The 49,937-nt window shown below is 50.7% G+C and carries 39 protein-coding genes; 12 read left to right on the top strand and 27 right to left on the bottom strand.

From position 1 onward, the window contains the following. The 3 genes from OXG87_05895 to recJ form a co-directional block, all read right to left on the bottom strand. On the bottom strand, positions 1 to 729 hold a 729-nt coding region (locus tag OXG87_05895; protein ID MCY3869071.1), incomplete at its 3' end, for a phosphate--AMP phosphotransferase. Positions 730 to 731: 2 nt separating this feature from the next. Beyond that, positions 732 to 1,856 carry a Gfo/Idh/MocA family oxidoreductase gene (locus tag OXG87_05890; GenBank protein MCY3869070.1) on the bottom strand — a complete coding sequence of 375 codons (1,125 nt, stop codon included), beginning with the start codon at positions 1,854 to 1,856 and terminating at the stop codon, positions 732 to 734. A 21-nt stretch (positions 1,857 to 1,877) separates the two neighbouring features. Further along, entirely contained in the window at positions 1,878 to 3,560 is a 1,683-nt protein-coding gene (gene recJ / locus OXG87_05885) for a single-stranded-DNA-specific exonuclease RecJ (GenBank protein ID MCY3869069.1), read from the bottom strand. Positions 3,561 to 3,722: 162 nt separating this feature from the next. Here recJ and OXG87_05880 point away from each other — a divergent pair, with 162 nt between their 5' ends. The 3 genes from OXG87_05880 to OXG87_05870 all read left to right on the top strand — a co-directional run bounded on the left by OXG87_05880 (position 3,723) and on the right by OXG87_05870 (position 5,515). Continuing rightward, positions 3,723 to 4,118: a YbjN domain-containing protein gene (locus tag OXG87_05880; GenBank protein MCY3869068.1), complete on the top strand. Its 396-nt coding sequence runs from the start codon at positions 3,723 to 3,725 to the stop codon at positions 4,116 to 4,118. Between the two features lie 60 nt (positions 4,119 to 4,178). Further along, positions 4,179 to 4,889 (top strand): PspA/IM30 family protein, encoded by a 711-nt coding sequence (locus tag OXG87_05875; protein ID MCY3869067.1) that lies wholly within the window; start codon positions 4,179 to 4,181, stop codon positions 4,887 to 4,889. 80 nt (positions 4,890 to 4,969) lie between these two features. Beyond that, positions 4,970 to 5,515, top strand: coding sequence for a DUF4178 domain-containing protein (locus OXG87_05870; protein MCY3869066.1), 546 nt, complete (start codon positions 4,970 to 4,972; stop codon positions 5,513 to 5,515). 5 nt (positions 5,516 to 5,520) lie between these two features. Here the strand turns inward: OXG87_05870 and OXG87_05865 are convergent, their stop codons facing one another. The 7 genes from OXG87_05865 to OXG87_05835 all read right to left on the bottom strand — a co-directional run bounded on the left by OXG87_05865 (position 5,521) and on the right by OXG87_05835 (position 13,171). Further along, positions 5,521 to 7,056 carry a polyamine aminopropyltransferase gene (locus tag OXG87_05865; GenBank protein ID MCY3869065.1) on the bottom strand — a complete coding sequence of 512 codons (1,536 nt, stop codon included), beginning with the start codon at positions 7,054 to 7,056 and terminating at the stop codon, positions 5,521 to 5,523. A gap of 66 nt (positions 7,057 to 7,122) precedes the next feature. Beyond that, complete coding sequence (locus OXG87_05860) at positions 7,123 to 7,968, bottom strand: DUF350 domain-containing protein (protein MCY3869064.1); 846 nt, start codon at positions 7,966 to 7,968, stop codon at positions 7,123 to 7,125. Next, on the bottom strand, positions 7,965 to 8,696 hold the full coding sequence (locus OXG87_05855; GenBank protein MCY3869063.1) for a hypothetical protein: 732 nt from the start codon (positions 8,694 to 8,696) through the stop codon (positions 7,965 to 7,967). The genes OXG87_05860 and OXG87_05855 overlap by 4 nt, the downstream gene beginning before the upstream one ends. A gap of 52 nt (positions 8,697 to 8,748) precedes the next feature. Next, positions 8,749 to 10,212: a sulfatase-like hydrolase/transferase gene (locus tag OXG87_05850; protein ID MCY3869062.1), complete on the bottom strand. Its 1,464-nt coding sequence runs from the start codon at positions 10,210 to 10,212 to the stop codon at positions 8,749 to 8,751. A 150-nt stretch (positions 10,213 to 10,362) separates the two neighbouring features. Beyond that, positions 10,363 to 11,070 (bottom strand): phytanoyl-CoA dioxygenase family protein, encoded by a 708-nt coding sequence (locus OXG87_05845; protein ID MCY3869061.1) that lies wholly within the window; start codon positions 11,068 to 11,070, stop codon positions 10,363 to 10,365. A 3-nt stretch (positions 11,071 to 11,073) separates the two neighbouring features. After that, positions 11,074 to 11,823, bottom strand: coding sequence for a phytanoyl-CoA dioxygenase family protein (locus OXG87_05840; protein MCY3869060.1), 750 nt, complete (start codon positions 11,821 to 11,823; stop codon positions 11,074 to 11,076). A gap of 16 nt (positions 11,824 to 11,839) precedes the next feature. After that, positions 11,840 to 13,171, bottom strand: coding sequence for a serpin family protein (locus OXG87_05835; protein ID MCY3869059.1), 1,332 nt, complete (start codon positions 13,169 to 13,171; stop codon positions 11,840 to 11,842). Between the two features lie 214 nt (positions 13,172 to 13,385). Between OXG87_05835 and OXG87_05830 the strand changes: the two genes are divergently transcribed. After that, positions 13,386 to 15,221, top strand: a complete 1,836-nt coding sequence (locus tag OXG87_05830; GenBank protein ID MCY3869058.1) for a DUF4070 domain-containing protein — start codon at positions 13,386 to 13,388, stop codon at positions 15,219 to 15,221. Between the two features lie 99 nt (positions 15,222 to 15,320). Here OXG87_05830 and trxA read toward each other — a convergent pair whose 3' ends face one another. The 10 genes from trxA to OXG87_05780 all read right to left on the bottom strand — a co-directional run bounded on the left by trxA (position 15,321) and on the right by OXG87_05780 (position 29,206). Then, complete coding sequence (gene trxA / locus OXG87_05825) at positions 15,321 to 15,647, bottom strand: thioredoxin (protein ID MCY3869057.1); 327 nt, start codon at positions 15,645 to 15,647, stop codon at positions 15,321 to 15,323. A 71-nt stretch (positions 15,648 to 15,718) separates the two neighbouring features. Continuing rightward, positions 15,719 to 16,744 carry a DNA polymerase III subunit delta gene (holA, locus tag OXG87_05820; protein MCY3869056.1) on the bottom strand — a complete coding sequence of 342 codons (1,026 nt, stop codon included), beginning with the start codon at positions 16,742 to 16,744 and terminating at the stop codon, positions 15,719 to 15,721. A 217-nt stretch (positions 16,745 to 16,961) separates the two neighbouring features. Beyond that, positions 16,962 to 20,078 carry an efflux RND transporter permease subunit gene (locus tag OXG87_05815; protein MCY3869055.1) on the bottom strand — a complete coding sequence of 1,039 codons (3,117 nt, stop codon included), beginning with the start codon at positions 20,076 to 20,078 and terminating at the stop codon, positions 16,962 to 16,964. After that, positions 20,075 to 21,124 (bottom strand): efflux RND transporter periplasmic adaptor subunit, encoded by a 1,050-nt coding sequence (locus OXG87_05810; protein MCY3869054.1) that lies wholly within the window; start codon positions 21,122 to 21,124, stop codon positions 20,075 to 20,077. The genes OXG87_05815 and OXG87_05810 overlap by 4 nt, the downstream gene beginning before the upstream one ends. Beyond that, on the bottom strand, positions 21,121 to 22,470 hold the full coding sequence (locus OXG87_05805) for a TolC family protein (protein MCY3869053.1): 1,350 nt from the start codon (positions 22,468 to 22,470) through the stop codon (positions 21,121 to 21,123). Before OXG87_05805 ends, OXG87_05810 begins: the two co-directional genes overlap by 4 nt. Before the next feature lie 83 nt (positions 22,471 to 22,553). Continuing rightward, positions 22,554 to 23,426, bottom strand: coding sequence for a dihydropteroate synthase (gene folP / locus OXG87_05800; protein ID MCY3869052.1), 873 nt, complete (start codon positions 23,424 to 23,426; stop codon positions 22,554 to 22,556). 47 nt (positions 23,427 to 23,473) lie between these two features. Then, complete coding sequence (ftsH, locus tag OXG87_05795) at positions 23,474 to 25,600, bottom strand: ATP-dependent zinc metalloprotease FtsH (GenBank protein ID MCY3869051.1); 2,127 nt, start codon at positions 25,598 to 25,600, stop codon at positions 23,474 to 23,476. Beyond that, on the bottom strand, positions 25,597 to 27,021 hold the full coding sequence (gene tilS, locus OXG87_05790; GenBank protein ID MCY3869050.1) for a tRNA lysidine(34) synthetase TilS: 1,425 nt from the start codon (positions 27,019 to 27,021) through the stop codon (positions 25,597 to 25,599). The genes ftsH and tilS overlap by 4 nt, the downstream gene beginning before the upstream one ends. A gap of 108 nt (positions 27,022 to 27,129) precedes the next feature. Continuing rightward, positions 27,130 to 28,665, bottom strand: coding sequence for a DUF6029 family protein (locus OXG87_05785; protein ID MCY3869049.1), 1,536 nt, complete (start codon positions 28,663 to 28,665; stop codon positions 27,130 to 27,132). Continuing rightward, positions 28,652 to 29,206, bottom strand: a complete 555-nt coding sequence (locus OXG87_05780) for a TlpA disulfide reductase family protein (protein ID MCY3869048.1) — start codon at positions 29,204 to 29,206, stop codon at positions 28,652 to 28,654. The genes OXG87_05785 and OXG87_05780 overlap by 14 nt, the downstream gene beginning before the upstream one ends. Before the next feature lie 307 nt (positions 29,207 to 29,513). Between OXG87_05780 and OXG87_05775 the strand changes: the two genes are divergently transcribed. Together OXG87_05775 and OXG87_05770 are read left to right on the top strand one after the other, a co-directional pair. After that, a complete protein-coding gene (locus OXG87_05775) occupies positions 29,514 to 30,746 on the top strand; it encodes a dicarboxylate/amino acid:cation symporter (protein MCY3869047.1) in 1,233 nt (410 codons plus the stop codon). A 20-nt stretch (positions 30,747 to 30,766) separates the two neighbouring features. Continuing rightward, complete coding sequence (locus tag OXG87_05770) at positions 30,767 to 31,816, top strand: Gfo/Idh/MocA family oxidoreductase (GenBank protein ID MCY3869046.1); 1,050 nt, start codon at positions 30,767 to 30,769, stop codon at positions 31,814 to 31,816. A 75-nt stretch (positions 31,817 to 31,891) separates the two neighbouring features. On the opposite strand, the gene OXG87_05765 is transcribed toward OXG87_05770, so the two are convergent. Together OXG87_05765 and OXG87_05760 are read right to left on the bottom strand one after the other, a co-directional pair. Continuing rightward, entirely contained in the window at positions 31,892 to 33,433 is a 1,542-nt protein-coding gene (locus tag OXG87_05765) for a hypothetical protein (GenBank protein ID MCY3869045.1), read from the bottom strand. A 44-nt stretch (positions 33,434 to 33,477) separates the two neighbouring features. Beyond that, complete coding sequence (locus tag OXG87_05760) at positions 33,478 to 34,257, bottom strand: alpha/beta fold hydrolase (GenBank protein ID MCY3869044.1); 780 nt, start codon at positions 34,255 to 34,257, stop codon at positions 33,478 to 33,480. Between the two features lie 134 nt (positions 34,258 to 34,391). Between OXG87_05760 and OXG87_05755 the strand changes: the two genes are divergently transcribed. From OXG87_05755 to OXG87_05730, 6 genes are all read left to right on the top strand, one after another. Then, positions 34,392 to 34,562: a hypothetical protein gene (locus OXG87_05755; GenBank protein MCY3869043.1), complete on the top strand. Its 171-nt coding sequence runs from the start codon at positions 34,392 to 34,394 to the stop codon at positions 34,560 to 34,562. Between the two features lie 77 nt (positions 34,563 to 34,639). Next, the gene (locus OXG87_05750) at positions 34,640 to 36,037 is read left to right on the top strand and encodes a sulfatase-like hydrolase/transferase (protein MCY3869042.1); all 1,398 of its coding nucleotides are present in this window, start codon (positions 34,640 to 34,642) and stop codon (positions 36,035 to 36,037) included. Positions 36,038 to 36,046: 9 nt separating this feature from the next. Then, positions 36,047 to 37,540: a sulfatase-like hydrolase/transferase gene (locus OXG87_05745; protein MCY3869041.1), complete on the top strand. Its 1,494-nt coding sequence runs from the start codon at positions 36,047 to 36,049 to the stop codon at positions 37,538 to 37,540. A gap of 17 nt (positions 37,541 to 37,557) precedes the next feature. Further along, entirely contained in the window at positions 37,558 to 39,555 is a 1,998-nt protein-coding gene (locus OXG87_05740; GenBank protein MCY3869040.1) for a CocE/NonD family hydrolase, read from the top strand. 162 nt (positions 39,556 to 39,717) lie between these two features. Then, a complete protein-coding gene (locus tag OXG87_05735; GenBank protein MCY3869039.1) occupies positions 39,718 to 40,026 on the top strand; it encodes a type II toxin-antitoxin system Phd/YefM family antitoxin in 309 nt (102 codons plus the stop codon). A 12-nt stretch (positions 40,027 to 40,038) separates the two neighbouring features. Continuing rightward, a complete protein-coding gene (locus OXG87_05730; GenBank protein MCY3869038.1) occupies positions 40,039 to 40,323 on the top strand; it encodes a type II toxin-antitoxin system RelE/ParE family toxin in 285 nt (94 codons plus the stop codon). A gap of 87 nt (positions 40,324 to 40,410) precedes the next feature. On the opposite strand, the gene OXG87_05725 is transcribed toward OXG87_05730, so the two are convergent. From OXG87_05725 to OXG87_05705, 5 genes are all read right to left on the bottom strand, one after another. Continuing rightward, entirely contained in the window at positions 40,411 to 40,551 is a 141-nt protein-coding gene (locus OXG87_05725) for a hypothetical protein (protein ID MCY3869037.1), read from the bottom strand. A gap of 223 nt (positions 40,552 to 40,774) precedes the next feature. Then, complete coding sequence (gene brxL / locus OXG87_05720; GenBank protein ID MCY3869036.1) at positions 40,775 to 42,817, bottom strand: protease Lon-related BREX system protein BrxL; 2,043 nt, start codon at positions 42,815 to 42,817, stop codon at positions 40,775 to 40,777. A 3-nt stretch (positions 42,818 to 42,820) separates the two neighbouring features. Next, positions 42,821 to 45,361 (bottom strand): PglZ domain-containing protein, encoded by a 2,541-nt coding sequence (locus OXG87_05715; GenBank protein MCY3869035.1) that lies wholly within the window; start codon positions 45,359 to 45,361, stop codon positions 42,821 to 42,823. 2 nt (positions 45,362 to 45,363) lie between these two features. Then, positions 45,364 to 49,440: a BREX-1 system adenine-specific DNA-methyltransferase PglX gene (pglX, locus tag OXG87_05710; GenBank protein ID MCY3869034.1), complete on the bottom strand. Its 4,077-nt coding sequence runs from the start codon at positions 49,438 to 49,440 to the stop codon at positions 45,364 to 45,366. A gap of 30 nt (positions 49,441 to 49,470) precedes the next feature. Beyond that, positions 49,471 to 49,937, bottom strand: a 467-nt coding sequence (locus OXG87_05705; protein ID MCY3869033.1) for a BREX system P-loop protein BrxC, incomplete at its 5' end; no start/stop codon positions are given.

Raw genomic sequence — 49,937 nt, 5'->3', positions numbered from 1 at the left:
CGTCTTTTTGTTCAGAGATGCCAGTTTTTTTTCGAGGACTTCAATCACTTTTTCAAATACTGAAACCGTTGCAAAACGCCAGTTTTCAGCCAGCACAATATGCCAGGGCGCGTATTTGCTATCCGTACGTGAGATCATTTCTTCTATGACTTCTCCATACCATTCGTATTGTTTATTTTTTTTCCAGTCGTAATCTGTCACGCGCCAGGATGTCAGGGGATTTTTCTCGAGTTGCTTAAAGCGCTTTTTTTGTTCTTTGCGCGAAATGTGCAGAAAAAACTTGAGGATTACATGGCCGTCATCTACGAGTTGTCGCTCGAAACCATTCACTTCTTGATACGCCTTATCAACCGGTAGCTTGTCCATCATCGGATCCATTTTCTCTACAATGAACCGACTGTACCAACTCCTGCTGTAAATGACCAGGCGTCCGCGTTCGGGTATTTTGGTCCAGAAGCGCCACATAAATGGTCGGTAGATCTCTTCTTCATTGGGCATTTGCGTCGAATATACCTTGACGCCGCGGGGATCGAGTACTTGCAATAGTTCGTTGATCAGCCGCCCTTTGCCAGAAGCGCCCCAGCCTTCGAATACAATCGTGATGGGCACTTTGTTTTCCAGTGCCTTTCGCTCGAGCTGGCCCAGTTTTATTTCCAGCTTTTCCATGCGGGCGTTGTAGTCCGATTTTTTTATTCTTTGTTTTAGATCAATAGCATCCATGATTTCCATATTTACTCCTTTGCCCATGTGCGCGAGTCGGGTACGTATAGCCACGCGCCATCTTGCACAATTGACTGTTGACTGATTAGTCCCGGTAAGGTCATGTCCATGGCTTCGTGAATGCCAATTGGACAGGCGATTTCGCCGTTGATGCTTTGAATAAAATCCATGATTTCGAAATAGTCACCCCCGCCGTGTCCGGCTTTTAATGCCGCTTCAGAGGGGTCGCGCCACATGTCGGGTAGATAGTCTTCTTCCAGATCTGTCAGATCTATCCATTCATTTTTTTCGCCGCAGATATCTTCAAGCCATATGCGATTGACACCGCCGCGCTCTCGCGCCGATTCGTAACACCCTTTTGTCCCTTGCAGTTGAAAATTGCCGGTTGCGTGGGGGCGTTCCGATAGCATATCTACCCGGATTTTTACCAGCCCGCCGCTCGCCATCTGGCACAACATGACGCACGAATCTTGATTTTCATACTGGTCTCCCCGCGGGTCTGTGTAATGGTGTCCGCTGCCCGCACAACACACGCGCGCCACGCGGTCTCCCGGCATCCATTGCAAGAGAGGCCCCAGGCTGTGCGTGCAATAGGTGACACCATCGATGCCCGTTTGCCACTTGCGCCGCCATTTTGTGATTTCATTCAGGGCTTTTAATTCGTGCAAATACTCTCCTTCTCCGTAATATACATCGCCGAACAAACCCCGCCGCACGAGTTCTTTTACCAGTACATTGGGGCGGGTGTAGGTGTAATTTTCTGCCATCATATAGAGTGCTTTTGACGATGTAGCGGCGTGTACCAGGGCGCGGCATTCCTCCACGGAGACCCCGGCTGTGACTTCGCTCAAGACGTGGATGTTGCGATGCAGTGCCTCAATTGCTTGCTGAGCGTGAAAATGCATGGGCGTGCCGATGACGACTGCATCGAGTTCAGAGCGCGCGAGCATGGTTTCGTAGTCCGCGTATTTTTCAGAGGCTCCCAATCGTTCAGCAGCAGCGTCGAGTTCCTCTTCGCGTATATCGCATACCGCGTGAATGCGGGCTGTTTCATGTGCTTCAAAAGCGACTCGAAAACTGCCCCCACGCCCGGCAGCCCCCACAATGCCCACGTTTAATTTTTCAGCAATGCCCATTAAATACCTCCGGGAAATTGGCTAATCGCGAAGGTTCGACAAGCGCATGTCCTCTACCAGCATTTGCACATTGGTTCTGCCCTGCCAGGTATTGGCCTGTAGAGCAAAGGCGAGATCGACGCGGTCGCCTACTGACAATTCGTAAACTCGCTCGCCCTGGCGAAACCAGATTGCATCGCACAGGTCATCACCTGTATCCACTCTGAGTTTCAAATGCGCCCCGCGGCCTATGGCGCGCACATCTGCAATTCGGCAATTGCGGGCTACAAAACGCGGCAACTCATTTTTCGCGCCAAAAGGTGCCAATGTGTCCAGGGTGTCAACGGTTGTCAGCGAAATATCGGATGGTTTGAGGGTGGCATCGACTTCCAGTTGGGGCGTCAGTGCTTCCTCTGATAGCCGCGCTTGAGCGTCTGCGATCAACCGGTCTTGGAATTCGGGATAATTTTCAGCGGGGACCGAAAATCCGGCGGCATCGGCGTGTCCGCCAAATTCGGTGAGTAGATCTGAGACGCGGAAAATCGCCTCGACGATATTGTATCCACCTGCTGTGCGCGCAGAACCCGTGTAGATGCCATTTTTTCGAAAGTTGGTACACACCAGCGCTGGGCGCGAAAATTTTTCGACCAATCGCCCGGCGATCAGCCCGACTACACCCAGATGCCAGTCTTCACCGCGTACCACCAGAATGCGATATTGATCTAACCAGTTATCCTCTACCATGCGTTCTGCTTCAGCCATGCCGTCGCTTTGCAGAGCCTGTCTTTCGCCATTTAGACCGTTTAACTCTTCGGCGAGTTTTTTCGCCTGTACCTGGTTTTGGCAGCGCAACAAATCGAGTGCCAAATCTGCCGATGATAGGCGCCCGGCGCTGTTGATGCGCGGTCCCAGGAAGAATCCAATAGAGATTGTGTCAACGGGGCGGTTGGTCGTGCCCGCGACGGCTTTGAGTGCCTGCAAGCCCGGGCGTTCGGTGATATCGAGTACCTGCATCCCTTTTCGCGTTAGCAGGCGATTTTCTGCAACCATGGGGGCCATATCAGCCACAGTGCCCAATGCGACGAGATCCAGAAGCGAGTTCAAATATCGACGGCGTTCTGAATCGGGCAGGAATTCCGATGCCAGAGCCTGCACTACCTTAAATGCCACCCCTACGGCGGCCAGTCCCTTGAAGGGATATTCGCAGTCTGCGCGATTGGGATTCACCAGTGCCAGAGCGTCTGGCAATTTGTCCTGTGGATGGTGATGGTCAATGACTACCACATCTATTCCGGCGTTATTGGCAGTGTCAATAGCCTCAAAAGCTGAAATGCCATTGTCGGCGGTTACAATGAGTTGCGCTCCTTGTGCGTATGCCGTCTCTACACCTGGCGGTTTCATGCCGTACCCGTCTCGGAATCGGTCGGGTAACAAAAATGTGGCATTGGCACCTACCAGATCAAAAAAATCCAGCAAAACAGCGGTGCTCGTGACGCCATCTACATCGTAATCGCCAAAAACCACAATGCGCTCTTTTTTGCGAATGGCTTCTGATATGCGTTCGACTATGCGGTGCATGTCTTGCATTAAATAGGGGTCATTCAAAATATCGGGAGAATCGTCCAAATCCTCTATTTTCAATGAACGGTTTGCGAGAATGATATCGACGAGAGAATGATAATCGCCCTTATGGCGTATGTTCCATATCGGGTACCTGGGTTCCATAAAATCTCCAGAGTGGTTGATCAGAGTGCGTATATGCGATCTCTACTTGACTTGAAGTCAATTTGAACGTTAATTTTTGAAACCAATATTTCGCTTGCGTATCTCATAGGCAGGACGGAGGGTCACGTTACACCTTCTGCTAACCGCTTTCAGGAGTTTAAAATGTCAGAATATTTCAATACAGTCAAATCTTATCTTCAAGACCTCAATCTCGCGGTTGACGAGGAAGATACCGCTGAAGAACTCGTGGTGGTGAGCGACGAAGATCGCGGTGTCAATCACCTCATTGTCGATTGCGAGGATCCCATCCTCATTATTGAGCAGGCTATTATGCCTATTCCCAACGTCCCTGGGGATCTGTACAAAAGATTGCTCGAAATGAATCGCACACTTGTTCACGGGGCGTTTGCCCTGGACGATGAAACCGGCACGGTTCTTTTCCGCGATACCCTGCGCCTCGATACCCTCGACCGCTCTGAGCTTGAAGGCTCTATCACCGCGCTCGAACTCGCCTTAGCCGATAATGCCGCAGAATTACTCGAATATAGCCATCAGTAGGGGGTGGGTTTGAAACCCACCCGTACAAAAACAGACCATTTTTAAAAAAAGGAGTATCTCATGAGCATCTTTCAACGTCTCTTCAGTGTGGGCAAGGCCGAAGTCCATTCGGCTATTGACAAATTTGAAGATCCGATAAAAATGACCGAACAGGGTATCCGCGACCTGAAAAATGACCTCAATAGCGCGATGACCAGCCTGGCTGAGGTCAAGGGTCAGGCCATTCGATTGCGAAAGCAGGCTGAAGATAACAAAAAGGCGTCTGCCGACTGGGAGCGGAAGGCCATGGTTTTGCTCCAAAAAGCCCAGAGCGGTGAGTTGGATGCCGGGGAAGCAGACCGGTTGGCAACCGAAGCCCTTAGCCGCAAGTCAGAGGCCGATAACCGCATTTCTCAGTTTGAGCAGGATGCCGAGATGCAGGAAGATATGGCCGCTAAGCTTCAAAGTCAGGTGGAGAAACTCAAATCTACCATTGCAACGCACGAAAATGAACTTATTTCGCTGCGCGCGCGGGCAAAAACAGCCGCTGCGACGAAGAAAATCAACAAGCAACTCGCCAAAGTCGATTCGTCTGGTACGATTGCCATGCTCGAGCGTATGAAAGAACGGGTTGAAGAAGATGAATCGCTCTCGCAGGCTTATGGTGAAATAGCCGGTGAATCCAAGAGCGTTGATGAGGAAATTGACGCGGCACTGAGTACTTCATCGAGCGGCACAGATCAACGCCTTGCTGAACTCAAGGCTAAGATGGGGATGACTTCGAAAGACTGATCCTGGGTGTGCCTGTAGGGGAGACGCTCGCGCACCCGTTCCATCTGTCGCAGAAGGTTCATGGGTTGTCTGGAGAGAAAATGAATTGGAATCCTTTTAAGAAGAAGAAACAAGAACCCGAAGCTCTCGATCCCCTAACTGTTACGCTGTCCGATCTCAAGCTGGGTTATGTCCTCGACTACGATCTCAAGACATGGCAGGTTACAGCGCAGCATTATTACGATTACGAAGGTGACCGCGTGGATGAATGGGAACTCACCTGCGGCGATGATGTGGCATTCCTCGAGCGGTCAGAAGACGATAGTATTTCCTGGATACTGACGCGCAAAATCCCCCTTTCCGATATTGAGGGCGATATCCGTGGGCATATGCGCGACCACGACAATGAGGATCCTCCCGATGAAGTTAGATGCCAGGGGGTTATGTTCTATGGCATATCGTCAGCCGTTGGATCTTTTTACAAAGATGGCGGAGACGAGGGACAGGAGTTTATCATCTGGAATTATCTCGACGAGTCGGAGGAACACTCCTTATCTATCGAGCAATGGGCTGAAGACGCTTTTGAAGCCGCAGTGGGTGAGTTCGTCGAAGAATATCAGTTTAGCAATATCCTGCCTGTAGATTAATATCTTTACTCAAACCCCCATTCTGATTTCCGATAGTATCGATCTACTGTCGGCTCCATTTCCGTGCTGACCTCGATTGCATGTTTTTCATCGAACATGCCCTTCCAGAAGTGCAACATTCCCCGCATTGTTTCTGCATCCAAAAATTGCGTTTCTATATCCTCAAAAGTGAGTTGTTGCGTTCGTTGAACGAGGTTCTCTTCGCTCATTTCTTCGGTTTTCATTCCCAATACCCATCCCCAATCTCCCATCGTTGGTATATAGGTGTGATAGGGTATGGTGGAAAAACCGGCGTCTGTCATTGTGCGCTCAATGCACAGAAATGCAAGGCGCGCGTTAAGAGGACTCGACGCCTGGGTTACCAGTACGCCATCGGGTGTTAAGTGACGCGCACACAGGCGATAAAATTCCCGCGAATACAATCTGGCGAGGTCTGGTCCTTTGGGGTCGGGCAAGTCGATGATGATGATATTGAATAGTGCTTCTGAACGCGCCAAAAACGCGCCCGCATCGCCGATTACCACATTGACACGCGGGTCGTCCAGTGCCCGCGCATTCGCTTCTACAAAGACCGGGTGTGCGCGCGCCAGATCGATTATCGCTTTGTCTAAATCTACCAGGGTGATTGCTTGTACATCTGCATATTTTACGACTTCGCGCACAGCCAGTCCATCCCCCCCGCCTAAAATGAGTACGTTGTTCCGCGATCCCGATAGTTGCATGGCCGGATGTACCAGCGATTCGTGATAGCGTTCTTCGTCATAGGTGCTGAATTGCACGTTGCCATTTAAGTGCAGCCAGTGGTGGCCTTTCCATTCGGTTATGACAATGCGCTGATAAGCAGTCTGATCTTGATAGACTACGCGGTCGCGATACCGACTTTGTTCGCCCCATATTACAATGGGGCGGATATAAAGTCCCAGTACCAGAAGGCCCGCGCCCAGGATCCAGAATGCCGTCAATAGTAGCAAGCGACGCGCCAATAGGTGTCGATATTGCCACAGCAATACCGATGCCACGATAAAGTTAATCGCGCTCAGTGCCAGCGGTGTGTACGTCAGGCCCAATTCAGGTAATAAAAAAAAAGCGAACAATAGTCCGCCGATCAATGCGCCAAAATAGTCTTTTTCCATTACTGAGGCGATGTTGGTGCGCAGATCCTGATACGCTTCATTCATACGTGCGACCAGCGGAATTTCCATGCCGATTAGTATGCCGATGGCAAAAGCATAGCTATAGATGAAGACGCCTGCCGATAAGGCGAGTACCGATCCAAAATACGCCACAACCGCACAGGTGGCGCACAGGACCGAGAGATAAAATTCGATTGCGATAAAGCGATCCAGCAACCTGTCCGTCAATAATCGGCTCCATCGGCTGCCCAGGCCCATGGCAAATAACATCAGCGACATGAGCACGGCCCACTGCAATGTCGTGTTGCCCAATAGATAGCTCGCCAGTGTTGACAATGTAAATTCGGCTACTATGCCGGCACATCCCGTGGCGAATATGCAGGCTTTTAAGAGATAGCTCTGTCGCATAAAAAATAAACAACTCGGCGGGTGTTTATACCGCCGAGTTGGAGAGATTTAATACAATTTCCTTTTTTATAAACTCCATACAATCAGGAACGATGCGCCGACGTAAGACGTGGCTTCGATGAAGCCCGCGCCGAGATTGGGGTGTTCTTGATTGGCGATTTCATCGGTCAGTTTTTGTCCGGGTAAGAGGATTACGTCGGAGATGAATCGGACGATGGGTAGCAAGATCAATCCCGCGACGACTTCGATTGCGAAATCCTGCAAATTTACAGTCCAGGAAATAAAATCGCCCGCTGATGCGTGAAACACGATGACGCCAATGCCGACCAGTGCGCCCGCAAACGCGACGCCTGCGGCGACGTTGTCTTTTTCGATTTCGTCGTGAATGCTATACGGGGTAATCCATTCGTACACCAGCCCGGCCAGTACCAGAGCGACCTGACCCAATGCCCAGAAAATCACGGTCGTCACTATTCCGCCAATCTCACCCGATACTGCGCCAAAGATTACCAATCCCGTTGCTATGTACGACGCGGCGATCACGGCACCGGTGCCCGCGTTTTGATCGTCGATTAATTCATCCCGAATTTTGAATCCGTGCAGGATCACTCCGTCGTTGACCAGACGCGAGAGATTGAGCAAGATGATTGCCAGCACTCCGTATATGCCGATGTCGATTAAATCGTTTTCCAATCCCTGAGATGGCCCGGACAAGGTGCCGCCGATGGCCATGAACAATCCGAAGTAATATCCCGCCATGGCTACACCCAGTGCAGCGTTGTCTTTTTCGACCAGTTCCTCCCGCACGCTATAACTCGTTGTCGTCAAGTCTTTGACCAATTTGCCGATCCAGAATAATACAAACGCGCTGATGAGATAAATACCTGTTGCGATTAAGTCCTGTACTATCATTTTCCAAACCCTCCAAAACTGCGGCTGCCAAATCCAGATCGGCTGCGACTTGTTGAACGCGAGCTTCCAAAGCCGGTCCGACTCTGGCTCGTGCGACTTTGCACTTTTTGCGCGAATGATTGTCTCTTTTGCGCTATGTTTGCCTGGCGCCGCTGGAATGTCGTTGGTTTTTGTTTCTGGGTGACAGACCCCTGCGTGCCATACTCCCGATTGCGCCCGTAATACGGACGTTGATCTCGGCGATAAGACCGATAATCGTCGTAGTCATAGCGGCTCATGCCAAATCCGCCGCCCCAACCGAGCAAATGACTCATGAGCGCGTATTGGCCGTAGAATTCCCAGAACGATGTGCCCCCGCGATCCGTCCAACGCCCGTAGCTCGGATTGCCCACATAGTGATATCCAGGGGGGTGTGGCGTGTTGTTGACGCCATCTTGCTCAGATTTGGCAACCAGCGCCATTCCCAAAAACGGTTCGTATTTTCGATAGATGGATTCCGATACTTCTATCCAGTCCGATTGTACCTGTTTTTCGCCCTGTGTAATTAAATATCGGTGATAATACGAAGTGAAAACTGTGCCTTCTTCGCGTATATCATCCAGTACAATCATATACGCCGGTGCCGAGGCAAGCGATTTTTGCATTTCAACGACGGGATCGCGTTCGCCGCCGCATCCAGACAATAACAATAGGCCGATCAACAAGACCGGCAATCGTTCTCGTGTCATAATTTCCTCCTTTGTTTTATGTAAGATACCTCAATATCCGTTTTGTGCAATACTATCTGGGGTCTTCGGGTAATTGTGAGAAGTCGAACTCGTTTACGGCATCAATGTCTGGCTCGAATGGGGGGATGGCGTGGGGGATATGGCTGTGTCCACAACGTGCGATGAGTGCTCGGGCGCGTGTTTGTTGTTCGGCTTGTTTCAAGATATCATCGGCAGACCAGCGTGCAAAGATTTTTTCGAGGCCCGATTGGATTACGTCTCGATACCGGGGGTCATTGGACAGGTCGCGGCGTTCTTCGGGGTCTTCGTCAATGTTGAACAATTGGCAGGAGTCAAATTCAGAGTAATAGTTCAATTTCCACGGTCCCGTGCGGAGCATGCACGCGGGCTGGTCGCCGAGCAAGCCGATGTATTCTGCAAAGACTTCATTGGGCCAGTCCGGTGGCTGATCACCTGTGAGGAATGGTGCAAAGCTTTTGCCCGCGACATCGGGCAGGGGGTCTGCGCCCGCAATGTCCAGAGCTGTGGGTCCGACGTCGATGAGGCTGACGGTGGCATCTTCTGTGCGGTTTTCGTGAAGATGACCCGGCCCTGAGCAGATCAAGGGAATGCCCACAGAGCCTTCGTAAAAGCTGCTTTTCCACCACATGCCGTGTTCATGGGCCATGTCGCCGTGGTCCGAGGTGTAGATGATGACGGTGTTGTCCGCATCGGAGGAGGATTGGACGGTGTCAATGATTTGACCGATGTATCGGTCGAGTTCGGTTGTCAGGCCGTAATAGGCGGCTAACCCGCGACGATTCTGTTCTGGGGTGATGTCTTCAACGCCGCGTCTTTCGCGCCATTTTTTCATGGCTGGATGCAGGGCGTTTAAGTATTCGGGCGATTCGGGTTCGAGCGGTGGGATTTGCGCCATGTAATACTCGAAGTCTTCTCTGCCGCAGATCAGGGGATTGTGCGGGTTCATGTAGCCGACGACGAGGGCATAGGGTCTGTCGCTCTCTTGCCGGTCGGCGATGAATTTGCAGGCTGTTTCAGTGACGGATTTGTCAAAGTGGCGATAGCCGGTTTCGCCATGACCGGATACTTGAACGCCGTATTTGGTCTGTCCCGTTGTGCGGTTGTATCCAGAGCCGAGAATTTCTGCGGATAGCCCGCCGCAGTCGGCGTGGATGCGTTTTTCAAAGCCGTGGAATTGGTCGGGGTTTCTAAAGTGCATGCGACCACATAGCACGGCTTCGTATCCCGCCGCGCCAAATGCATGGGCAAATGTGGGGGTGTCAAAAGACAGGCTGCCGCTGTTGTCATAGACGCCCACATCGCTGGGGTACTGCGCGGACATGAAGCCCGATCGCGAAGGCGCGCAGAGGGGATAGGGGCAATACGCATTGCGAAACCGGACCCCACGGCGGGCGAGCGCGTCCAGGTTCGGCGTTTGCACAATGGGATTTTCCGCACATCCCATTACATGGGGGTTGTGCTGGTCGGAGATGATGAGGATAATATTGGGAGTCATAAACTTAAGCATTAAGGAGCGGTGTACAATGGGTCGCCGTCCAGACCAGTTCATTGAGAATTGATACATCTACCATGTAGAAGCGATCCCGGTCTCGTATTCTTAGATCAGAAAATGGCCTCGCGCGTTCCAGATTGATCAATCCCGACCCTATTTTCGATCATTTCCGTTATACAATCCCTCGCCGCGCACGAGCCGGCGTTTGGGGTTGGGAATGTCCATGAGTTCATCGACGCTGTGATAGCCAATTGTCATGCTCATGCGCGTGTCGTCGGTGTGGTTTTCGCCTGCGCCGTGGACGACCATGCTGTCGATTGCGAGCATTCCACCTGCTGGCATAGGTACGGGAAGTGCCTGGCCCAGAATATCGTTTGCCCATTCTGCATCGTGAATAGATGTGGGGGTGCCGGGGAAGTGATGCGATCCGGGAATGATGCGGGTGCACCCATTTTCGAGGGTGGTTTCTTCGAGATAAAAGATGATGGTGAAGATGTTGCGCGTCCACTGCCTGACATCGCGGTGCAGATACGCGCCTTTGTTGTCCTCTGCTGTGCGCAAGGTGGCGTGGTTGTGGCGGTTGGTGAGGATTTCGATATTGGGTCCCAGAAGCGATTCGAGCGGGTCGAGCGCGTATGGATGCGTGACGGCTTCTCGAAAGATCGGTGCGCGGTCCATGAGGGCAGAGATGCGAACGGCACGGCCATCTTTATTGCGTGCGATGGGTTCGACTTCGCGGTCAATATCTTCCATAATAGCGGTCTTCAGGTTTTCGACCATTTCTTCTGGTAGGCAGTCTGGAAGACAGAGAAAACCGTTGTTTCGGAAGAGCTGGATTTGTCGCGTGGTGAGTGAGGGCATGTCCTACTCCTGGGCGGGAAGCGAATAGGGGTGTGGATGTCCCGTATAGACTTTTTCGCCGCGTACGAGAACTTTTTCCGGGTCGTCTTTGATCACGTCGTGGGCGTCGTGGGCGCGATAGGCAACCGTCATGCTGCGGCGAGAATGATCGGAATGATTTGTGTCAGAGCCGTGATAACAGCAGTCGTTAAAGAGCAAGACACCGCCGCGAGGCATGGGGATTGGCACTGCGCGGTAATAGTTGTCGCTGTCGTAAAAATTGTCTCTTTGTTTTTGTGGTCGGCGCGGGTTGAGAAATGGTCGGTTGTGGCTGCCGGGCACGATGCGTACACAGCCGTTTTCAACGGTTGATTCTTCGAGGTAGATCAAGCCGGTGATAAGGGTGTGGTCATAGGGTTCTTCTCCGGCGTGCCAGGGGACGGGATAAGACCCGGATGGGCGCACCATGACGTGATTGTGTTTGTTGGTGAGTACTTCGATGTTTGGACCGATGATGCCCTCGAGGGCGTTGAGGATGATGGGGTGAGACGCGGCTTCAAAATAGACGGGGTCTCGTAAGAAAATTTTTGAGAGACGGCGAATATTTTTCGGTTCGCGCGCTTCTTTTTCTTCCCAAACAATGGGTTCGCGCATGTCTCCAATTTGCCGGGAGGTGATTTCGTTTAGACGATCGACCAGATCGCTGGGCAGGGTTTCGCGGACTTTGTAAAATCCAGTGGTTTTGAAATACCAGAGGTCTTCTTCTGTGATCATGTTGAGATATCCTTTATTATCTCGGGTCCATTACCCGCCCGACAAATAGGGTGGTGTTTGTCGCTATGTCCCGGATGAGGAAGATGAATGGCCGATCGATCGTGACTCTGGGGGGAACGGATGTCACGCCTATGACTACGCCGGTAGCAGCAGCGGCTTCTGTGCCGTTCTCATTGACCAGGACGAATGCTTTGTGAAAGGCGTCCGAAATGGACAGGTTTTTTGTTCCATCCATGCCCGAGAAGTCCGCTAATTGCGGGTTAAAGGCATCGGATATTCCCATCTTCTGGAGCATTGCGCCCAGCTTGAATTGGGCTTCAAATTCAAATGAGGGCATGGTGAGTTCTATGCGGTTGCGTCTCAGGTCTTTCGAAATCCGACCGATGAGTTCGGCGTTTAGCGACTTTTCGAACGGGTCAAAAGTGCCTTTATCGGGGAGCAGGATGACCATGGATATTTCACTGCCGTCGTAGAGTAGTTCGACAGCCTGATATTCCGTACCCCTCGCATAGCCGAATGATTCGGTCTGTCGCATCATCGGTACTTTGATGCTGTTGCCAGCGAGCAAATGAAAATCGCCTTCAGCAGTGGCTCTTTCGTCGAAGGGGTGGAGCCACGCCGCGTTGAAGTAGATGGCATTGGTGAGGACTAAGCGGGTCAAGTTGTCGATGGCGCCGGAAGGTATCAGGTCTTTGATTTTCTCCTCGGTCTGCTGGGCGACCCAGTCGTTGATTGTGACTCGCGAGTTCTCAGGTGCTTCGGTGAAGTTTGCGATTCTCATTCCAGCACCGTAATTTTCAGCGAGTTTGTCCAGAAAGTCCTGCAGGAAATTATAGCCCTGTTGCCCCCAGATCGCATTGGTGATGTTCAATCGAAACCCCTTGCCATCTTGACCGCTGCTGCCTTCGCCGCGAGAGGCGAGTTGGAGATCGAGGGCGTTGAACGCGGGGTGTAATTTGTCCTGGGACAGGATGAAGTGTAGTGCGTTTGACATCTGGCGTTCGGTTTCGCCTCTGGCACCGGCATATGTCATGGCAAGTGCCAGCGAGATGCTGTAGGGCGAATAGAACAGGTTTCCGCTTTCTTCTTCGCGCAACTTTTGATACAGGTTAAAGGCGAAATCGTTGTTGCCGCGTACCAGGTCTGTTAGCTCTGAATCTGTTGCCAGAGGTATGGCCACGCGTGTCTTTTCTGATCGCACTTCTTCTGTTGCCGACGCAGATGGTGTCTCGTTTGGAGGTGGTGCCGTGGGCGAGGAGACCTCCGGTAATTTCCCGCATCCGAGTAGGGCGGTTGATAGTATTATAGCAGGTAGCAATCGGTTGGTTGGCTTTTGTATCATTTTCATGTTAGCCTCCTTGCCCGGCTATTGTCTCCATGGATAGGTACAGAAAAATTATCTCAAATTGCGGTGTAAATCAAGGTTTATTGTTCGCGATGGTCCGAGGTATCAGTTTTTTTCCAATCTGGATGCCCTCGTTTTTTCTATGAGTTACGAAAAAAATGTAGTATATTGGAGTGATTAGAAGTTCTTTGTTTTCATTTTCTGAAAGGATAGCTGTATGCCCAACGCGTTGCTTGTATATCCAAAAAATCCGGTGACGTTCTGGAGTTTTGATGAGGCTTTGAGGATGGTCGGAAAGAAGTCGGCTTTTCCGCCTTTGGGGTTGTTGACGATTGCCGGTATGATGCCCGAGCACTATAGTTTGCGCGTGGTGGATGTGAATGTGCATCCATTGACAGATGAAGATCTGGATTGGGCAGATGTTGTGATTACATCGTCGATGATTATCCACTGGCATTCTCTCGAAGAAATTATTGCCCAGTGCAATGCCGCAGGCGTGCCCGTGCTCAATGGCGGTCCATTGCCCACGCAGTATTGTGAAGATATTGAGGGCGATGCGGTCTTTTATCTGGGCGAGGCAGAAAATGGCTTTATGGATGTGGTCGATCGATTGGTATCCGAGCCTTACCAGGGGGGGCGAGAGTACATTGATCGGCGAGGTGAGTTTCAAAGCCTCACAACAACACCGCTTCCGCGCTGGGATCTGATCAATTTTGACGATTATACTGTGATGGTGATTCAGATTACAAGGGGTTGTCCCGAAAGTTGCACATTTTGCAATATTCCCGCGCTTTACGGCAAGATAACGCGTTTGAAAAATAGCAGCCGCGTGGTTCAGGAACTGGACGCGCTTTACGATAGAGGCTGGCGCGGCTCGGTTATGGCGGTTGATGACAATTTTGTTGGCAACCGAGAAGAGATTCGAGAAACACTGGAAGAAGAGGTGGTTCCCTGGCAAAGAGAACGTGGGTATCCTTTCCAACTCTTTACACAGGCCAGCATTCGCGTGAGCGATGATCCCGCGTTGTTAGAGGCGATGTACCTCGCTGGATTTGATAAAATTTTTGCGGGTATTGAATCGCCAGTGAAAGAAAGCCTGAAGTTTATGGGCGCGCAAAAGAATCTGCAGGGCGATACGCCTTTGTTGGACAAGGTTAAGATTCTGCAAGAATACGGCATGGAAGTTCAGGCTGGTTTTATCATGGGCCTGGATACAGATCCAGATGATATTGCCGATCTCATGATTGCGTTTATCAGGGAAGCGGGTATTCCTGTGGCTATGGTGGGGGTTTTGGGCGTGCTGCGCGACACACCCGATTACAAGCGCTACAAGCGGTTGGGTCGCCTGCGCGAAGACGTAAAATATACGGGTGATTCGGGTATTTTTAGTCGGCAGTTGAGTTATGAGCCCCTCATCGATCCCGACGAATTGCTGGCGCGCCATCGCAAGGTCCTCGAAACGCTGAATAGTCCAGAGATTTTCTTTGAGCGCTGCCGCACGCATTATGCACATCGCACGCGCAGGGCAATTCCGTCAATGCCAATTGGCTGGACGGAACTCAGGGCTGGTCTTCGCTCTTTTTGGCATCAAGGGGTGGTCGGGTATTATCGGTGGACGTTCTGGAAGTTTATGGCCCATATGCTTCTGCATCATCCCCGCGATTTTGGGGATGCCATACGCATGTCCATTCATGGCCGCCATTTGATTCTCACCACGCGCGACGCGCTGCAGGTTGATGAGGTGCAGACATTTTTGGATGAGGCGCTGGATCACCTGAAGCGATTTAGCGAGGGATATAAAGAGGTGAGTGTCAGTGATTACGCGAGCAAGTTGATGCACGCCCTGCACGGGCGATTTGATCATTTTCAGGACGATTATCGCACTTTGCAACACAACGCCGAGGTGATGTTGAAGGCAGCTCAGGAATACTGTGGGTTGATCCGCAAGGAATTTCGCCATCAGGTTGCAGAACCTCTCGAGCGTTTTCAACAAGAGATTGATGCAATTCTCGAATCATATCCCACACAAAGCAGTTTGCAACCTGCGCGGTAGGACGCGCTGCGATAAAAAACAAAAGCCCGGTATAAAAAGATATCGGGCTTTATTTTTTCTTAAAAAGAAGCCGGAGACACTGTCTTCGGCTTTTGTGTTTTAAGCGAGTACGGCTTTGAGTTTGTCTTCTATCGCGCTTTTGGGGACAGCGCCGATAAGCTGATCTGCCTGTTTGCCGTCCTTAAAGATGAGTAATGTGGGGATGCTGCGAATGCCAAATCCCTGTGCTGTTTGCTGGGCGTGATCTACATCGACTTTGCAGATTTTAACGCGACCATCGTATTCACGCGCGAGTTCTTCAATGCTGGGGGCAATCATCCGGCACGGACCGCACCATGTTGCCCAAAAATCTACGAGTACCGGAAGATCGGAATCGACAACTTCTGTCTGGAAATTTTCATCTGTAACATTCAATGGACTTCCCACTTTGAGACTCCTTTCGGGTTGGGTTTTGTTCTGATGAGAGTGTGCTAAACTACCAGATTTTTACGGGGTTGTCAAGGGGATGCACGGCAGATTCGATAGGCCAGATGGGCGAGTATTTCGTGCGGTGTCCCGCCACTGGATTTGAGGCGGTTGTCTGCATCGAGAAGGGCATCATGGGCATTCCAGAGTGCTCGTTCGTCGAATAGACGGGCCTGATCGAGATAGTTGTTGAGAAAAAAAGCGGGTACTTTGAGGCGTGAAGCGATTGCATTTCTGGGTAGGCGTTGGCCCGATATCCATCGCGCGCGCCGCAAAATCCCAAAGTGACGGACGAGTAGCGCGATTGTGCCGGCAGGATGTTCTCCCTGTTCGCAGAGCCGTCCAATGAGGATCTGTGCTTTGTTCAGCTGACGGTGCCCGAGTGCGTCGGCGAGTTCAAAAACCGTGATCCCCCGCGTGTTGTCGATCACCTGGGCGACGTCTTCGCGCGCGATTGGATTGGATGGGGTAGCGATAAAGAGTTTTTCGATTTCGCCGTTCAATTCGCGCAGATTTGATCCGATGCTCATGTGGAGCAGGTGAGCCGCGTCGGGCGCGATTTGTCTGCCCAGGGTTTTGACATGTGTCTGTATCCAGGCCGGGATCTCATTGTCGTAGGGTGGGTGAAATTCGATTGCAGTCGCGCGTTTTCTGAGTTCGGCAAATAGTTTTTTGCGCCCATCGGGTTTGGCGGCTGTGATGATTATGGTCGTTGTTTCGGGTGGAGATTCGATGAGGGGCAAGAGTTCAGGGGTGGCTGAATCGGGTAAGCGGTCGGCGTTTTTGAGGACGATCAGGCGGCGTTGCGCCATCATAGGAAAGGTGAGTGCTTGTGCAATGAGCTGCGAAATATCGAGGTCTTCGGCGCGATAGATGTCGAGATTAAAGGGGCGCGCTGCAGGCTCAATGAGGGTTTCAACGAGGGCGTTGAGAAGTTGATCGCGTTGAAAGTCTTCTTCCCCGTAGAAATAGTATAGAGATGAGGCATCGCCTTTTTTTACGGCATCGAGGATTTGAGCTGGCGATGGGCCAGTTTTGCGAGGGCGTCGGGTAGCCATCTGTGTTATCCGAGGCGTCTAAAGGTCTTTAAAGTCCGCGTCTTGAATTTGTGAATCGTCAATGTCGCGCCGTGGTTTTTTTTTCGATGCTTCAGTTGGGCTTGGGCGCAGGAGTATGGCGCGAAATAGGCGACCGACAAAACGAAAAAACAAGACCAGGATAAGGGCGATGAGAAATATACGAAGCAACATGGGTGTCTCCAGGAGCCTTAATGGCTCAATCTGCGGCGGTGTGGCGATATGTGGGTGTTGATTCAATTTTTGGCGCGCCAAACCATCGCCAGATAAGGCTGATTAGAACAGGTACAACGACCAGTGTGAGGGCAGTGGCAAATGCGAGACCAAAGATGACAGCTACGCCCATTGGCCCCCACCATTGACTGCTGCGTCCCCCAATTTCCCATGAAAAGGAAAGAAAGTCAAAACTGATACCCGTGGCAAGGGGTAATAGGCCCAGGATGGTGGTTATGGCTGTGAGAATGACGGGGCGAAATCGCACGACGCCTGCGCGTATGATTGCCTCGCGCGCTGAAAGGCCGCGCTGGCGCAATTGCAGGGTATAGCCGATTAGAACGATGGCGTTGTTGACAACCACGCCCGCAAGGCTTATCACGCCAATGCCCGTCATGAGAATGCCAAAAGGGGTTCCGGTGACTATCAGGCCGATCAACACGCCAATCATAGACAAAATGACGGATGTGAGAATGGTAAAGGGCAGAGCCAGGGAATTGAATTGCGTAATCAGAATGAGTGCGATGCCCGCCAATGCTACGAGCAGTGCTTTAGAAAGAAAGGCGGTGGCTTTTTGCTGTTCTTCATTTTCTCCGGAATAGGCGATCTGATAGCCCGGTGGCAGGGGGAAATTTGATAGGGCTGCTTGCACATCGCGCATGGCTGCATCAGATGTGCGGTCTTGCACTTTGCCTTCGATGGAGATCACGCGCTTGAGATCCTTGCGCCGGATGCTGCCAAATCCCCCACCCGTTTCTATGCGTGCAACCGCGCTTATGGGCGTGATTTTGCCATCTTTTTCAATGGTGATGCGTTCGAGGTCGGCGAGGGTGTTGCGCTTGTCGGATTTGAATCTCACGCGAATATCGTATTCGTCTTCGCCCAGCCGATATTCAGATGCTTCTGAGCCGTAAACAGCCGAGCGCACCGTAGCGGCAATCAGGCGCGTATTGAGGCCCGCTATTGCAGCGGCTTCTCGATCTACGACGATGCGGACTTCGGGACGCCCCCGGTCATAGTCATCTTTGAGATCGACAACGCCGGGCACTTCGGCCACGATGCGTTTGATGCGTGCGGATAGTTGACCCAAAATTTCGAAATTTTCGCCGGATACCTCAACGCTGATGGGCGGGCCTACGGGTGGTCCGCCGCGCTCCTGGGATAATTCAATTTCAGCGCCGGTCAGATTTTTGAGTTTGTTGCGAATTTCCTCAATGGTCTTAAAAGAGGATTGCTGCCGAAGGCTTTCATCGACAAAATCAACGGAAATGCGACTGGCATTTGAAACGCCTTCGCCAGACGCAAATTCATCGCCGCCCGAGACACCTACGTTGGCGACATAGGTTTCAACATCGGGAATATCGGAGAGAACGGATTCGATTTGGCGCGCCAGTTGATCCGATGTTTCGAGGTTTGTGCCAGATGGGGCACGCACGTCTATATAGGCTGTATTGGGTTCAATTTCGGGAAAGAATTCGATGCCTCGACCTGTGAAATAGTACGCCACAATCACGAGGATGAGTGTGCTCGCTGCAAGAGAGAGGGTTATTCCCGGGTAATTGAGTGCCAGTTCGAGGCGACGCTGATAGGCGTTGAGGCTGCGCTGAAGGCGGGGTGATGTTTCTTTGACTGTCCCCCGCACCGTCATGAAAGATGCACAAAATGTGGGATTGAGGACGAGGCCCACAAAGAGGGACGAAGACAGGGTTATGATCAGGGTTATGGGCAAATATTTCATAAATTCGCCCATAATGCCGGGCCAGACAATCATGGGTGCAAAAGCACATAATGTCGTCAGTGTTGAGGTGATCACAGGCCATGCAACTTCTCCCGTGCCTTCCAACGCTCCCTGGATGGGAGATTGGCCTTCTTGCCGATGGCGATAGATGTTTTCGACAATGACGATGGCGTTATCGACGAGCATGCCGAGTGCGAGGATCAGGCTAAACAAAACGATCATATTGAGCGTGATGCCCATAATGGAGATAATGACAAAAGCAATGAGCATAGAGAGGGGAATGGCGATACCGACAAAAAAGGCATTGCGGAGGCCCAGGAAGAAGAGGAGCACCAGAATGACGAGGATGAGGCCGGATACGATATTGTTTTCGAGGTCTTTGACCATCATGCGAATGTCTTCGGACTGGTCGCCTAAAATGGTGATTTGTGTGCCTGCGGGAAGGGTGGGTTTCAAATCGTCGAGTGCGCTTTTAATCTGATCGGCAATGGCGATTAGATTTTCACCGCTGCGTTTGACAATTTCGAGGCTCACACTGGGTTTGTGGTTGAGGCGGGCGTAATTTGTGCGGTCCTTAAAGCCATATACGACATCGGCAACATCGCGAATATAGATCGGGCGACCTTGCGAGGCTTTGATGAGGAGGTCGCCAATTTGAGGAACGGTCTCAAGTTCGCCGGGTACGCGTACGGCGTATTTGTATGCGCCCATATCCACACTGCCGCCGGGAAGGGTCAAATTTTCGCGTTGAATCGCTTCTATTACATCCTGGATGGCGAGTTTGTAGGCGATGAGGCGGTCGGGATCGACATCGACTTTGACTTCGTGTTCAAGACCACCCACCACGCGGACTTCGAGAATGCCGGGAATGGTTTCGATATGATCGGCGAAGTCTTCGGCAATTTCTTTGAGCCGAATAAGTCCATAATCTCCTGACAATGCGACGATCATCATGGGGATATTGGAAAAGTTGACTTCGAGGACCACGGGGTCTTCTGCATCATCGGGTAATTCTGATTTGGCGAGATCGACCTTGTCTTTGACGCGCTGAAGAGCATTGTCAATGTCGGCATTGGGATTAAATTCGACTGTGATTGACGAAGCACCTTCGACCGAGCTCGAGCGGATTACTTTGACGTTTTCAATGGATTGAAGTTCTTTTTCCAGGGGTCGGGTGATGAGGTTTTCAACATCTTGGGGCGAGGCGCCGATATACGGCGTGTTGACGATGATAAGGGGTATGGTAATATCTGGCGCAGCTTCGCGGGGAAGCGACAGATAAGCCGAGATGCCCGATATGATCAGGATGCCGACAAAGACGTAAACGGTGATGCGATGTTTGAGCGCGTACGCGGTGATGGTCATGGGAGGGGTTCCGCATATTTAATTGCCACGCGGTCACCATCAATGAGGTCTCGCCCGCCTTTGACGATGATCTGGTCGCCAAAGGCAAGCCCCTTTTGGACGACGACGCGCTCGGCTTCTGATGGCCCCAGGCTGAGCGGACGCAAAAGGGCTATGTTGTTTTTCACGACAAAGGCCACGGGTCCGGTTTCGCGTTCGATAATGGCTTCGCGGGGAATGACAACGACGTGCCGGTGAATGCGGCGCCTGGCTTTCAGCGTGCCGATCATGCCGGGGCGGATATGCCCTGTTGGATTGGGCAGGTGGATTTCAATGGGGAAAACCCTCTGGTCTGTATCTGCTGCCGGGCCAACATGGGCGATTGTGCCCTCATAAGTCTGGTTCGGTAGAGCGTCGAGGGTGAGGGTGACGAGACTGCCTTCGGCAAAGTCGATGATTTCGCTCTCGGATACCCAGGCCACAACGCGCAGGCTATCCGTTTGTACGAGGCGATATGTTGCGTCATCTCGCGCGATATGTTGCCCCTGTGAGATGTATCGCTTTGCGATATGGCCCGAAAAAGGCGCTTGTATCCGCCCATAAGAGAGTCGATGCTTTAAGGTCTGCGCCGTTGATCTGGCTTTTTGGAATTCGTATTCTGTGGCAAAATACGCCTGTTCGGAAATCGATCCTTCAGAGAAGAGTTGTTTGCTGCGCTCGTAATTGTAGGCTTGAAATTTGAGATTGGCTTCGGCTTCGATCAATGCGGCTTGCAGAAGTTCCATGTTGAGTTGCGCGAGAGCCTCTCCGCGGTTGACGTAATCGCCTACATCTTTGTACGTGCCGATGACCTCACCTGATTCGAGCGCATTAATGGTCACATCGCGCCAGGCTTTTACTGTGGCAGACAGCCTGCTGTACTGGACGAGCGAATCGGGTTTGAGCACAAATATAGATACATTGGTGGTGCGTTCTAATGGCATTTCTTTTTGTGCCGAAGATTCGTCGCCACAGCCCAGATGGGTCGCGATCAAAAGACAGGGGATCAAAAGCCTGTACAAGCTCATGGTTTATCCTCCTCACCCAAAATGCCCGCATTGAGTTCTAAATGCACGAGGGCGACTGCAAGGTCCCGCTTTGCACGCGCGAGTTCGGCTTCGGCGCGTTGTAATGTGAGTTGTCCATCGATGACTTCGATTTGGGTGCCAACGCCATTTTCATAACGCGATTCCGCGATTTCCAGGCCTCGACGGGCGAGGCCAACGGCCTGTCTCTGCGCGCTTTTTCTGGCGCGAACCTCGAGAAAAGAGCGTCGCGCTTGCAGGATGTTGAAACGTATGTCGCGCTCGGTTTGTTTTTGCACCAGTTCGGCTTGCCGCGTGTCTGTGCGGGCCTGTGCAACCTGTGCATTTGTGCGAAAGCCATCGAAAATGGGAATGTTGATGGCGATACCCGAAAACCAGCTCTGATGAAAATCGTCTTTTACAAAATCAAATTCGTTTTTTTGAGCCTGCCACTGTCCATTGACAATTAAATCTATGGTTGGACGGGATTCTGACTGGGCAATGGTCTCTGCGTGCTGGAGCATTTCGACCTCGAGGGAGTACTGACGTATAATGGGATGCTTTTGCATTGAGAGATCAATTAGTTCTGTCTCTGTACTGGTCGATAAAAGGTGGGATTTTTCGCGGAAAGTCCCACGAGGTATAATGGATTCGTTGGGGGCAATGCCGATCTGGTTTTTGAACGCGAGGTCTGCCAATACACGCGCATTTTCCGTGCGTATGGAGTCTGTTAGCAATTCGGCGACCTGTACCTGTGCGCGCAGCAAGTCATAGTCTGATACGCGCCCTGCCTCGCGCAGTTTTTCGACGCGCTTGAAATTTGCACGCGCGCGCGCTACAGAAGATTTGCTGACGCGCGCGAGTTCTCCAGCCAATAGCAGGTCGTAAAAAGCCGTTTCGACCCGGGTGTGTAATTGCTGCTTTGCAGCGCGCACCTTTTCCGTCGAAAATTGTCGAAACAGACGCGCGGCGCGCATGGCTGAAAAAGATTTGCCCCCACCCCAAATGGATTGTCGAATGCCAACCGTGCCGATGAGATTGTTGTGCGCGCCTACGGTAAATTGTTGTTGGCCTGCCGATGTTTCAAAGAAAAAGGTGGGCAGCAACCAGTTGCGCGTGTACTGCATGGTGATATCGAGTTGAGGGAGAACATCGGCTACTGCATGGCGAACCCGTTGACGTGATTTTTCCAGATCTTCGCGCGCTATTAGCAGGTCTTCATTGTGCGATAGCGCGTGCTGCAAACTCTCTTTAAGTGTAATAGACCGGGAATAGGCTCTGGGGAGCGCAAAAAAAAGAAATAGAAGGCCGATGATACACAGCCATCGGCAAAGAGATATATAGTCCATCGACATTTGGAGGGCGTGAGATTAGGTCGAGATGTTATTTATCTGAAAATCTACAGGGTTTTGCCATGTGATGTCAAGGCGTTTCACAAACTGATACGGGAAACACTGTCCGATAGTGCCAATGCCTGGACCGTTTCTGCGACATCGTGAACCCTTACAATGTGGGTTCCTGAGACTGCGCCCAATGTGATTGCAGAAATGCTGCCCGGCAGGCGCTCCTGGGGGCGGCTTTGGGGCGCGGTAAATTGCTTGCGAGATGCACCCATGAGAAGGGGGTATCCCAGCGTGTGAAATTCGGACAGTCGGGCGAGTATCTCGATGTTGTGCGCGTATTTTTTGCCGAAACCCAGCCCGGGATCAATCACAATCTGAGATTGGGAAATGCCCATCGCTTCTGCGCTGTTGATTTGTGTGCTTAAAAAGTCGAGAATATCGGACACAACATCGTCGTACGCGGGGTTCTGCTGCATGGTTGAGGGCGTTCCCTGCATGTGCATAAGGACAACAGCAACTCCTGTTTCTGCGATCAGGGGCACCATACCGGGGTCAAAACGCAGGGCACTGATGTCGTTGACAATGGTTGCGCCGTTGTCTATGGCCTGTCGAGCGACCTCGGCTTTGGTCGTGTCTATGGAGATGGGCACGTTGAGTTGCGGGGCAATGGCCTCAATAATGGGAATGGTGCGATTCAGTTCTTCTTTTAGCGAGACGACAGGTGCCCCTTTGCCATAAGGCCCGGCTGGGCGGGATGATTCACCCCCTATATCGATCATGTCGGCGCCGGCTTCAACCAGTGCCAATGCCCGCTCAACCGCTTTGCGCGGTTGAAAATAAAGGCCGCCGTCTGAGAACGAGTCTGGCGTGACATTGAGAACGCCCATCACGAGTGTTCGATGACCCAATTGAAGGGGCGTGCCGCAGCATGAAAGCTGGTAAACAGGGCGCGGGTGTTTCATGGGTGAGGTGTACAAAAAAAAAGAGATGGCAACCGCCATCTTTTTTTTTAGTCATCCGATGGCTGTTTTTCTGGTTCAGAGGTGTGTTGTTCCGATGTTTGGTCTTCCCGATCTTCTTTCGATTCTTCTGGCTGTTTTTCTGGTTCGACTGGTTTTTCGAGTGTTTTGCCTTCTAATAACTGGTTGAGCTGTACATCGTCAAGAGTTTCAAATTCCAGCAGTGCTTTGGCGAGGATGTGGACTTTGTCGATGTTATCACTGAGCAATTGTTCGGCGCGGGATTCGGCTTTGAGTACGAAGTTTTTGATTTCCTCGTCGATCATTTCGGCCACTCTGTCGCTGTGGTCTCGACGTTGCGCCATTTCGCGGCCAAGGAATATTTCGTCGTTTTGTTGCCCGTAAGCAATGGGTCCGAGTTTTGGGCTCATGCCCCAATCGCAAACCATCTGCCGGGCGAGATTGGTGGCCATGCGGTAGTCTTGCTGCCCGCCTGTTGTGATTTCGCCAAAAACGAGTTTTTCGGCAATTCTCCCCCCCAATGCGTAAGCGAGAACCGCTTCACAATAACTCTGGGGATAGGTGTGGCGCTCGTCGATGGGCAGGGTGTGTGTGACGCCGAGGGCACGCCCGCGAGGAATGATGGTCACTTTGTGGAGGGGATCGCTTTCCGGAATGAGTTTGGCAACCAGCGCGTGACCAATTTCGTGATAGGACGTGAGGCGTTTTTCTTTGTCGGAAATGACAAGGCTGCGTCGCTCTGCACCCATCATGACTTTGTCTTTGGCGTCTTCAAAGTCGTTCATGGTTACGCGGTCTCGATTATTTCTGGAAGCCAGAAGCGCGGCTTCGTTGACCAGATTGGCGAGGTCTGCGCCTGCCAGTCCGGGCGTTCCGCGCGCCAGCACCTGTAAGTTGACGTCGTCGGAGAGGGGTGTGTTGCGAGTGTGGACTTTCAAAATGCCTTCGCGTCCCCTGATGTCGGGACGATCCACCACGACCTGGCGGTCGAAGCGCCCGGGGCGCAACAGGGCGGGGTCGAGCACGTCGGGACGGTTGGTAGCTGCGATGAGGATGAGGCCCTCTTTGGATTCAAAACCATCCATTTCTACCAGGAGTTGATTGAGGGTTTGCTCGCGTTCGTCGTGACCGCCTCCAATACCTGCGCCACGGTGCCGTCCCACAGCATCTATTTCGTCGATAAAGATGATGCACGGGGCGTGATTTTTTCCCTGTTCAAAGAGATCGCGCACGCGCGAGGCACCCACGCCGACAAACATTTCGACAAAATCTGAGCCACTCATTAAAAAGAATGGGACATCCGCTTCGCCTGCGACAGCGCGTGCCATATGCGTTTTGCCCGTGCCCGGGGGACCAACCAGGAGTACGCCTTTGGGGATGCGTCCACCCAGACGTTGAAATTTGCGCGGATCTTTCAGGAATTCGATGATTTCCTGTAGTTCTTGCTTGGCTTCTTCGGCACCTGCAACGTCTTTGAATGTGATTTGGGTTTTATCTTCAGAGATGAGTTTTGCTTTGCTTTTGCCAAAGCTGAACGCGCCTTTGGGACCTCCTTGCATCTGACGCAAAATGAAAAGCCAAAGCCCTATGAACAGGATCCATGGCAAAAAATTAAAAAATATGTTGAGCCAGTTGGAGGGTTTTTGAAAGCGGAAGTCAACGCCGTATTTGAGCCATTCTTCGCGGGTCTGGGCATCTACGACGCCAAGGTCAACGACAAACTCGCGAAAGGTCTGCTGTTGTCTTCGCCCCGGTGGGGTAAGCTCTTCTGTGACGAGACGGCCGTGAAATTCGTTTTCAATAATAATCGCGCTCTGGATTTTTCCCTCTTCGAGAAGCATTTTGTACTCTTTGTAGCTGAGTACGACATCGCTGGAGGGGTCGCTGCCAAAAAATTTGGAAGCAAAAATGGCAACCAGGACAAAAAATATCCAGAAAGCCAGTGGTTTTGAGATGTGCCGCCAGGGCCGCTTGCCATTCTCCGAAGCCCCATTGCGATCAGCATTATCCCGATTGAGCACTGACAGGTTGGGGCGCCGCTCTTTTTTTTCTTCAGGCGCGTCATCTTCAGGCTGTGTGGGAGCGCGATCAGGCGTCTCGTCGGATGACTGTGTTTCTTCATCCGGTTTCGAGTCCCTGTCTTTGGGGTCGGTCATAAATGCCTCTTTTCGCATTGTGTGATCATGCTGCTATACGTTGCTTTGAGCACGCACCGGGTATCTGGCGTGATCGGTGCGATCTGTGAACGCCGAAGGCCAACGACCCACAGAATGGTCGCACCACTCACCAGCAGTGGTATTTCACCACGCAGTGGGCGGGGTATTTTGCTGTCGCCGAACAATCTGCTGACTTTTTTTTTCCCCTGCATGCCAAACGGGTGAAACCAGTCGCCCGGCCTGGGTGAACGGAGATACAACGCCCGGTTGGGAAGTTGATCCAGGTCAAAAAAGACGGTGTGTTTCGCTGTCTTTGAACTGCTGTGGCAGTTGTACACCGTTCGCAGGTGTTCATGGTTGACCCGTTTTAATATGTTTATTGAGAATTTGCCGTTGATATCGAGCGGCACATCGGGTTCAACCAAAAAGCAGTAAGCTCGGGCGGGTTGGGTTATAATGAGTGTGTCCTGTGCGCGATAAGCTGAGATTTCTGGCGTTATTTGAATGCTGTTTCCAGGAGTGGAAGCAATTTCGAGAATGCGTTCAACAACCTGAAAACGCGCGGCTTCGGCACTGGCCTGGAGGGCAAAGAGCACCTTTCGAATCAGACGACGCCGAAGTGATATATGATAACCGAAAAATCGCTTAACATCAAGGATAAATTTTCGACTATCGCGGTACAGGAGGGTTTCTGAAAGTGCCTGTTCCGCAATGTTTTCGAGGTGTGCATCGTCATTCTGCAGCAGGGTTGCCGAGCGTGAAAGGAGATCTTCTATTTGGGGATTATACGCCTTTTGCAGGTGGGGTATCAGGTCTGTGCGAATGCGATTGCGCAGAAATTTTGGATCGCTATTTGTTTCATCGCGCAGCACCTGCAAATTGCGACTGCGTACATAAGATTCAATTTCCGATCTGGAAATTGAGAGCAAGGGACGCATCCAGCAGGTTTCTGAAATTGGACGCATGCCTCCCAATCCGGTGAGCCCTGCACCTCGAACAAGGCGCAATAGAACGGTTTCTGCCTGATCGCTTTTTGTATGGCCAAGCGCGATCTTATTTGCGCCGGTTTTTTGTTTTACGGTGTCGAGAAATGCTCGCCGTGCATCGCGCGCTGCTTCTTCGAGAGATTGCTTTTTATTTTTTGCTCGCTGCAGGACATCTTCCTTTCCGATATAGACGGGATAGTTTCGGGCGATCTGTTTGACAAACGCGGCATCGCTTTCGGCATTGGGACGAAGTTGATGATTGAGATGCGCGATATAAAGTGTGAGGTGCCATTTTGATTTGAGGCGGTGGAGCAGATCAAATAAGGTGACGGAGTCGGGACCACCAGATAGGGCTACGACTACCCCATCACCTGGCGTGAGGAGGCGTTCTTGTTGGATATAGGCTTCAACGCGATGTAGAATATCCAGGGGCATGCCGAGTTCCATTTTGCGAGTGTTTGGACGCGCGAATAGCGTCTGAAGTTTCTCTGGTAAATATAAAAAAATCGGCTGTGGATTTACAGCCGATTTTTACGCTTGTGACTAAAAGTAGGTATTGAGGCGCATTTCCACGCCTTTGAAGGGGAGTACCAGATAGCAGGTCCCCGATGTACAGGCGGTACCTCCTCGCCGTTCACCCACAAAGAGGACGGCGTCGTAATGCGTGCCAAACCGCGCATTGATGTTGAGAGATACGAAGGTGCGGCTGCCGGTTTCGATGTCGAAAGTTTCTGGACGGTCAACTTCAAAAGGATCAGTCGTGTGATCGACGACAAGGGCTGCGCCAAAACCGCGCGCGTGTTGTGCGGAGAGCGCGCCATAAGTATTCGAAAAGTACGGGTCATCTTTAAAATGGACGGCGCTTTGATACTGGAGGTCGAGGCCAAGGGTATGGCCTCGGTCGGTTGTGGTTTCAAAAATCGCGCCGCCTGTGCGGTGGCTGTCGATGCTTTCGATGTCGTCTTTGCCCCAGTTAAAAAAGAAGGTGGCGGTCAGGTTGTCAAATTTATACAGGTCAAAAGAGAAGTGTCTCTCTTTAAAAAAAGTCTGTACCGTCGGAGCCAAATCATTGCGTGCGTGACTGATATTGACGGTGAAATTGCCCAGGCTCAGTGGCGTATAAGTGCCTTCGATTTGATAGCCTTTTTCGCTGGCGAGTAGCAGTACATGTGTGTTTCGGTTGAGCAAAGAAGCGGTGTGTTCGCGGATGAGCGATGGGGGGTCATTGAAGTGGAGGTGCATGTTGTCGTAATTTTTGTATTCAACACTCAACCCCAGTTGGTTCCAGCCCACATTGCCCGATAAGTAGAGGGCAGATCCTTTTTCGTTGTCTTCACGCCGTGCATATTCGCCTTCGCGTTGTGCGTATTCGCCGTAGAAGCTGCCGTATAGACCGGCTTTTTGCAGAATATTAGAAAGGTCGAGGTCGGCAAAACCAGACCAGGCCCAGTTTTTGTCGATGAGGGAATCTCTGGGGGTGATGTGGACGCCTGTACTGCCAATTTTGAGGTTGGAAGTAAGTCTGATGGCGAGTTCGCCGCCCGTGACCCAATCTCCTCGACGAGAAATACTGCGTGGCGGGGTGCCGGATTTGGCACCTGGTGGAATATCGCTGAGTGCGGATCGACCGATGAGTGCTCTGGCTACTACGCGATTGCCAGTCCATGAGGCTGTGGCGCCTTCAAGATCCTGGGTTGGGGCATAGCGCAGGCGATAAATGGGGCTTTCGAGCACGACACCGGGCAGTTCAAATGCGCGAAGTGTGAGGCCCCGCCCGAGAATTGCGTAGTAATTGCCGATTTCCACATTCGCAACACCATGGTTCCACCGCGCGTATTTCTGCGTGATTTGATACGTTTCACGATCTGCGCCCCAGGTGTTGTAAACTTCTGCTCTTAAACCAACCTGCAATCCCTTTTGCGTAAAGTCGAGATTCAGCTGATTGTAGGCTGTAGAGATGGATGTGGAGTCAGATCCAGGTATTTCACCGCGCTGCATTTCCGTCAATCCCGTGACGGTGATTTGTGCAGAGATGGGGGATGTGAAGAGCAGGACGAGGAGCAGGCTACTTGCTTTCATCTGGGGTTTCCTTTTTTTCTGATGCTTCCTTTTCTTCCGATGCTTCTTTTTCCTTGGATGCTTTCTTTTCGGGTAACAGGACTTCTAAAGCGTCGATGATGGCTTTCCCATCGGATAAGCCGGCCTCTCGCAATACAATTTCCCTGTCTGGAGCAATGAGAATTGTGGTGGGCAGGGCGCGAACTTGCATGCGTTGCATAACCGATCCATCGGCGTCAATGGCGATTGGGAATGTGATGTTGCGCCCTCGCAAAAATGGGCGAATGCGGTTTTGTCCACGGGGGCCATCTTCGTTTACGCCGAGAACGGTGAGTCCTCTGTCGGCGTATTTGGCGTGGATTTCTTCGAGCTTGGGCATTGCTTTGATGCAGGGTTTGCACCACGTGGCCCAGAAGTCGAGTAACACAGGACCTTTTTCGAGGAGGGCAGTTAGTTGTACCCGCTCGCCACTGAGGCCCGGCAGGTTGAAATCGGGGGCTTCGGTTGCGCGGACAGATGATGAGATGAGAAGGCAGAGCGATAATGCGAGAAGTTTTTTCATGAGATAACCTCTGGGAAAGTGTGAAGTGTGGAGTAGCTGAGCGTTGTATGTTATACGTAAAGGCGGTGCCTATGTTCCCGCCAGTTGTTGTAAGAGCAACCAACCGATATAAAATATGCCGAATTTTGCGTTTGAAGTGAAGAATTATTTTGAGATGTTGGTGTAAACAGATAACACCTGTTCTTAAACAAATCCGTGTGCGAAAATAGGGACGGTGAAAAAACAATGGTGTAAAGGTGGGATGTAGGGTTATTTTATTTAACTCATCAGATCAGAGAATACTGCAAATCCCCAAGAGAGAATAAACATGCGTTCGCTCCATGTACAAATCCTCATCGCGTTGATCCTCGGCGCAATAAGTGGCGTGCTATTAGGTGAATCCGTTCTCCACTTTGCCTTTTTGGGAACCCTCTTCCTCAAGGGCCTTAAAATGATCATGGTTCCCCTGATCGTCGCTTCCATTGTTTCAGGGGTGGTCGGCATAGGCCAGGTCGGTCAGTTTGGACGCCTGAGTGCTCAGACTTTTACCTACTACCTGAGTACCAGCCTGTTGTCCATTATCACCGGCCTGGTATTGGTCAATGCCATAAGTCCAGGCAAAGGAGCACAGTTGCATTTGCAAGCGCCTCCTGAACAATTGGCCCATTCCATAGCTCAATTCGGCGATGGTCCCAAAGCCGCTCTTGAGCGGTTGTTGTTGGATATGGTGCCGGATAATGTATTCAAGGCCCTGGCGGAGGGACAGATTTTGTCCGTGATTGTCTTTTGCTTTCTTCTCGGATTTGCCATTATCCGCTTGCCCGATTCGCACCAAGAACGTCTGCGTGGGTTTTTCCAATCGGCTTTTGAAGCTATGATGCAAATAACTCATTTTATTATTCGTCTGGCACCCATCGGCATTTTTGCCCTGGTTGCCAAAGTTGTTGGCACCACCGGCCTGTCGATTTTTGCCAATTTGGGGCTGTACGCCTTCACTGTCTTTGCTGGTCTGGTCGTCCACGCGGCGATTATTCTGCCGCTTGTGCTCTATTTTTTCGGTGGCATATCGCCTCTATCCCTTCTTCGCGCCATGAGTCCGGCTCTTCTCACGGCTTTTTCTACCAGTTCTTCTTCGGCGACCTTGCCCATTACCATTGAATCGCTGGAACAACGCGCTGGCGTTTCCAACCGCACTACCAGTTTTGTCGCGCCGTTAGGAGCTACTATCAATATGGACGGTACAGCCCTATTCGAATGTGTTGCCGCCCTGTTTATTGCTCAAGCATATGGGGTTGAGCTGGGATTTATCCAGCAATTCCTGGTCGTTCTTACTGCTTTGTTGGCTTCTATCGGCGCGGCCGGTATTCCTATGACGGGGCTGGTTATGCTTTCTATTGTCCTATCCTCTGTGGGATTGCCTCTGGAGGGGGTTGGCCTGATCATAGCTGTGGATCGCATTCTGGATATGTGTCGCACCACTGTCAATGTCTGGAGCGATTCGTGTGGCACTGCCCTGATAGCCCGTTACCAGGGCGAAAACGCGCTCGCGTCAAAACACTGACACTTACTTTGGAGGTTGTTATGGTTTCGATAGGTATTATCGGATTGGGATTTATGGGTATGACGCATTATCGGGGGATTCGGAATGTGCGTGGAGGTAAGGTGGCTGCGATATGCACGCGCAGTCCCAAAAAGCGGGCGGGAGACTGGCGGGGTTTGGGAGGCAATTTTGGCGAGCCGGGGGGTGTGGAAGATCTTTCGGGTATTCGCACGTATGAGAAGATTGATGATTTGCTATCGGATGATTCTATTGATCTGGTCGATATTTGTTTGCCGACGTCACAACACTGCGAGGTTGCGATCGCTGCGATGCGCGCGGGCAAGCATGTGCTGGTCGAAAAGCCCATTGCGTTGAGTCTGGAGGATGCCGACCGCATGGTGCGGGTTTCCGAACAGACGGGAAGGTTGATGATGGTGGCACAGGTTTTGCCCTTTTTCCCGGAGTTTGCCTATCTCAAGCAGGTGGTCGATGGCGGGGAATACGGCAATGTGCTCGGTGCGCATTTTAAGCGCGTTATTTCGCAGCCCAATTGGACGGCGGCTTTTGGCAATATGGAAAAGAGCGGGGGACCGGGCGTCGATTTGCATATTCACGATACGCATTATATCCTGGTGCTGCTCGGTCGGCCAGATCAGGTGGTGTCTTCGGGCAGGCTGGTGCGAGATCGGTATGTGGAATATATTTCGACGAGTTATCAATATGACAGCCGGCCGGATTTGTGCGTGACGTGTGCTTCGGGTGCTATTTCTCAGCAGGGCAGGGCGTTTACACACGGGTTTGAGGTTTATATGGAGCGGGCTACGGTGCTTTTCGAGTTTTCGACTCTGGGCGGCAAGCCGGTTGTGACGATGCCTGTGACCTTGCTTACGGATGATGGTGAGGTGCGAGTACCGGATTTGGGCGATGCAGATCCCGTTGTGGCATTTACCAACGAGATTCAAGCTGCGGTAGATGCTGTGGAAAGCGGGGAGGTTGCCAGAGAAATTTCTGGTGAAAGTGCCGCTGACGCGCTTCGTCTGTGTTTTGTGGAGGTTGAGTCGGTAAGGCGCAGGCAGGCGGTGGCGGTGTGAGGAGGGGCGCATTCTATATCGGCTACAAAAAAAATAGGGGCGAACATACAGTTCGCCCCTGTGCTGATTCCGCTTTTAACGCATTCTCACCTCTGCTACAGGTGTTCCCGCTGCCCCGTCGAGCATGAGACTGCTCGCTCTGGCAAGGGTGGCTGATATGTTTTCGAGGCTTTGGCCGTCGAAGGATTGACCGCCAATGATTTTGGGGCTGATAATGAGTGCCTGGCCAGCAGGTTCATCGAATAGGGCGAATGTCACGCCGCTGCCATAGCGCGCCATAGCGCTCATTGTGTCGTGAAATTGGGAGATGGTCTGGGTAGAGACATCGCTGGCTTTCATTTCGATGAAGACAATATCGGGAAGTGCGGCATCCATGGCTTTTTGCGCGACCTCGGTGATGAATGCGCTACCGAGCTTGCGGCTTTCTTCGCTGTCCATCAATACGCCGGATACCAGCCGCCCAAATGCCTCATCTTTGATGACTTTTTTGAGTTTGAGAGCTTCCGGGGTCAGCTTGGGTTTGACCATGCGGTCGATATACCGCTGCGATTTGCCCTGTTTTATGGCTGTGCCGAGTTGTTCTTCTATGGTGCCTGCGATTTTTTCGAGGCTGGGTGCGTTGACGGCAGAAGGGCTGTATCTGGTACCATAGCCCTTGGCTTTGCTAACTATGGGGGGGATTTCTTTTTCCCCAGACTGGTAGAAAGCCAATGTGCGCGTATGGGTTTTGTCCTCGACGGCTTTGTTGTGATATTCAAATAGCGAAGGGACTTTGAGATTTTTGCCTTTGATTGCATTGGGTGAAGCCGTTTGAACGGTGGTCATCCAATCGCGCGATTTTTTGCCGTAGTCGATATTGTTAAATAATGCCCCTCTGTACGTCAGATAGGCGGGGATATTCGATCCCGACCCCGATCCGGTGACCGCAATGATGACCACGCCTTTGGGCAAGCCCTGGTCTGGTAGGACAAAAGATTCGAAAGCGTGTTCGATCATGGCGTATTGAGCAGGTGTAAAGTCGGTGATATTCAGACTGGGACCTCCGCGTCCACCTCCACCACCGCGTGCTCCTTGCCCCTGGCGTCCCTGCCCACCACTGCGTGCTCCTTGCCCTTGCCCTCGTCGGCCTCCCTGTCCGCCACCGCGCACTCCTTGTCCCTGGCGCTCCTGTCCACCACCGCGTGCTCCTTGTTGCCCCCGACGGCCCTGTCTGCTGCCCTGCAGTGCCTGAAATTCGCGCAAGATATTGCCGAATACCGCGTTAAATTCCTGGCGATCGGTGTTGAGGATTTTGCGAAAGAAGAGTTCGAGTTGTTGGTGACGAACGGGAAACAGATCGTCCCATTTTTTAGCCTGATCGAGTATGTACATCTGTATGGGGGCTGGCATTTGGTTGAGAATCTGCGCGTTGGCTTCGAGGAGTTTTTGGGCATCCCAGGGGTATTCGGCAAATTGTCTGCGTTGCTGGGGGCTCAAATCCGCGCGTCCACCCCCTCCGCCGCCGCGTCCACCACCGCCACGTCCACCCCCTCCGCGCTGTGCGTAAATATCTGACAGGTCTAAGGTGCATAGTGCCGCGCCCATCAGTAAGATCGATAGCCATCTTGAAGGTCGCATGGTTGCCTCCCGTGTGAAGAGATGACGCGTTTTCATACATCGTTTCAAAGATTTTTGTCGAGCCAGTCCAGGGCGGTTGTCCACGCGTTGCCCTGGGCGAGTAAATCGAGTCCACGCCCCGTTCCCTGGAAGCCGACCACGGCAGTAACTCCCCGGGTCAATTCAGACATGGTTTGGGATGTGGTGTAGGCATATCCATCGCCAAAAGCCGCGAGATAGAGGATATTGCGCGGTGCAAAACCGGGGATATTGGTGCCGGTGAGGACTACCTGAACCTGGTTCCCGAGAAAGTTGGGCGAAACGGATACGGTCGCTTTGATATCGGAAAACAAACCCGCGCTTACAAAGGCGATATCGGCACCGAGGTCTGTACCGATGACGCCGATGCGATTGGGGTCGGCTTCTGAGCGGGTTTTGAGAAATGCAATTGCAGCGACGACATCGAGCGGCATCTGGTTGACGTCATCAATGGAAAAGTTCTGGATTGTGACCGGTTGTCCATTGCGGAAGATGCTGTTGCCATGTCCTCTAAGGTCAAAGGCGAGTGCCAGATAGCCCCGCTCGGCAACGAGTTCGGGAACAAAATCTGCCCATTGAACGTGATTTTCGTTAAATGGGTGGAGCAGGATGACTGCAGGGCGAGGCGTGGGGTGATTGGGAGAAGAAAAGAGCGTGCCAAATAACAGAAATCCGTCTGGCGTTTGAAATTGTACGGGTTCCAGACGCGCGTGTTGGGCGGTGAGGCCGGATTCAGTAGGCGTCGGCGCAGTGGTGCTGCCGCCGCATCCGATTAAAAATATTGCGATCCACAGGTATTGGCGCATGATATTATCCTTTGAGCTATTTTATTTTTGACTATTGTAGATAGATGTTTGTTCCTCGGAATAAGGGGAACATAAGGCAATTGAACTATAATAGCAAGCGAGCAAGCAAGCATACCCCATTTTAAGGAGGAAAGATGCCAGAATTTACGCGCTATGATTTGATTCTGATGGCGATTACCGGAGGACTTTTTATCGTGGGATTGTGGTGTACGATTTTTGCCTTTCTCTATGGTTTTATGAAGCGCTTAGATCAGATTATTTTGCTGTTGAAGCAGGCGAATCGAGATGCCGATGAGGCTTCTTGAGACCGGTTGCCAATTTCACTTTGGGCATTTATATTGGGCGAAATAGTTCTCAAAAACAAATTCAGAAAGGACACTGAATGGGCAAACCGAATATTTTGATGATTATAACTGATCAGCAGCGATGGGATGCGCTGAGTTGTGTGAGCGATTGGCTGGAGACGCCCAATATGGACCGCATTGCAACAGAGGGCGTGCGGTTTTCAAATTGCGTGACCAATTCGCCGGTGTGTATTCCAACGCGGTTGAGTCTGGCTACCGGGCACTATCCGCACAATACAGGCGTGTGGGATAATCAGAACCACACGCTATCGCCAGATTGTCCAACGTGGATGCAGGCGGTGCGCGATGCGGGGTATCGCACGAGTCTGTTTGGCAAGACGCATTTACATCCGCACGGAGGCGATTTGAGAGATCGCGAGCATTTGATGCACAGTTATGGACTTGATGATGTGGATGAGATTGGCGGGCCAAGGGCGAGCGCGCGATGTTTGTCGTACATGACGGCGATGTGGGAAGAGAAGGGGTTGTGGGATGCGTATAAGGCGGATTTCGATGAGCGTTTTAGCAATAAGCCCTGGGTGACGCGGCCATCGACATTGCCTTTTGATGATTATGCGGATGTGTATGTGGGGCAGCAGGCAAAGAAGTATCTGGCGGGATATGACCGCGATCAGCCGTGGTTTTGCTGGGTGAGTTTTGGGGGGCCGCACGAACCTTGGGATACGCCAGAGCCCCATTATAGCCGGTACAATCCGGAGGATATGCCCGATCCGGTTGTGGCGCCAGATGATGATCGCGAGCGCCCACGGGGTTTGTTGGACGCCAAGCAAAAGATACCGTTTGAACCGGGGGAAGAGAAATTGTTGCGCGCAAATTACGCGGGCAATGTCGCGTTGATCGACGATCAGATTGGCGAGATTTTCGATGTGATTGAACAGCGCGGCGAGATGGATAATACGGTTGTTGTGCTGATGTCGGATCACGGCGAGATGAATGGGGATTACGGTTTTATTTATAAGAGCAATCTTTTAAATGGTGCGGTGCGGGTTCCCCTGCTGATTCGCACGCCCGAGACAGCGAGTGGTGATGTCGCTGGTTCGGTGTGTGATAGTCCGATTGAGTGGTTTGATGTGGGACCGACGCTGGTCGAGCTTGCAGGTGGTGAACTCGACTTCAGGCAGTTTGCCAAATCGGCCTGTCCCGTTCTCGAAGATCCGACGCGAGAACACCGCACAGAAGCGATATCGGAATACGGCGGGGAAATTATGTTGTTGAATCGCGAATGGAAAATCGCGCTGAATCGCGAAGGGCAGCCCTATTTGCTTTTCAATGTGCAAGAAGATCCCGATGAGGTGAATAATCTCGCGGGTTTGCCCGAGATGGCCGAGGTTGAGAATCAACTGCGTCTGCGGATTCTCGATCGCGTGGCTTCGTCACAGGTTTTGTCAGGGGCGCATTTTGCGTTGGGGACATGAGGTGAGAGTATGTTTGAGGGTAAGCCACATATCATTTTTATCATTACCGATCAGCAGCGTTTTGATACCATTCATGCGTGGGGATATGATTATATGGTTACGCCCACGCTGGATCGGCTCGCGCGTGAGAGTGTATCGTTTCGCCAGGCGTATTGTCCCGGTGCGACGTGCGTGGCGTCGCGGGCGGCGATTTTTACGGGTATGTACCCGCATACGACGGGCGTTTATAGTTTTGATCACTGGGCAAATCACCGCAACTGGGTGCAGGATTTATCGGATGCGGGCTACTATTGCGTGAATATTGGCAAGATGCACTTGACTCCGCGTGATATTCCCGGCGGATTTCACGACCGCGTTATTGTGGAAAATCCCACCAATAAGGCGCTGGACGGCGGTGGGGCAGATGACGATTGGGGCAGGTATATGACGTTTCACAATGTGAAGCGGCCCAATGATCGCAATAAGGCAGATCCCGAGTGGCTCAACAAATGTCAGGGGGTTGTGTGGCACGAGGAGGAGCGCTTTCACAGCGATGTGTTTATCGGCAATTCTGCGTTGAACTGGATTCGCAATCACCAGGGTGATAAACCGCTGTTTTTACAGATCGGTTTTACGGGACCTCACGAGCCTTGGGATCCCTTGCCGCGTCATCTGGATCTGTATTGCGATCGAGATATGCCGCCGTGTGTGAAGCGCGATGGGGAATTGGAGGATAAGCCGCCGCAACATGCGGCGCATCTGGATATGCACGCGACGACTGATCACGAATCGCAAATCGATTTGCGCGGGCGTACAGATGATGAACTCGCCGAGATGAAGCGGCATTATTACGGGAATATTTCGACGGTTGATGAAAAGCTGGGCGAGATTATGGATGCTCTGCAAGCGCGGGGGTGGTTGGAGAATAGTTTGTTGATTTTTTGTTCCGATCACGGCGAGATGCTGGGCGACCACGGGTTGGCGTATAAGTGGTTAATGTACGATCCGATTGTGCATATTCCGCTGATGATTCGCACGCCGCAGTCTGTTGATCGTCCGTGCGAAACGCGCGATCTGGTTTCGCTTATGGATCTGGGTCCGACGATTTTAGAGGCTGCGGGAGTAGCTGTTCCGACCTATTTGGAGGGCCGCTCTTTGATGCCGTATTTGAATGGGGAGACGCCCGTGCCTCGAAAATACGTTTTTTGCGAGGATAATTATCAGATTATGATGCGGTCACAGACCCATAAGATGGTGTATTATATCGGGCAAGCAGAAGGCGAGTTGTATGATTTAGATCGCGATCCCGGAGAGTTGTGGAATGTTTGGGATAGGTCTGAATACGCCGATGTGAAAGGCGAGATGTTCACAGATTTGCTCAGTTGGATGGCGACGAGCAATTATTACAATGCCGGATACAAACGCCAGCGCAGCAAGCAATACGGCATGCGATGGCCCTCGGAAAATGATGCGTATTTGCACGGGCGCAAAGGGCAACCAAAACCCCGGGTTGTCGATTTGTAGAGGGTGATATACAATTTATGCGCGTGATTACTGAATTTCCCCGATCTGTTCGGGAGATTGAGCATATCTGGATTCCCCTGTCAGATGGTACGCGATTGGCCGCGCGCATCTGGTTGCCAGAAGATGCAGAACAAAATCCCGTGCCGGGTATTCTGGAATATTTGCCGTACCGCAAAAGCGATGGTACTGCTGTACGGGATTCGGTGCATCATCCCTATTTTGCCGGTCATGGATATGCCTCAATCCGCGTGGATATCCGGGGAAGTGGCGATTCTGAGGGCGTGCTTTTAGATGAATATTTGCCGCGAGAACAAGAAGATGCGCTCGAGGTCTTGTCCTGGATTGCAGCGCAACCCTGGTCAACGGGCAAGGTGGGCATGTACGGCAAGTCGTGGGGTGGGTTCAATGGGTTGCAGGTCGCTGCACACCGGCCTTCTGAACTCAAAGCTGTAATCAGTTTGTGTTCGACCGATGATCGCTACGCAGACGATGTGCATTACAAGGGGGGATGTGTGCTGGCGTCTAAGATGCTGTATTGGGCATCGACGATGCTGGTCAATTGTGCTTTGCCACCCGATCCCAAAAATGCAGGTGATAAATGGCGTGAGATGTGGTCTGATAGGCTGAATCATCTCGCGCCATTTGTCGATATATGGATGGCGCATCAGATGCGCGATGCCTACTGGAAACAGGGATCGGTGTGTGAAAATTTTTCTGCGATCACATGCGCGGTTTATGTTGTTGGTGGGTGGGCAGATGGCTATACCAACGCGATTCCCCGATTGCTCGAAGGATTGTCCTGCCCAAAAAAAGGGCTTATTGGTCCCTGGGCGCACCAATTTCCCGAACGAGGGACTCCCGGTCCTGCGATTGGGTTTTTGCAGGAATGTTTGCGGTGGTGGGATTACTGGTTGAAGGGGATAGATACCGGCATTATGGAAGAGCCTGTATTGCGCGTGTGGATGCAGGAGAGTAAAAAGCCAGCCGCCAATCACAAGACCTGGCCGGGGTTCTGGATAGAAGAGCCTATCTGGCCCCGTGGTGAAGTGCGCGAATATCCGTTGGGCATGGACGGATCGCTCGGCGAAGAACCCCGGCAGGTGGGCGATATGGTTATTTCTGGAACGCTGGCACACGGACAGGATTCTGGAAATTGGTGTCCAATGGGTGTTATAGGTGATTATCCGCCAGATCAGCGTGCAGAGGATGGGCGGTCTGTGATCTTTACATCGCTACCTTTAAGGGAGCCGCTTGATATTCTGGGTTTTCCCGAAGTGTCTATGCGCTTGTCAGCGAATAGGGAACGCGCGCTCATATCCGTGAGATTGTGTGAAGTTTTTCCAGACGGCACATCAGCACTTTTGAGCTGGGGGGTGCTCAATCTGGCGCATGGCGAAGCGCACGAGGGAGCCAGATATCTCAAATCCGACGAGATATTTGATGTCGCGGTGAGACTCGATGCCATTGGTTGTCGCATATCTGAAGGGCATGCACTGCGCGTATCTTTATCGCCCGCGTATTGGCCTCAGGCATGGCCGTCACCTGAGCCGGTGACTTTGCGACTTAATGGTGGGTGTTTGCGTTTGCCTATATGGTCTGGTCAAGCTCTGAAAGCACCTTATGATGATCCCGAAGGTGCCTGTGAACTGAAACACAGCGTGCTTCGGAAGTCGGGGCGGTTTCCCGTTGGACATTGGCATGGGGTTGATGAAAAACTGATTTATGAGGTTTTGACGGATGGTGGGCGTTTGCGGTTTGAGGATGGGCTTAAGTTAGATGAGTGGGCGAAAGATCTGTGGGAAATAGAAATGATGGATCCACTTTCAGCGACCGCGAAGTGTGAGCGAAAAATTGAACTCGTTAGAGGCGCGTGGCGTGTTCGGGTAGAAACGCAGAGTGACATGCGCTGTGATGAGAGACTATTTTATCTGACGAATAAAGTTGTGGTCCATGAAGGTGAAAAGGAGATTTTTCATCGCGATTGGCACAGTGAAATACCGCGTGAGGGATGTTGACGGTAAAGCGGACAACTTAAAAAAATAAAGTTTGGCGGCAGTCTCCCAGGCATTACACGGGTGACCATGTCGTCGATTAAGACTTGTGCCTTTTGGATAGTCGTATATATTTTTGATCATAGATTTGCTAACGTTAATCAATGTTACACAGAGGTGGTCATCTTGAAAAAAACAACTCCTATGGTACATCGCGTTCCTTTAACCGAGGCCCGCACCAATTTGGGACAGATCGTAAGGCGGGCACATCTCAATAACGAGTGTTTCATCCTGGAAAAAAACGGTATTCCCATTGCTGGTATTATGGACATAGATGATATGGAAGATTGGTTAGAACTCCAAGATTCCGAGATGCAAGAGCAGATTGCGGAGGGGTATAAAGAATATCGACAAGGCGAAACCAGACCTCTGGATGAATTTTTGTCTGAACTACATGCTGGCGACGACCCCAAAAAAGTAAAAACGCATTCATAGGCACTATCTATAATGCCGCAACCGTTTCTTATTCGTACTTCATCCCGATTTCTGCGCGATGCCCGAAAACGCCTTAGACAACATCCCGAACTGGTGGAAGTCCTTGAGGGGTTACGTGTCATTCTCGGCGAGGATCCCTACAATCGCACGAGGCAATACCATATTAAAAAACTCAAGGATATAAAACCGGGAGAGGGCCAGTGGCGCATTCGGCATGGCGACTATCGTCTGCGTTACGATATATTTGGACAAGAAGTCGTCCTATACTCTTTTCGCCATCGCAGAGAAGTGTATTGACACCGATCAGGGAAAACAAAAAAAGCCCTCCTGTCTTTTTCAGGAGGGCTTTTGATATTACAATCCATCAGATTGGAGTTCAAGGTCTCAGGGCAGGACCCTGGCAATCGCCTGAAGTAGTATCGAAATACGAGGATCATCAATTATGTATCCACCTATAAACGACATCCACCCCGATACGAACAGGGCGGTCATAACACCGGGATAAGACAGAATTTTTTTTACCATGTCGCTACCTCCTTTAATAAAACGAAGAAGGCGATCGACGAGGGTATCCTGCACCGCACGATGTAGTGCCCTGAGACCTCGAACAACTTCCCGTCTTTCTGTTGGATTTTATTGGTGTTTCTAATATGCGCCGTCAGGTCAGCGGACACAAGAAAAAAAGCTCCGATCCTTAAAATCTGAAGGTCTGATTTTATAGGAGCGAATCTTGAGATTCAGACTCCAGCTAGTTCAGCCCCAATGCTTTGAATGCAGCTATCCGAAGGTCACCAAAGAAAATCGGGTCCACATTCTCCAGAACATCAGCACTGACATCAAAGAAGCTACGCTTATTCTCTATGGGAATAAGCGCTTTCTTTGCACCGTTATCCATCGCCACTTGAAGTGGCTCAACAAGCGAGCGCACAGGTTTGAGGTTGCCTTGGATGCTCATATCTCCGAGTACCAGAAGACCTGGGATCGGCGCTGTTTTGCGTAGAATTGAAAATGCGGCAACAAAGAAGGCGACTCCAACTTCGGCTTCTATCCGGTTTCCAAGAAGATCAATAGCTTCTACGTGAAAATCGGAGATATCGACCTCCTGTCCGACGCCAAAGGTTGTTTTATTAGACAACAGATAGCTGAACGCTCGTTGAATGGATTCCTTCATTGAACCGCTAACACCACCCGCCATGCGTAACTTTCCTGTTCCGGAGGAAGTACTGACTTCGATGCGATAAAGACCCACTGTGCCGTCGCCACTCACGGAGGCGGAATAGATCGTCCCGGCGGGGAGTGGCTCAGCTGAGATTAGATCCTGGCCCCCTTGTTCAGGCACACCAACAAATCGCTCTTCACCCGTTTCGTTGACTGCATAGCTGAAAGAGGTATGGTAATATTCAAACGAGCCCATTTTTTTTAGCTGTTCTTTCACTCTTCTGCGACCTTCGAGCGCAAAAATTACAATTTCTTCAAGATCTTCTGCGGAGACTTCTCCGTGAGGGTGTAGAATCTTTATCATTCCAGAGGCTGAGCGCCGAACGGCCTTTCGGTCACGTGCGTTCAGATGACTGCCCAATGAGAAGTCACGGTCGATAATCTCAGTGAAGTTATGCTTTCGCAACTCGCGGAGAGCCTCGGCCAGATAATCCACGACAAAGCCATAGTGATCTGTAAAGTGCTCGTTCTGCATCTTAGGCACTTCCCAGCCGGGCAGATAGAAGTGCAGCCGATCGATGAATGCCATATCATTGCGGATGATATCCGGCATGGGTTCAAAGAGATGTCCTGTCTGCACCATCACATCCACAGGCAGCTGCGTATTGCCAAACATTGCCACACTGGCATAGCCTGCTTTGGCTTCCTGCCCGCGTTGAAATTGGCCGGACTCACAATAAGTTTTCATCGTGGTGATAACTTCCTTCGACATTTTCTGTAAGTCGGCCACCTCATCAAAACCGACCACATCCCAAATTTCGACCATACCCTTCTGGCGCCCGCTCATATGGCCAAATAAATTGGCCACCGTCGTTGGGCCGGTCAGCAGTGCAGTATAAGGGGATAGTTCTTGTACAGCGTAGCTTTTTCCTGTACCACGGGGACCGAGTTCGACAAGATTGAAATTTCTTTCGCACAGTGGGATGAGTCGGGTTAAAAACAGCATTTTGAGCCGTTGTTCCATTTCCATTGGCTCGTAGCCTATGCTACGCATCATGAAATCAATCCATTCATCGGTGGTAAATTCTGCACGGCATCTGCGGTATTCGTCCAGGTCAAATGTTGCGAGTTGAATAGGTGTGAGCTTGTCAATCCAAAATGGATATTTACCTCGGTTTTCCTCGTCATAGGAAAAGCTCATTTCAACCTGTGCCCATATTCCACCGGTGAGCAGCCGATCATAATCGCGCACATAGTGATCGGGAATATGTACAAAGCGATGTCCAAAATTCGTGACATCAGCCCAATAGTTGGAATCCACCAAACGCACCTTTACTTTATCGATAAATGTGTGTTTGCCCTGTTCTTTGACTTTACTCTGGGCTTTAGTCGCCTCGTCGGGCCGGATGTAGTTGTTTGCAAGCGTATCATTGACGACCTGCAGCCCCATCTGGATGGCCATCTCATCGGAAGAAGCACAGTATTTTCCCAGCAAGTATTCCAGCACAAACACAGGGACATTGGCGCCGACTTTGACTTTTCGCACCAGATCTTTTCGCACGACTTTACCTGCAAAGATGCGGTTTACTTTATCGTCCAGTAGGTCTCTTACCAGTGGTTCTTCCATTGCCATAGTTTATATCCCCAGGTTGATCGGGATGTCGGCTGATTGGGCCAGCACAGCATCGGTTTTTGGATCCTGTACGACAATTTGCACGGTTTCACAATCATCTCGTATCAGCATCAAGCCGATACTGGCAGTTGTGCCAGGTTTCACGGCAACACACCCGGTGGTGCGGTCGAAATCGGCATCGATTGCCATGCCTGTCTGACCAACCTGCTCACCGCCAGAAAGTAAAATAAGACGCAATATAACAGGTTCCTGTTGGAACAGGTCTGATGCCACGGCGACTTTGACGCCAAAGGTACGGTTGGTTAATGTATGTGGACAGTCCTCCAAAGCGATTTCCAAGCTGGACGTTTCCTCAACAGAAGCAGGGAAACGTAGGCTGATGACCGGCACAAGCATTTCCTGTAGGCTGATGCCTCCGTGGTGGTAGCTCAAGCCACCTTGCGTGCTAAAAACAGCGGTTCCGGTCGGAAAAATTACATCCAGGTCGGTGTTATAACCCAGTTCAGTGCCCATCACACGAACGGTTCCAGACGGGGTTTGTCCGCCACGGCCCATCCAGCAGCGTCGATGAATACTGGCCGTATCACCACCCGGTGGATCCATGCGCATATCTTCTTCTTTTCGGCTTGAAAAAAGGTGTCCGTGGTCGGCGGTGATAACAAACTGCTCAATCCCTAAACCCGCTAATTTGCGAACGGCACGGGCGATATTGCCGATGGTGGTATCCATCACCTGCCGAGCCAGCCAATCGTCATTGCTTTCGCCAAGGAAATCAATTTCTTGAGAACGAACGACAACGAGTGAGGCCTTCTCGACGGTTTTTTTTAATCGCCCCTGCGAAGTTTGAAGTAGCTTGCCGATGGGCATTTCAGCCACATCGGGTACTTTGGCTTTGAGAAACTTCAAACGGGTCTGAATGTTGGGCATTTGCACATCTTCTATACAGATCGTAAGCTTACCTTTGTTTACATCCACAGAGAAACTGGCCGATGCTCCAGGAAGCAATGCCGCCATGCCTACTGGGGTAATGGTTGGCAGAGCCGCCACGGCTGGCTGCAGGGTCAGATCCTGGCCATCTTGAAACTGCCGGGCGAGCTCCACGCCCATTTCGTAGCGCATGGCATCTACAAAAAAATAAGCCACTTGCTTGCTGCCTGAAGCCTTTACGACATCAGGATAAATGTGGGTTTGATGGCGTAGACTGGCCAGCGTCCATCCAGCTTGCTTTAGAGCTTTTGCAAATCCTACAGTCATCTGTTGAAGCAGTGTCTCATATTCTTTGCGGACCACGCCCAATGCCTGTTCGGCTTCGGGCTCTTCGTCCATTTTAGCAACCCAGGCCTCCAGGATACGGTGAGTTAGGTCAATTTGGTGCCATCCATCCGGTGCCGTGTAAGCCTGAGCCCAAGCATCGGGATCGGATTTCATTTTTTCGAGTTCCGGACGAACAGCAGAAATTTGTCGGCCAAGTTCAGCCATCAACCGACAGGCTTCCCACTGCGCCTGTCGTACCACATCCTGCTCAACCCAGAAACTTCGGCTGCGGCCTTCAACAATGTCCATTGCCCGATCATAGTCGCGGCTGGAAATGGCATCGGCACAATGATCTATCAGCAATTTTTCTTCAAATTGGAACGTATCAATACCCCTCAGGTCGTCTGCGCTGAGAGAAGCTCCGCTAAGTGCTAACCCCAGTTCAACTTGATTGGCCAGAGTTACATAGGCTTCAGCGTATCCTTCACGCAAAGTTTCAGCCACCAGCCGAATTCTGTCCAAATGATCCTTGGAGGGCAGTTTTGAGATCATATTAATAGATTCTGGAGGATCACCGCTCAGATCAGAACGAAATTCATTAACCAGCACATACTGTAAGGTTTTTCGTCTGGCGTCGGATAGTGCGGTATCTTCCTCTATTGCAAGTCCTAGGCGGGTCTCGATCAATTTTATCAACTCAGGAATGGCATCCTTTTCACCAATCACTCCATCTTGGCTGTCGTCGGCAAGCCAGGATACCAGCAATGACACAGCATCTTTGGACGTGCCAAATATCACCTTCAGCATTGATGCTGTTTCGCCCGTGTTTCCCTGTTCAAGAAAATGAACCACATCAGTGTAGGTCACATGCTCTGGCGCCAACAGATCGTCGATGACGCCATCGGTCATGGTCTGACGCAGACAGAATCTGGCCATACTTTTGAGTTTCCACTCAAAATACTCGCCTGCTCTTTCTAACTCCATCAGAACAGATCCTGTAAGATCGCGTGAAGCACCTGGCACATAGATCAGCATGGGAGCAGGATCGTCAACAGACACCAATGGTTCAGCCAAGATACGAACTTGGAAAAAGGATCCATCAAATTGGATTAGATACGTGGATAGCGCCTGTATCGTAACTTGAGGAATATCTCCATCATACACGGCCGACGCCATCAACGTGTCGATATAGGGCTGGAATCCAGCATCCGGATCATACCAGGTAACGACTCGCCGCTTCTGTAGATGTTTGAGAAGCTGCTGGCTGAGATAATCGTGAAAGGGGTTCATAACTATGTCCGTCTTGTTCGGCTTCGCCTACGACTACCTGCAGGGGCTGGGGCAGACAACAAATCATTGAGCGCATTTTTAACGGCTGAGGATGTACGCTCATCAATCAGTTTTTCAATTTCGCCTTTGGATACGTCGCGCGGATGCCACTTGCCATCTTCATCTTCTTCCCAGAATACCTCTTCCAAATCATGGGCAATCGCCAAGCTGCGATCCGTCGCGCACTTAGGTACTATACGCTCAGGCCACAAATGCATAGAAAGATGCGACCAATCATAATCACCTACCACAAGTTTATCCCAACATTTCTGACACTCTTTCTGCCAGATTCGATGTTGAGGCGTCAATCGCCAAAGTGGGGCAAAGTTAATGATTACGCCGTCGTTAAGGTTGGGATTCCAAAGCGGTGCAATGAGAGCAATCTCTTCACGAAAAGCACGGAGATCTTCGATAAAAGTCTCTTGTGTGTTGATATCCTTACGCTGGCTTGCTGTAGAATTTGGACCGGCCTCTTGGATGAGGTTAGTTAACTTACGCTCTTCGTGCTGGACCTTGGGAGTGACGTAGTCATTGAGTACTGCATAGAATGTGTCTTTTGTGAAGTGGTGGTAATAGAGCCAAGTTGAGTAACTTGCAGATGGTGTGGCAATTTGCCAGTAAATCGGAGCTCGTCTTGGACGAGAGGAAAAGTCCTTTATGTGATCATCGAAAAATCGTGTTCTGATATATGATCGCATTTCATCAGGGGATGAAATGCTCTGTGGGGCATTTTTCTCTTCTGATTCGCACCAAGGCATTAGGTTCCATAATTGACTGGAGAAATCTTCATTGCCACCTGGATCATCTGCTCCAAGAATAGCTGAACGGTTAATCTGGCTTGTGTAATATCGTATTTTTGAATATAGAATTCGTCGTCCTATGATCTCTGGTTTGGGCACTTGTGACTCAATTAGTTCCTTTTTCGCGCATTCAGGTAGAAGGGCATACAATATTTCTGGCCGTGCAGACTTTGAATCAAGTTGATGCAAAAATAACCGATACGCGAAATCACGAGTTCTCTCTGAAATTCCAAGACTATTAAAGATCAAATCGTCAATTTTATTTTGTATCAAAGAATATTTAGACCAACTATCAATGAAGCTCCGTTGAAACCATTTGTATATCTCCTGAAATGAATTGCAGTCTGGTAGAATCGGTTGACTATTTCTAATTTCAAGAGAGATTATACTAAGCTCTAGGGTGTATTGCGCTTGTTTGAAAATCTGAGATGACAATCCCTCTATCTCTTGATCTATTTGATCAACCATATTAGGAAGTGCAGATATATGACCAACTTCGAACTTTCTTCCGGGATGAAGAGCTCTCGTAAGGATTTCTACTAGCCGAGAATTTAATATAGCACATAATTTCAAGACATCATTTGGATTTGAGGGAACGAAAGCCATACCTGTATCTGAAAACGCTGAATTGCTTGGCATGACTCTTGCATTAAAACCGCTGCTAACGCGTGGGAATGTGATAGCATGACGAAAGAAGAAGCCGTCGTTCTTAATTGTTCGACTTGCCCCACCGTAACGTTGGGCGGCAAATGCTCTTATCTCTTTGCCATCTTCCTTCCAAGATATCATCCAGGGTTCATCAGACCAATAACAACGAAACTGCCCCCCCTGCAATAGTCTCACCCAAGAACCATCTCTACCTACTTGTGTTGAATCTACCTCCCATTCGAGTCTACAGAAACGCCCGATATCACCTGGTATTAGCCCTTGGAGAATAACCGACGTATTTGAGTCCTCAATTTCTCGGTGTTGGTCTTCAGCCAATGACTTAACTGCTGTATTGCAATTAAATGGTAAGTATCGTTGGAATAATTCTGCGAATTCTGATGGTAACCAATAGGCAAAACTCCCGCCCGGAATCAAGGACATAAGACTTGGTTTCTTAAGGAAGAGTTGCTGTGCCTGTTCACCCTTATTCAATTGATCTAGTATGGCACGTAAGGTTCCATCCTTATCAATTGTAGAATCAAGAGCGAAAAAAAGAATCTCATCTTCAAAATTGTTCTTTAGGATATTGCGCACAATGTAAATGCTTGTTTCAACTGTTGCGTCGTCCAAGACGCCTCCTGCTGTATCCAAAAGAACCGAAAGATATGGTCCTTCAGTCAACATTGAACGACGCATAGAGGTGAAAAATTCAAGAGTGTGAAATGTACGAGATGAAATTACACCTATTAAACCACCATTTTTTGCTGCTAGCTCTGCAGCACGAAAAAAGAAACACATGTAAAGATCCGGTCGCCCCAAACCGTACCGTCTCTTTAACCATTCTTTTGTAGCTCTTGGAGATTCTCCAAAGGGAGGATTCATTACAATTGCATCATATTTCTTGCGACATAAATCAATAAATGCGAACCCTCTGATTGCATCATTCGCAAATAGTTTACGGCGAAAGACTGCTGCACTTGTTGAGCTTTCAGTGTATCTCTCAAGACTGTTGTAGATACGTTGCTCAGCTTCCCTCCAGAATTGTTCATCGGTGATGCCAGATACATCGAAAAGTTGAAGTTGCTCTTCTTTGATTTTGCTGTCATCTTGGAAAAGCGAGAGCTGCTCTGGCTTTGGCCCTTCTTGCCACAGTGCTTTAGCTTCGCCAATTGCATCTCGTATTTCTTCTTCAATTTTGAGAAGTGATCCAGCTTCTCCTGTAAGTTGCATTTTATCAAATACAACCTCAACCAATTGACCAAGTACTTTTGGTTGAAGAGTGCTGGTAAATTCCTGAAGCAATTCTTTTTCACCAGGCATCGGCTCTGCTACAACGATGTTGGTTCTGGCAATAGTGGGGCGATTGTTATGCGGAATGTTGGTTTCATTGTAGGCACGTTGTGTACGCATCCAGAGCGCAAATGCAGCTATTTGTGCTGCACGTGGGTCAATGTCGATGCCGTACAAATTATGACGCAAGATCAAGCTGGGTAATGTTGCCATGAGATCATCAATGTTGGGATAATCTTCACGTAAGGTGCAGCCTGTAACTTCAGAGGTGGTAGAATTATCGTCCTGCCAGCCTTCGCCGTAGACAGTAAGAAGAAGATCGAAGGCATAGAGTAAGAAATGACCCGAGCCGCAGGCCGGATCGAGAATCTTCAGGTCACGAGGGTCTTTCTTGGCTCGGTGAGGAATATAGACTGTTTTGTTGAGCAGTTCCTCCTGAGTCAAGTCGTCAGTATCAGACTCTTCAGGAGGGTCTTCGCCTTTGGACAGAAAAACTTCATTTGGACGACGTACAAGATAATCACATTCATCTACAAGCCTGGTGTCTCCCTGACGCATTTCATACCAGATGCGGCCAATTGTATTATCAGTGAGAAATTCGACCACATAACGTGGGGTGAAAAATTGGTTGCGAACAGCGAGTTCACGGCTGTTTCGCGGGGCCTGTGACGCTTTGCGCATTTCTCTGCGTTCATCGTCACTATTGAAATACTGATAGACCCAACCAATTGTTTCATCTTCTTGCCAAACTTCGGCAAGGTCGGAGGCGTTGAGTATGTCGAGTAGGCCATTGAGCACCTGGCGACGAGGCCAGAGAAGTGAGGCAGGATCCCGTCGGTCAAAGAGCACGCGGACTTCACGGCCGATTTCATCAAAAAGGCTTTCGATATAGAGACGATAGCCATTGTCAAGCAACTGCACTATCCCCGGAGCCAATCCGGTGAATTCTTTGAAGCCTGCGGATTGTTCCTTTTTAGAGATACATTCTTGAACAAGGCCGCGAGCTTCGAGCATTTTAAGAGCTACGAAGCGGTTCAGAGTGGTGAAAGCGGCTTCACGAAGGTAACTATCTACAGCATCGGATTTTTTTTGTCCGCCTGCTTCACGATGGTCAATATCGGCGATGAGTTTTTCACGACAAATACGTTCTGTGGCGTTGAGATGACCACCCGATTTCGGAGAGATTTTACCATTGAGCAAAATGTCAAAAGTGCCCTGAAGTTGAGCCTGGTATTCGTCTTCGAGCAAACGACGAGCATCTTGGGTAGCACGTTGGATGGCACTGCGGGTTGTTTTATTCATATTTTATAGATACCGTGTCATGTAAGAAACTTACTGAATCCAGATCTTCTTACCCTCACCAATCAGGCGTTCACAGGCTTCACGAATACCGGCAAGAGCAGCATCAAGTTGCTCTTCGGTTTCAACACCCCCAGCGAAGTATTCTGAGATATTGATCTGTACAATTCTTCCTTCTTCCACCACTTCCAGCAGTTCGGTAATTGCTACTTTTAGACGACCCCAGCAGGCATCTATATCTGCTCGCAAAAGTGAGATTTCTGGCTGGGGATTAATGTCTGTTTCTGTACGGCTGGAGAGTGGATGTAAAATGCGCTGTTTCTGGTCGTCGTTCAGATCTTCCCAACCTGGCGTGCTTTGTAGCTTTTCTAAAGCCTTGCAATAGACCTTCGCCCGTTTCTGAACAGCATCTGTGTATCGCTGCTGATATTCGGTTTCCAATGCGTGAGTGTGCTGGTCAATAGATGGAAATTCTTTATAGAACGTCTCTCGCTGTAAAA

This window comes from Gemmatimonadota bacterium (assembly GCA_026706845.1).
Classification (GTDB): domain Bacteria; phylum Latescibacterota; class UBA2968; order UBA2968; family UBA2968; genus VXRD01.
Note: the sequence above shows the minus strand (reverse complement) of the source record. Positions and strands in the feature narration are given on the sequence as shown.

Coding starts and splice junctions, on each gene's coding strand:
- OXG87_05890 (MCY3869070.1), bottom strand. CDS start 1,856: ATGGGCATTGCTGAAAAATTAAACGTGGGCATTGTGGGGGCTGCCGGG.
- recJ (MCY3869069.1), bottom strand. CDS start 3,560: ATGGAACCCAGGTACCCGATATGGAACATACGCCATAAGGGCGATTAT.
- OXG87_05880 (MCY3869068.1), top strand. CDS start 3,723: ATGTCAGAATATTTCAATACAGTCAAATCTTATCTTCAAGACCTCAAT.
- OXG87_05875 (MCY3869067.1), top strand. CDS start 4,179: ATGAGCATCTTTCAACGTCTCTTCAGTGTGGGCAAGGCCGAAGTCCAT.
- OXG87_05870 (MCY3869066.1), top strand. CDS start 4,970: ATGAATTGGAATCCTTTTAAGAAGAAGAAACAAGAACCCGAAGCTCTC.
- OXG87_05865 (MCY3869065.1), bottom strand. CDS start 7,056: ATGCGACAGAGCTATCTCTTAAAAGCCTGCATATTCGCCACGGGATGT.
- OXG87_05860 (MCY3869064.1), bottom strand. CDS start 7,968: ATGATAGTACAGGACTTAATCGCAACAGGTATTTATCTCATCAGCGCG.
- OXG87_05855 (MCY3869063.1), bottom strand. CDS start 8,696: ATGACACGAGAACGATTGCCGGTCTTGTTGATCGGCCTATTGTTATTG.
- OXG87_05850 (MCY3869062.1), bottom strand. CDS start 10,212: ATGACTCCCAATATTATCCTCATCATCTCCGACCAGCACAACCCCCAT.
- OXG87_05845 (MCY3869061.1), bottom strand. CDS start 11,070: ATGCCCTCACTCACCACGCGACAAATCCAGCTCTTCCGAAACAACGGT.
- OXG87_05840 (MCY3869060.1), bottom strand. CDS start 11,823: ATGATCACAGAAGAAGACCTCTGGTATTTCAAAACCACTGGATTTTAC.
- OXG87_05835 (MCY3869059.1), bottom strand. CDS start 13,171: ATGAAAATGATACAAAAGCCAACCAACCGATTGCTACCTGCTATAATA.
- OXG87_05830 (MCY3869058.1), top strand. CDS start 13,386: ATGCCCAACGCGTTGCTTGTATATCCAAAAAATCCGGTGACGTTCTGG.
- holA (MCY3869056.1), bottom strand. CDS start 16,744: ATGGCTACCCGACGCCCTCGCAAAACTGGCCCATCGCCAGCTCAAATC.
- OXG87_05815 (MCY3869055.1), bottom strand. CDS start 20,078: ATGACCATCACCGCGTACGCGCTCAAACATCGCATCACCGTTTACGTC.
- OXG87_05810 (MCY3869054.1), bottom strand. CDS start 21,124: ATGAGCTTGTACAGGCTTTTGATCCCCTGTCTTTTGATCGCGACCCAT.
- OXG87_05805 (MCY3869053.1), bottom strand. CDS start 22,470: ATGGACTATATATCTCTTTGCCGATGGCTGTGTATCATCGGCCTTCTA.
- folP (MCY3869052.1), bottom strand. CDS start 23,426: ATGAAACACCCGCGCCCTGTTTACCAGCTTTCATGCTGCGGCACGCCC.
- ftsH (MCY3869051.1), bottom strand. CDS start 25,600: ATGACCGACCCCAAAGACAGGGACTCGAAACCGGATGAAGAAACACAG.
- tilS (MCY3869050.1), bottom strand. CDS start 27,021: ATGCCCCTGGATATTCTACATCGCGTTGAAGCCTATATCCAACAAGAA.
- OXG87_05785 (MCY3869049.1), bottom strand. CDS start 28,665: ATGAAAGCAAGTAGCCTGCTCCTCGTCCTGCTCTTCACATCCCCCATC.
- OXG87_05780 (MCY3869048.1), bottom strand. CDS start 29,206: ATGAAAAAACTTCTCGCATTATCGCTCTGCCTTCTCATCTCATCATCT.
- OXG87_05775 (MCY3869047.1), top strand. CDS start 29,514: ATGCGTTCGCTCCATGTACAAATCCTCATCGCGTTGATCCTCGGCGCA.
- OXG87_05770 (MCY3869046.1), top strand. CDS start 30,767: ATGGTTTCGATAGGTATTATCGGATTGGGATTTATGGGTATGACGCAT.
- OXG87_05765 (MCY3869045.1), bottom strand. CDS start 33,433: ATGCGACCTTCAAGATGGCTATCGATCTTACTGATGGGCGCGGCACTA.
- OXG87_05760 (MCY3869044.1), bottom strand. CDS start 34,257: ATGCGCCAATACCTGTGGATCGCAATATTTTTAATCGGATGCGGCGGC.
- OXG87_05755 (MCY3869043.1), top strand. CDS start 34,392: ATGCCAGAATTTACGCGCTATGATTTGATTCTGATGGCGATTACCGGA.
- OXG87_05750 (MCY3869042.1), top strand. CDS start 34,640: ATGGGCAAACCGAATATTTTGATGATTATAACTGATCAGCAGCGATGG.
- OXG87_05745 (MCY3869041.1), top strand. CDS start 36,047: ATGTTTGAGGGTAAGCCACATATCATTTTTATCATTACCGATCAGCAG.
- OXG87_05740 (MCY3869040.1), top strand. CDS start 37,558: ATGCGCGTGATTACTGAATTTCCCCGATCTGTTCGGGAGATTGAGCAT.
- OXG87_05730 (MCY3869038.1), top strand. CDS start 40,039: ATGCCGCAACCGTTTCTTATTCGTACTTCATCCCGATTTCTGCGCGAT.
- OXG87_05725 (MCY3869037.1), bottom strand. CDS start 40,551: ATGGTAAAAAAAATTCTGTCTTATCCCGGTGTTATGACCGCCCTGTTC.
- brxL (MCY3869036.1), bottom strand. CDS start 42,817: ATGGCAATGGAAGAACCACTGGTAAGAGACCTACTGGACGATAAAGTA.
- OXG87_05715 (MCY3869035.1), bottom strand. CDS start 45,361: ATGAACCCCTTTCACGATTATCTCAGCCAGCAGCTTCTCAAACATCTA.
- pglX (MCY3869034.1), bottom strand. CDS start 49,440: ATGAATAAAACAACCCGCAGTGCCATCCAACGTGCTACCCAAGATGCT.